Genomic DNA, 55701 nt, shown 5'->3' on the forward strand with positions numbered 1-55701 from the left:
ACGTCGATCCGATGTAGACGACGCCGGTGTAGCCCGAGATCTCACCGGCGGTGTACGCGCCGACGGGGTGCATGACGTACGGGCTGCCGTGCGAGACGAGGTTGGCCGCCTCCACCCCGTACGCCTCGCCGAGCCACGCCCACTGACCGGTGTTGTCGTACAGCACCAACGTCTTCTGGCCCGCCTTCGCACCAGGTGCGCCGCCACCGTTCGTGCCGGTCGCGGCCGCCTGGGCGGTCGAGGACAGGCCGAGGGTGCCGAGCACCGTCGAGATCACGCCGGGTTGACTGGTGCGCCGCTGGATGCGCGGGCTCGTCGTCGACGGCCTGGCCGGCGGCTTGGGCGGCGCGGGCAGCAGGTTCTCGGTGATCTCGCCCAGGTTCAGGCCGAGCGAGAGATCCGCGGCCTGGGCGGGCGCGGGAAGCATCGCGACCGTCAGGGCAACCCCGGCGGTCAGCGTGAAAAGTCTGCCCTTCATGCCACATCTACCTCTCCCGGCATGCGCACTGTCGCGCTGCCGGCGTAAGGAGCGAATTCAACGGGTCGCTGCTGCTGCAGGCCCAGCAGCCAGGCCAACGCCTGTTCGGTGCGCACCGAGGCGAGCCCGTCGCCGAACGGGTTGCCATCGGCGGTCATCGTCTCGCGCGCGGAGGGGTTGTCGAGCAACCGGCAGGTGAGCTGGGTGATCCGCTCGCGGTCGGTGCCGACGAGCACGGCGCAGCCCGCTTTGACGGCCTCCATCCGCTCGGTCACGTCCCGCAGCACCAGCGCCGGGACGCCGAACGACGGCGCCTCCTCCTGGATGCCGCCCGAGTCGGACAGCACCAGTGTGCACTGGGCGAGCAGCCGGGCCATCTGCGCGTACGGCAGCGGATCGGTGATCGTGACGCGACCGACTCCACCCAGCACGTCCATCACCTGGCGGCGCACGGCGGGATTCGGGTGCGCGGGCAGCACGATCTCGACGTCCGGGCGTGCCTCGACGATGTCCGCCACCGCACGCAGCACGCGGTCGAGCGGTTCGCCCCAGGACTCGCGGCGGTGCGTGGTGACCAGCACGAGCCGCGACTGTCCGGCGTGGACTCTGTTCTCGATCTCCTGCAGCCGCGCGTCGCCGTAGGGCGAGCGCCGGGCCGCCACGTCGAGCACGGCGTCGACCACGGTGTTGCCGATCGTCAGGACGTTGTTGCCCTGCAACGACTCCGCGGCGAGATGCGCGGCGGCGTCCGCGGTCGGAGCGAGGTGCAGCGACGCGAGCTGGCCGACCATCTTGCGGTTCCCCTCCTCGGGGAACGGCGAGGTGAGGTCGTGCGATCTCAGTCCCGCCTCCAGGTGCACGACCGGGATCTGGTGCCAGAACGCGGCGAGCGCCCCCGCGAGCGTCGTCGTCGTGTCGCCCTGGACGAGCACAGCGGCGGGCACGCGTTCGATGAAGAGCCGGTCGAGCTCCTCGATCAGCTGGCTCGTCAGCTCGGCCTGGCCGCCCGTGACGCGGTTCAGCTTGAGCGTGACGTCCGCCGTGAAGCCGAACGACTCCAGGGCCTGGTCGACCATCTCCGGATGTTGGCCGGAGTTCACCACGACGGGCCGGATGCGCCCGCCCGCGAACATCGCGGCGGCGACCGGGGCCATCTTCACTGCTTCAGGACGGGTTCCCGCCACGAGAAAGACCTCGGGAACCTCTCCCCGATGGAACTGACGCGGGCCGGGCACCAGGGCACTTGGTCCCATCTTTTACCTCTTCGGACTCTATTCAGGCACGTGCGGCGAACGTGCGCGCCATCACAGGCAGCGACTCGATCATCGCTGACAATCAATTCGCACCCGCCTCGCACGGGTACCGCCAGATCAGTGGTTCTACTAAGCGAACTTCGTGTAACGAAGCTCCATTCGTCCCCGATATGGCCGGTTGACGCTCTGCTCTGCCTGACCCTAGTCTCGCCTCGAACACCAGCTCCCGGCCCTGCTGTCTGGTATCTCGCACCGGCCCAGCGCTTCGTTACCGGGAGCAAGCAATGACTCAACTTCACATCCGGTTGGCTGTGGTTGTCCCTGCAACCGCTTTTGTAGACAGGTTTGTGTCATGACCGAAACGACACAATTCGCGACGTTCATGCTCGTCCTGCTGGTTTTTTGGCCCAGTTACAACCTGGTGCTCGCACTGTTCGTCTGGTGGCGCCCGAAACCGGGTGGACCGGAAGTGCCTTCACGGCATCCACTGCAGTACTGGATCATCATTCCCGCGCTGAACGAGGAACGCGTTGTCGCGAACACAGTGCGAGCCGCGCTCGCATTGGAAGGCGCGCGCACACCGGTTCAGGTCGTCGTCGTGGACGACGGCTCGGACGACCGCACGCCGCACGTGCTCGCCGAGATCGACGACCACCGCCTGCACGTGCTGAGACGCAACCCGCCGGAAGCCCGAAAGGGCAAAGGTGAGGCGCTGAACCACGCCTTCCGGTACATCCGGGGCATCGCCGAAGCCGACGGCACGGTGCACCGCACGATCATCGGCGTGATCGACGGCGACGGCCGCGGTGAGCCCGGCATGCTGTCCGAGATCACGTCGTACTTCGGGCAGCGCGACGTGGGCGCCGTGCAGTGCCGCGTCCGCATCCACAACCGCACCAACCTGCTGGCGTTCCTGCAGGACCTGGAGTTCAGCTGTGTCGTGGACGCCTCGCAGTCGTTGCGGGACGTCGTCGGCACGGTCGGGCTCGGCGGCAACGGCCAGTTCGTGCGGCTCTCGACGTTGACGGGACTCGGCGAGGCGCCCTGGTCCGCCTGCCTGGTCGAGGACCTGGAGCTGGGCCTGCGCGTTCACCTGACGGGCCAACGGATCCGGTACGCCACGCACGCGACGATCACCCAGCAGGGCCTCACCGACGTGAACCGCCTGCTGCGCCAGCGAACCCGGTGGGGCCAGGGCAACCTGCAGTGTCTCGGGTACGTGCCGAAGCTGGTGCGCGCCAAGAACGTGGGGTCCGTCGCGCTGCTCGAGTTCCTGCAGTACCTGCTGACGCCGTGGCTGGTCGCGCCGATGACGTTGCTCATCACCGGGTTGGTGGGCCTCAACTTCTACGCGCAGTTCACCGGCCACAACATCGGCGCCATGACGGAGAACAACTCGAACACCTTGCTGGCGCTGGGAGTCTGGCTGGTGGCACTGGTGCTGCCCGGCCTGATCTGGGGCGTGGTGCACCGGCTCAAGCACGGCGACGAGCCGTTGTGGCGGTGCCTCGCGGTGGGTCTCGCCTATCCGGGTTTCCTGATCCTGGGCTCGATCTCGACGTTGCGCGCGCTGTACCGGCACTTCGCGGGGCGCAACGCGTGGGCGAAGACGGAACGTCTGGTGGAGAAGGAAGTTCCGGTTTCGAAGCCGGTTCCGCGGGTCGCCTAATAGGCGCCGGGGTGGGTGCGTCTGCGCCGGGCCGCGTAGACGCCCGCCTCGGTCCGGCGGTCGAAGCCGAGCTTGTGCAGGAGGCTGGAGACGTAGTTCTTCACGGTCTTCTCGGCGAGGAACAGCCGGTTGGCGATCTGCCGGTTCGTCATGCCCTCGGCGATGAGGTCGAGGATCCGGCGTTCCTGCGGGCTCAGCGCGGCATAGCGCGGGTCTTCCTCAGGCCCGCCTCTCAGTCGTTGCAGCACGGTCGACGTCACGCCGGCGTGCAGCAGCGACCCGCCCGTGGCGAGCGTGCGCACCGCGGCCACGAGATCGTTGCCGCTGACCTCTTTCAGCATGTACCCGGACGCGCCTGCCATGATCGCCCCGAACAACGCCTCGTCGTCCGAATAGGACGTGAGCATCAGACAGGCCGGCGACGGCTGCACCAGGCTTCTGATCTCCCGGCACACCGTCACGCCGTCACCGTCGGGCAACCGGACGTCGATGATCGCCACATCGGGTTTGAGCCGGGGCGCCTGGGTGATGGCGGACGTGGCGCTGTCCGCCTGCCCCACCACCTTGATGTCGTCCGCCTGCGCGAGCAGCTGCACCAGCCCGCGCCGCACGATCTCGTGGTCGTCCACCAACAGCACTGCTATCGCCATGTCGCCTCCTGCAGCACCAGCGGGGCGAACCACGTGATGCTCACGCCCGCACCGGGGATCGAGTCCACCGCACAGTCACCGTGGTGGCGCCGCGCCCGAGCCGCCATGTTCGCGAGTCCCCCCGCGTGGTGGGGCACGCCACCGGAATCTTCAGTCAACGGCAAGCCGCGCCCGTCGTCCTTGACCGTGAGTTCCAGCCGCGTCATCGTGCGGTTCACGCTCACGGCAACAGCCACGTGCCGCGCTCTCGCGTGCCGCACAACGTTCGTGAGCGCTTCTCTGAGCGTGGCCAGCAGATCTGGCCTGAGCTTGTCCGGCACCACGGTGTCCAGGGGGCCTTCCAGCGACACGTCCGGCTCGAACCCCAGCAGGCGCGCGGACTCGTGGACGGCGTTGAGGATCTGGCCGCGCAGGCTCGTGCTGCCCGACGGCGGTTCCTGCAGGGAGAAGATGGTTCTGCGGATCTCGCGGATCGTGTGGTCGACCTCCTCGACGAAGCTGCTGATCCGTTCGGTCAGGTTCGCGCTCGTGCCTGTGAGGCCCTGCAACCCCAGCCCCAGGCCGAAGAGCCTTTGGATGACCAGGTCGTGGAGGTCGCGGGCGATGCGGTCGCGGTCTTCCAGGACCGCGAGGCGTTCGGTGTCGCCGCGGGCCCTGGTGAACTCGAGGACCAGGGCGGCCTGGGCGGCGAAGGCCTCGAGGAGGTCGGGGTCGTCGAACTTCGGCTCGCCCCTGCGCCTGGCGACGATCAGGACGCCGATCGTGCGGTCGCCCACGGTCAGAGGGACCACCGCGCAGGGGCCCGCGACCGCGGGAACCGTGCCTTCCTCGTGGCACTCCGCCTGCCCCGACTCGTAGACGCGGTAGCTGACCGTGCCGTCTCTCGGGACCTTCATGCCTTCGGCGTCGTAGGTGCCGCCGTCGGTCACCTCGATCACCAGCGCGCCGGTGTGGTCCGGGAGGGCCAGGGCGGCGAAGTGGGCCCGCGCGGTCTGCCTCGCCGTGGCCGCCACGAGGTAGAGGGCGTCTCTGCCGTTCGTGCCGGTCAGGAGGTTGGTGGTGACCTCCGCCGCCGCTCTGAGCCAGGCTTCTCTCTTGCGCGTTTGCTCGTAGCGGTCGACGTGGCCGATGGCCGAGCCGGCCGCGGTGGCCAGGGCGGTGAGGATGTCCCTGTCCTGGTCGGTGAACTCCGGTTTGCCGGCGAGGTAGAGGTTGCCGAAGGTCTCGTCGCCGACCTTGATCTGGGCGCCCAGGAAGTCGGCTACGCCGATCGAGCGGGGGTCACCGGACGTGATCTCGGGCTGGCCGTCCTCGGCGGTGAACTCCAGGAGCTCCTTGTGGCCGTTGATCACGGCCAGGGCGCCGTAGGGGGCCTCGATGAGCTCGCAGGCGGACTCGACCACGTGGCGGAGCAGGTCGGGGAGGGTGTCGTCGTCGGCGAACGACAGCACAACGTCCAGTACTCGCTGCTCTGTACTCACGTTGCCGCCCACGGCTTCACCCCTTGGGGGGAGAGAAGTGACACCGCACGAACGACTGAGGGTAACTCCCCAGCGTAGTCAAGGGGGAGACCATCACTGCAAACGGTGAGATTCGGGGCTACTGAGAGTAGAGGGGCGTCTCAATCGGACTCAGTGCAGGCCGACGGTGAAGCCTTCGTCGATCACGCCGCGGTAGATCTGCGGGGCGAACGTCCTCAGGCCGTGGTCGATCGGGCCGATGAAGCCGGCCGAGTCGCCGAGCGGCAGCCGGTACCCGTTCTGCACGCGGTGGAACTCCCACAGGGGCTCCATCGCCGGGTGCGCCGGGCGGAACCGCTGCGGGTCGCGCGGATGCAGGTCGACGCGGACCAGGGTGCGCCTGACCAGGGCGTCTGCCAGCTGAACCGCTCGTTCCTGGGTGCGGGAGACGGAGACGGCGCCCAGCTCCTGCCAGCCGACGGCCCACGGCATGCCCTGCGGGTCGTCGAGGCGGATGCCCTGCTGCTCGATGACGAGTTTGCGCGGGCGGGAGATCGTCTTCCACTTCACCACGGCCATCACGCCGATGCCGGTGAAGGCGATGCCGATGACGCCCGCGATGATCCCACCGACCGGCTCGCCGCCCGCGAAGGCCGAGACGGAACCGACCAGCGCGAGGATGCCCAGGACGCCGGCGACCGAGCCGCCTATGAGCACCTTGCGGGTGGCGCTCTTGCCGAGGTCGATGACGACAGGTGGAGGCGGTCCCCAAGCGGTCATGTCCGCAGGTTACCGCTGATCAACTGCTCCGCCGCGGCGAACGGGTCGAGCTCGCCGCTGACCACGCGCTTGGCCAGCTGGTCGACGGGGCCGAATCGCGTTCGCACACGTTCAACCGCGATCGCCTCGATCTCGGCGCCCGCGCGACGCAGCCGGCGTTCCTCGAGCTCGCCGTGCGAGGCCATCCACTGCTGGTGTTCGGAGATCGCCTCGACCACGCGGTCCAGGCCTTCCATGCGGGCGGCGACGGTTTTCACGACGGGCGGGCGCCACAACGGACCTTCGCGCTCGCGGCGGCCCAGCGAGATCATGTACTTGAGGTCGCGGGCCGTCTGGTCGGCGCCGTCGCGGTCGGCCTTGTTGACCACGAACACGTCCGCGATCTCCAGAATGCCGGCCTTGGCCGCCTGGATTCCGTCACCCATACCCGGCGCGAGCAGGACCAGGGTGGTGTCGGCGAGCGCGACGATCTCGACCTCGGACTGACCCACGCCGACGGTCTCGACCAGGATCACGTCGAAGCCCGCCGCGTCCAGCACGCGCAACGCCTGCGGAGTCGCCCACGAGAGCCCGCCCAGGTGCCCACGAGTGGCCATCGAGCGGATGAAGACGCCGGGGTCGGTGGCGTGGTCGCCCATCCGCACGCGGTCGCCCAGCAAAGCACCGCCGGAGAACGGGCTGGACGGGTCGACGGCGATCACCGCGACGCGTTTGCCCTCCTCGCGGAAAGCGCGCACCAGAGCGTTGGTGGAGGTCGACTTGCCGACGCCGGGGGCACCGGTCAAGCCGATGACCTGGGCGTTGCCCGTGAACGGAGCGAGCGCGGCCGCCACCAGGGGCAGCTGGGAACTCCCCTGCTCCACCAAGGAGATCAACCTGGCGACCGCGCGCGGTTCGCCGTCACGCGCGCGGTCGACCAGTCCTGCTACGTCAACAGCTTTGCCCACAAAAGAAGACCCTAGGCCTTCTTGGGCACGCGGATGATCAGAGCGTCGCCCTGACCACCGCCACCGCACAGCGCCGCGGCACCCACGCCGCCGCCGCGCCGCTGCAGCTCGAGAGCGAGGTGCAGGGCGATGCGGGCGCCGGACATGCCGATCGGGTGGCCCAGCGCGATGGCGCCGCCGTTGACGTTGACCTTGTCCTCGGAGATCCCGAGCTGCTTGGTCGAAACGATGCCGACCGCCGCGAACGCCTCGTTGATCTCGACCAGGTCGAGGTCGGCGGGCGAGATGCCCTCCTTGGCGCAGGCGGCCTTGATGGCGTTGGACGGCTGCTCGTGCAGGGAGGCGTCGGGGCCCGCGACGACGCCGTGGGCGCCGATCTCCGCGATCCACTCGAGGCCCAGCTCCTCGGCCTTGGCCTTGCTCATCACCACGACGGCCGCGGCGCCGTCGGAGATCTGCGACGCCGAACCCGCGGTGATGGTGCCGTCCGCGGCGAACGCCGGGCGCAGCTTGCCGAGCGACTCGGCCGTGGTGTCCGCGCGGACACCCTCGTCCGTGCTGAACAGGATCGGGTCGCCCTTGCGCTGCGGGATCGCGACCGGCGCGATCTCCTGCTCGAAGACGCCGTTCCCGGCGGCCTTCGCGGCGAGCTGGTGCGAACGCGCGGAGAACGCGTCCTGCTCCTCGCGCGTGACGCCGTAGCGGCCGTTGTACTTCTCGGTCGACGAGCCCATCGCGACCTGGTCGAACGCGCAGAACAGGCCGTCGTGCGCCATGTGGTCCTGCAGCGTCACGTCGCCGTACTTGAACCCGCCGCGCGACTTCGGCAGCAGGTGCGGCGCCTGGGTCATCGACTCCTGGCCACCCGCGACGACGACGTCGAACTCACCCGCGCGGATGAGCTGGTCCGCCAACGCGATGGCGTCGATGCCGGACAGGCACACCTTGTTGATGGTCAGCGCTGGCACGCTCATCGGGATGCCGGCGGCCACCGCGGCCTGACGGGCGGGAATCTGGCCCGCACCGGCGGTGAGCACCTGCCCCATGATCACGTACTGCACCTGCTCGGGAGCCACGCCCGCGCGTTCCAGTGCCGCCTTGATCGCGACGCCGCCGAGCTGGGCGCCGGAGAAATCCTTGAGCGATCCGAGCAGTCGCCCCATCGGGGTGCGCGCCCCGGCGACGATCACGGAACCGGACACAGCTGCCTCCATGGAAGAGCGAACGGTCGTTAACTAGGCACCATACCTGTGGCTACTGGGCGGTAATCGTGTGAGACCCCGCACAGGAGCACCTGCACCGATCAGGTAGTTACCCTTCCCCGCTATGAACGCAGACATCGCTCGATTCGTGACCGCGATCGACCATGTGGGCATCGCGGTGCCCGACCTCGACGTGGCGATCGCGTTCTACCGCGACAACTTCGGTCTCGAGGTCGCTCACGAAGAGGTGAACGAGGAGCAGGGCGTGCGCGAGGCGATGCTGCACGCGCCCGGCGACCACGACGGCACCGCGATCCAGCTGCTGGCGCCGCTCAACGAGGACTCCACGATCGCCAAGTTCATCGGGCGCTCCGGCCCCGGCCTGCAGCAGCTCGCCTACCGGGTGTCCGATGTGGACGTCGCCGCGGACGCGCTGCGGGCGAAGGGCCTGCGCCTGCTCTACGACAACGCCCGCCGCGGCACGTCGAACAGCCGCGTCAACTTCGTGCACCCCAAGGACGCGGGCGGCGTGCTCATTGAGCTGGTCGAGCCAGCAGCGCACTAGCCACGAACGTCAGCTCGCGGTCGATCGGGTCGTCCTCGTCGCTGTGCCGTGCCACCGAGTGCCGGTAGCTCACGGCCAGCGCGAGGAGTGCCGCGGCCGCCTCGACGTCCTTGATCGCCACCGCCGCCCCGCCCGCGGCGAGGATGACCTGTTTGATCTGCGCCGCAACGTTGTCGTAGCGCGCCTGCATGGCGTCGCGAACAGCCGAATGCGTATCCGCTTCACGCCACAGCAGGTGCGACAGCAACGGTGAGGCGTTCAGGCGCGCGTCAAGTGCCGCGACCAGCCGTCTGAGCGATTCGGCGATGTCTCCGACCACTACGACCCTGCGGTGGTCGACCGTGCTGTCCGGCAGTCGTGCGACGAGCGCGGCCAGCAGGTCTCTCTTGCGGTTGAAGTAGTAGTGCACCAGGCCTTTGGGCACGCCGGCGCGTTCGGCGATGCGCGAGGTCGGGGTGGCGTCGAAGCCGGAGTCGGCGAACAGCTCCTCGGCCGCGGCCAGGATGCGTTCCTTGGCCGAGTCCTCCACGCGTTCCTCCACGGGTGTGTGGGCCCAAGACGCTCCTGGGCCCACAGGTTTCCTGGCTGATCAGTGCGGTTGCGCCGCGGCCGAGTGTGCGGCATTCGCGGCGGGCATTGCCAGTGCCCCCGCGGCAACGGTGAGAACGCCACCGATCCAGGACGCCCACGAGGCGGCCATCATGTCGGTGTAGCCCATCACCCACGGCGAGATGAACAGCAGTGCTCCGAGCACCATCTGCACGTACTCCCCGTAGATCATCGCGGGCATGGCGAGGTCGACGAGTCCGTCGATCGCGATGAGCGCGCCGAGCACGATCATCGTCCACATGGCCGCGTTCGAGGTGTCCACTGCGAGCGGAGAGAGCAGCACCAGCACGCCGATAGCCACCTCGGCCCAGTCCTGCCACCTGGTCCACGCCTTGGTCATCTCCACACACCTCCTCCTTCTCGGACACCTCCATGCTCCGCTTGGTCGGCCGCCCGGTCAAGAAACTTCAGTGGAATCCCTCACAGGCGTGATTCTGGATCGTTTACTGGTCGGTAACCTCCGGCAACCTGCGACGATCCCTCACTAGGGAAGGAATGCCGCCGTGCAGAAGATCCTTGACGCGATCCTGGCCGAAGAGCTGGACGCGATCGGTTCCTTGGACGTTCCGGAGAGCTATCGGGGCGTGACCGTGCACGCGGACGAGGCCGACATGTTCTCGGGCCTCGAGACGAGGGACAAAGACCCTCGCAAGTCGCTGCACATCGACGAGGTCGCGACGCCCGAGCTCGGTCCGGGCGAGGCGCTCGTGGCCGTCATGGCCTCCGCGATCAACTACAACACCGTGTGGACCTCGATCTTCGAGCCGGTGTCCACGTTCGGGTTCCTGAAGAAGCTGGGCGGCCGTCACAACCTGCCGTACCACGTCGTGGGCTCGGACCTGGCCGGTGTCGTGGTGCGGGTCGGTCCCGGCGTCACCGCGTGGAAGCCGGGCGACCGCGTCGTCGCGCACTGTCTGGACGTGCCTCTGGAGGCGCCGGACGGGCACAACGACACGATGCTCGACCCGCAGCAGCGGATCTGGGGCTTCGAGACGAACTTCGGTGGTCTCGCCGACCTCGCGCTGGTGAAGTCGAACCAGCTGATGCCGATGCCCAAGCACCTCACGTGGGAGGAAGCGGCGTCGCCCGGTCTGGTCAACTCCACCGCGTACCGGCAGCTGGTCTCGACCAACGGCGCCAACATGAAGCAGGGCGACACGGTCCTGATCTGGGGTGCGTCCGGCGGTCTGGGCTCGTACGCCACGCAGTTCGCGCTCAACGGTGGCGCGACGCCGATCTGCGTCGTCTCCTCGCCGGAGAAGGCGGAGATCGTCCGGTCCATGGGCGCCGAGCTGATCATCGACCGTTCCGCCGAGGGCTACAAGTTCTGGAAGGACGAGCACGAGCAGGACCCGCGCGAGTGGAAGCGGTTCGGCGCGCGCATCCGCGAGCTGACCGGTGGCGAGGACCCGGACATCGTGTTCGAGCACCCCGGCCGCGAGACGTTCGGCGCGTCGGTGTTCGTTGCGCGCAAGGGCGGCAAGATCGTGACGTGTGCGTCGACCTCCGGGTACATGCACCAGTACGACAACCGCTACCTGTGGATGAACCTGAAGAGCATCATCTCCTCGCACTTCGCGAACTACCGCGAGGCGTGGGAGGCGAACCGCTTGATCGCCAAGGGAAAGATCCACCCGACAGTGTCCAAGGTGTACTCGTTGGACGAAACGGGCCAGGCCGCGCACGACGTCCACCGCAACGCGCACCAGGGCAAGGTCGGCGTGCTGTGCCTTGCCCCGGAAGAGGGTCTTGGTGTGCTGGATCACGAACTGCGCGCACAACACCTCACGGCCATCAACCGATTCCGGGGTGTGTGACCTTCCGGGGTTACCCGAACGGGTAGCGTGAGGGGCATGGGCCTCGCCGACGACCGTGACCTCGTCCCACTGGGATCCGGCTTCGACATCGTCAAGCGCGGGTATGACCGCAACCAGGTCGAGGATCATCTCGAACGCCTCGACTCGGACCTGCGACTGCTCGCCGCGGACCGCGATGCCGCCGTGTCCCAGACGTCCGATTTGGCGCGCCAGCTGGAAGCCGCGCGCTCGGAGATGACCGAGCTGCGCAACCAGGTCGAGCGCCTGTCACTGCCGCCGACGACGCTGGAGGGGCTCTCCGAGCGCCTCCAGCGCATGCTGCGGCTGGCCCAGGACGAGGCCAACGAGATCAAGGCCCGTGCCGAAGCGGAGGGCGGGCACATCCGCGCCAAGGCGGAAGCCGACGCGGGTGTGCTCCGCCAGCGCTACGAGAAGCTGATCGCCGAACTCGACGAACGCCGTGCGGCCATGGAGGCCGAGCACAAGGGCGTTCTCGAGAAGGCACGCGCGGAGGCCGAGAAGATCGTCTCCGAGGCCGAGGCGTCCGCCCGCAAGATCGCCGACGAGTCCGAGGCGCGCCGCGTGACCGTCGAGGAGGACTTCGAGATCGCGATGGCCGCCCGCCGCAGCGAGGCGATGGCCACCCTCGCCGCCCAGGAAGCGAACTCCAAGGCCGAAGCCGACCGCCGCACGCGCGAGGCCGCCGAGGAAGCCGCCCGAGTCCGCGCGGCGATCGCCCAGGAACAGACCACGTCGAAGGCCGAGGCCGAGCGTCGCATCCGCGAGGCCACCGAAGAGGCCAACCGCCGCCGCCACGACTCGATCACCGAGGCCACTGCCCGCATCCAGGAAGCCACGGACGAGTCGAACCGCCGCGTCCGCGAGGCCACCGAGGAAGCCAACCGCCGCACCACCGCCGCCACGCAGCGCGTCGACCAGCTCCGCAACCTCCGCAACCGCCTCTCGCACCAGCTGCACAACGTGCGGACGGCGCTGCAGGAGGTCGTGCCGCTGCTCGACCCGGTGGAGGAGCACGAGTCCGCGGCTCCGGTGCCCGCCCAGGCCGCGCCCCAAGACCAGGCACAGCCCCAGGCCGCTCCGCCCGCGGCACCGGCTGCGGCCCAGCCCGCCGCGCCGCCTGCACCGACCCAGTCCGCGGCACCGCAGGCCACGCCCGCCGCACCGCCTGCCGCACCCGCTCCGGCCCAGCCCGCCGCGCCGCAGGCCACGCCCGCCGCGCCGAACAAAGCCGGTGACGCGCCTCAGGTCGACGGTCCCACGGCCAATCTCAAGCGCCCGCAGCCTGCCAAGAAGGCCTGACAGCGCAACGACGAACAGCACCACGAACCCGCGCGATGCCAAGCTGACGCAGGGGCCCCCTCAGGGGGTCCCCTGATTCAATTATCCCAGCCGGCACCGACAATTTTCGCGTCCCCGCAGGTCAGCAACTGATCTCGTAGACCGCCGGCATCGGCATGTCCCGGCAGAACTCCCACTCCACGTCCTGCCCGGCCGCGATCAACGCCCGCGCCAAGAACGTCCCGTGCGACCCCACCACTACGGTCGAGCCCGGATACTCCACAGCAATCCGCGCGATCGCCTTCCCAGCCCGCTCAGTCAGCTGATCCAGGCTCTCCCCCGCCCCGTGCGCAAACCCGGGATGAGCCCAGCTGTAGGTGTAGAGCACCTCCCAGTCCGCGCTCGGCACCAGCCCCGACTCCCACTCACGCAGCTCCGGCCACGTCGTCACCGCCAGCCCCAGCACCTCGGCGGCCGGCGCGACGGTCTGCACCGCGCGCCGCTGCGGACTCGACAACACCGCCACCGGCGCGAACTGGACCAGACGCGGCGCCAACGCCTGAGCCGCCGCCTGTCCGTCCGCGCTCAAGGGTCGCTCGTCGAAGTCTGGGGAGCCTGGCCTCGGCCGCACGGAATCTGCATGGCGCACTAATACGATTCGGGTGGTCACACCACTCATCATGGGGGAAATGATGTTCGTGAGGTCATTGGGCGACGGGGCCGAGCTGCGCCCGTTGGAACCGTGGCAGGCAGAGGAGTTCTTCGCGCACATCGAGCGCGGCAGGGACTTCATCGGGCAGCACATCGCGTTCGCCGACGCGGCGAAAGATCTCGACGGCGCGCGGAACCTGCTGCAGCGCTACGCGGACAAGGCGGCGGGTGACGCCGCGCGGATCTGCGGGATCTGGCTCGACGACAAGCTGGTCGGCGGCGTGATGCTGCGCGAGATGGACGTGAAGCAGGCGCGGACCGAGGTCGGGTGCTGGCTGGAGCCGGCGGCCACCGGCAAGGGGCTGATCACGCGGGCGGCGCGGGTCCTGATCGACTGGGCGATTCGCGAGCGCGGCATGCATCGGGTTGAGTGGCTGGTGTCGTCGGAGAACGCGCCCAGCATCGCGGTCGCGCGACGGCTCGGGATGACCAAGGACGGAGTGCTGCGCTCGTACTTCCTGCACCGCGGGGTCCGCCAGGACCTCGAGGTGTGGTCGGTGCTGGCGCCGGAGTGGGAGAGCTGATGGATCTGGTGCTGCTGCACGCCTTTCCGCTCGACGCACGGATGTGGGCCGTGCCGGGCGCGCTCACGCCGGACCTCCGCGGACACGGCGAACCGAACCTCGACACGCTCGCGAGTCAGGTCATCGCCGCGCTGCCGAGTGAGAAGGTCGTGCTCGGCGGCTGCTCGATGGGCGGCTACGTCGCGATGGCGGTGGTGAGGCAGGCGCCGGAACGAGTGAAAGGTCTGGTTTTCGTCGACACCAAGCACACCGCGGACGCGCCCGAGGCAGTCAAGACCCGGCACGCGATGGCCGACCGGGTGGAACGCGAGGGTGTCGGCGAGTGGCTCGTCGAGGCGATGCTGCCGAACCTCGTCGGCCCGAACGCCTCGGACACCGCGAAAGCGTTGGTGCGCACCATGATCCTGGATCAGCGCGCCGAGGACGTGGCGTGGTGGCAGCGAGCCATGGCGAAGCGGCCAGACTCCACGGACGTGCTGGAGACGCTGGACGTCCCGTCGCTCGTCCTCGTCGGCGAGCACGACAAGCTCACGCCTCCCGACGTGGCCGCGAAGCTCGCGGTGACGCTGAAGCACGCGACGAGCGAACGGATCGAGGACTCGGGCCACCTGCCGCCGGTCGAGCAGCCCGAGGAGTTCCGCGCCCGGCTGGACCGGTGGCGCGAGCAGGTGAGCCTCTAGTGGTGTGGCCTGGAAGGTTGCCGGGGGAATTCGCGGTCAGACGGGTGCATCGTGGTGCCGCCCCCGCGTCCTCATACCGGAGTCGTATGGGGGCGTGGGGGCGGTGCCGCGAGGCGCCCTGCTGAGCGTGAATTACCTCGCCAACGTTCCAGGACGCGCCACTAACCCGAGGTCACCAGCGTCGCGCGGTCGGGCCACGCCGGCCGCGCGAGTCCCAGCACGCCTGGTGCCAGTGCCTGCGCTCCTCGATCGAACCCGTCTCCTGCGCCGGCCACGCCACGACGTGCGGGGTGCCGGGGCGGATCTCGTGGTCGCAGCCGGGGCAGCGGTAGGTCTTCTGCGCCTGCGCGCCCGAAATGGCGCGCACCAGCCACTCGCCGTCCGGGCCCGACTCGGCGCGCGCCCAGCCGACGCCGCCACCGAGGGGCCGGGAGTCTTCGTTCTTGGGCGCGTTACGACGTGGCACGGCACCACGGTAACCGCTCGTAGAATCAGCCCGTGCCGACCTACGAGTTCCGTTGCCGAACCTGCGACGACACCTTCGAGCTGCAGCGTCCGATGAGCGAGTCGTCCGCGCCGGCGAGCTGTCCCGACGGTCACCCCGACACGGTCAAGCTGCTGTCGATGGCCGGAATCAGCGGTACTCAGCAGCAGCCACAGGGTGGTGGCGGCGGCTGTTGCGGTGGAGGGTGCTGCGGATCCTGAGCACGTACAGCACGCTGGCGACGAGCAACGCGGCGGCGAGCGGAACGTGCAGCGCCACCAGGTGGAAGACACCGAGGAACACCTGAGCGGTGACCAGCGCCAGGAAGCCCGCCGCGTACCAGATCGGCCGAGGTGACCCGCCGCCCGGCCGCCACGCGAGCACCGCGACGACGACGTGGGCGACCGTCACGACCCACAGCGTGTACGAACCGGCGCTGTGCAGGACGTGGCCGTACGGGAGGGTCATCCGCAGTCCCGCGGTGATCGACTGGGCGAAGACGAGCGCGGTCTGCAGAACGACGGTGGCGTGCAGGAGTCTCATGACGCCTCTGACGAGACAGCTGCCCGGAATGTGACCGGCGCTGAGATCGTCAGGACGTCTCGCGGTCGATCAGCACCTCGGCGACCTTGCGACCCTGGTCGCAGACGGTGCCGAACTTGCCGGACGAGTCGATGATGATGATTCCGAGCCCACCGCCGTCGTACGGCACGACGAGGACGCACGACGGTTCGACGTCCTGCTCGTCGGAGCGGTCGAGGTAGGTGACCTTGTGGCCCTTCACGTCCCAGTCACCGGTGGTGCGCTCGATCGTGATCTGCCGGCCCTCGCGGAACCGCAGGGAGACACCGACCTCGAAGTTGTCGATCTTCGTGGTCCAGCGGCACGACTGGTCGAACGTCGAGTCGTAGTTGATCTGGGTGGGCGGCGTCTCGGCCTTCGCGCCGGGGTAGGGCAGGTCCGTCCACTTGAGCTTCGCGCAGACGCCCTGGACCTCACCGTCGATCGGCGCGGTCTGCGGGTCGGGCTCCTCGGAGGCGCTCGGATCGGTCGAGCCCTGCTGGTCGAACGGCGACGCCGCGTCGAGGGGTGCCTGCGCGACCGGCCTGCCCTCGGTGACCGTCCTGGCACAGCCGGACGCGAGCACGAGGACAGCCAACAGGAGCACCAGTCGACGCATGACACCACCATGCCAGACGGGACATGGTGCTCCTGTTAGCGGCTCACGAGTAGTCGCGGAATCCCTTGCCGGTCTTGCGGCCGAGGCGGCCCGCCGTGACCAGGTGCTCCAGCAACGGCGCCGGCGCGAACCCGGGCTCGCGGAACTCCATGTAGAGCGTGCGCTGGATCGCCAGCGACACGTCCAGGCCCACGACGTCCAGCAGCGCGAACGGTCCCATCGGCAGACCGCAGCCGACCTTCATCGCGTTGTCGATGTCGTCGGCCTCGGCGTAGTGGGCCTCCAGCATCTTCACCGCGTCGTTGAGGTACGGGAAGAGCAGCGCGTTGACGATGAAGCCCGCCACGTCGCCGCAGTGCACCGGGCGCTTGCCGAGGTCGAGGCAGATCTTGCGGGCCGTCGCGACGACGTCCGCGCCCGTCGAGATCGTCTCGACGATCTCCACCAGCTTCATGACCTGCGCCGGGTTGAAGAAGTGCAGGCCGACGACGTCCTCGGGCCTGCTGGTCGCGGCGGCGATCTCGATGACCGGCAGCGAGGACGTGGTCGTCGCGAGCACCGCGCCGGGCTTGCACACCTCGTCGAGCGCCGCGAAGACCTCCTTCTTGATCCCGATCTCCTCGGCCACCGCCTCGACGATCAGGTCGCAGTCCGCGAGCTCGACGAACTCGACGGCGGGCGTGATGCGTGCCAGCGTCGCGTCCCGGTCGGCTTCGGCCAGCTTGCCCTTGGACACCGCGCGGTCCAGCGACTTCCGCGCCGCGCCGATCGCCTTCTCGGCCTTGTCCAGAGTGCGGGCGCGCAGCACGACGTCGTACCCGCGCTTCGCGAACACCTCCGCGATGCCGGTCGCCATCGTGCCCGTGCCGATGACACCCACCCGCTGGATCTCGCGCGCCGGCACGGCACTGTCCACTTCGGACGGTGTCTGCGCGTCCTTGACGACGACCGGCGAGTCCGGCCCGTCGTAGGTGTAGAAGCCGCGCCCGGTCTTGCGTCCGAGCAGGTTCGCCGTGATCATCTGCTTGAGCAGCGGCGCCGGCGCGTGCAACCGGTTGCGCGACTGGTGGTACATCGTGTCGAGGATCTCGTACGCGGTGTCGAGACCGATGAGGTCCAGCAACGCCAACGGACCCATCGGGTAGCCGCAGCCGTAACGCATGGCGGCGTCCAGGTCCTCACGCGTCGCGTACTTGGACTCCAACATCTTCACCGCGTGGTTGAGGTACGGGAACAGCAACGCGTTCGCGATGAAGCCCGCCCTGTCACCGATCACGACCGGCGACTTGCCCAGCCGCTCGGTGAACGCGACCACGTCCGTGATGACGTCCGGCTCGGTGACGACCGTGCGCACGACCTCGACCAGCTTGAGGACCTGCGTGGGGTTGAAGAAGTGCAGGCCCACGACCTTGCCGGGACGCTGGGTGACCACGCTGATCTCGGTGATCGACAGGCTCGAGGTGTTCGACGCGATGATCGCCTCGGGCTTGAGGATCTCGTCCAGCTGCTTGAAGATCCCGGTCTTGAGCTCGACGCTCTCCGGCACGGCCTCGATGACCAGGTCGCAGTCCGCGAGGGTGGTGAGGTCGAGCGAGGTCGACACGCGGCTGTGCAGCGCGGTGTTCTCGGCCTCCGTGAGCTTCTCGCGCTTCACGGCCCGCTTCGTCGAGTGCTCCAGGTGCCCGAGGCCGCGCTCGACGCCCGCCGCGTCGACCTCCACCACCTTCACCGCAAGCCCGGTGCGCGCGAGTACCTCCACGATGCCCGCGCCCATGGTTCCGAAGCCGACGACTCCGACGGTGTTGATCTCGCGCGCCACTGCAGACCTCCCTGCGGGGTAAAACGTGGGGTAGAGCGTGGGCTACCAAGGAGTAACTTGCGGGCGACTATGCCACTCCCGGCAGGTACGGGCTCCGTGAGCTTCGCCATCAGGATCGAAACAGTTATCGGTCTAGGAAACGGCTAGAAGCTGCGTTGGCGCAGGTTCACCTGGGTGGGGGAACGTCGGGATTGGGCCGACCGGGATGGGTTGAGCAGCGCGCGTTCCAGCGAGAAAACCCGCAGTGCGCCGGGCAAGTGCGCGTTCCAGCCCGAAACGCGACCCAGACGAGCCCGGCCCGCTCGCCCCGGCCGCGACAACCTCGGAGTCGAGCCAACCGGAGCGAGCTGGACAGCGCACGCTCCAGCCACAAACCCGACCAGGTCGAGTCCAGCCCGGTCGACCTGGCCACGGATACGTCGGAGCCGCGCCGAACAGAGCGGGGCCGGGCAGCGCAGGCTCCAGCCCGAACCCGACCAGACGAGTCCGGCGCCTTGCATCGGGCGTGTCACATCCCGTGCGAGACGCAACCACGCGGGCCGCCTAGCCTCGGCAACCGCGCGGGACGCCTAGCTCGGCAACCGCGCGGGACGCCTTGCCCCGTGCCTCGTGCGCCTACCTCCTCGAGCGTGCGGTCAGTCGTCGAACCCCCTCTCCGCCAGCTCCTCGATCCGCCGGACCGCCTCCCCCGCGTCCTTGCCCGTCGCCACCACGGTGATCGACTTGCCGCCCGGCGCGCTCAACCCCATCAACGCCAGGACGCTCGCCGCGCTCGCCTCCTCGTCGCCGTAGCGAACCACGACGTCGGCATCCAGTTCGGCGACGGTGCGTGCCAGCAGGGCGGCCGGGCGGGCGTGCAGGCCTACGTCGTTGGTCAGCAGGACCTCGGCCGACACCGCGTCCTGCACCAAGTGCAGGGCGGGGCGGCTCGGGGTGGCCGCCGGGGTGTCGCCGGACGCTCGCTCGGCGGCCTCGGCCACGTCGGCCTGGGAGGCGCCGCCCTGGGCTGCCACGGCTGCGGCCACCGCGCCTTCCACCATTGGCGCGTCCACCACGGTGTAGCGGGACGGGTCGTCGGCCGATTCGACTGCCATTTCGGCGGTCATCTTGGCGCTGCCCAGGTCGTAGAGGACCACTACGCCCTCACCGGAGTCCGCGTCTGCCAGAGCTTCGACGACCGAGCCGTAGTCGGTGCCGAGGGTGCCTTCCTCGGTGCCGCCCACGGGGAGCACCGCGACGTCCGGGGCCATCTGGCCGGCGAGTTCGGCCACGCCGTTGGCGAGCATGTCGCTGTGCGAGACGATCACCAGGCCCACGCGGCCGGTGCTGGAGGCCGCGGTCATGCCTTGGCCGCCGCGTCCGCGAAGGCGCGCAACAGAAGCGCTGTCGAGCGGGCGCCCGGGTCGAGGTGGCCCGCGCTGCGCTCGCCCAGGTAGGAGGCGCGGCCCTTGCGCGCCACCATCGGCACCGTCGACTCCGCGCCTTCGGCCGCCGCGTCGGCCGCCGCGGACAACACCGCCGCCACCGAACCGTCCACGGATTCCGCGGCGGCCACGGCCGGGGTCAGGGCGTCGACCATCGTCTTGTCGCCCACCACGGCCTTGCCGCGCGCCACCACGCCGGCCAGGGCGGCTTGCAGGGCTTTGGCGACGGCCTCGCAGTCGAGCTCGGCCGCGTCGCCCACCGCGGCCGAGGCTCGCAGGAAAGCCGTGCCGTACAAGGGGCCCGCCGCGCCGCCGACCGTGGAGATCAGGGTGGTGGCCACCAGCTTCAGGGCCTTGCCGGGCGAGGTCGGCTCCTCACTGTCCAAACGGGACAGCACCGCGGTGAAGCCGCGCCTCATGTTCTCGCCGTGGTCCGCGTCGCCGATCGCCTGGTCGAGGCGCACCAGCTCGTCGCGGTGCTCCTGCACGACGGTGGCTGCCAGGCGCAGCGCCGCCACGACGTCGGACGCCGTGCACCCCACGTCAGACTCCCCAGCGCAGGGCGGGCGTGTGGACCGGCTCGTCCCACAAGGAGATCATCTCGTCGTCCAGCTTCAACAGCGTGAGACTCATGCCCTGCATCTCCAGACTGGTGATGTACGGGCCGACCAGCCTGCGTTCCACCGTGATCCCCCGATCCGCCAGCAGCTCTTCCGCGATGCCGTGCGCCAAGTACAGCTCTATCAACGGAGTTCCGCCCATCGAGTTGGTGAACAGCAGCACGCGGTCACCGGCGGCGAACGGCAGGTCCTCCAAGATCGGATCGAGCAACGCCGACACCATCTCGGAGGCGGACCCGGTCTTCACGCGCGCACGGCCCGGCTCGCCGTGGATGCCGATGCCGATCTCCATCTCGTCGTCGGCCAGGGTGAAGCTCGGCTCGCCCACGTGCGGCACCGTGCACGCGGTCAGCGCCAGGCCCATCGACCGCACCGACGAGATCACCCGCTGGGCCAGCGCCTCGCACGCGGCGAGATCGTCGCCGCGTTCGGCGGCCGCTCCCACGATCTTCTCCAGCAGGACGGTGCCGCCGACACCGCGCCGACCGGCCGTGTACAGCGAGTCCTTCACCGCCACGTCGTCGTCGATCACGACGCTGCGGACCTCGGACTCGGCCATCTCGCCCGCGGTCTCGAAGTTCAGCACGTCGCCGGTGTAGTTCTTCACGATCAGCAGCGCGCCGGCGCCGCCGTCCGTGCGAGCGACGGCGTCGAGCACCTGGTCCGGTGTCGGCGAGGTGAAGACGGCGCCCGGACAGGCAGCGTCGAGCATGCCTCGCCCGACGAACCCGCCGTGCAGCGGTTCGTGGCCGGACCCGCCACCCGAGATGATCGCGACCTTCCCCCGCACCGGAGCGTCCGCGCGCACCACGACCGCCGGGTCGAAGTGCACGGACAACAGATCGGGATGGGCAGCCTGCATTCCCCGCAGCGCGTCCTGAACCACGGTTTCCGGATCATTGATGATCTTCTTCATCGAAGAGCCCTCCCGATCGGCGGTGACCGTGTTCCTTCTTACTCCGGGGGTCTGACACTCGGAACGGGCAAACGACCCCGGTACCGTTAGCCTGCCCTAAGAAATGCAGGTCAGCATTACTGCGAGTAGCGGAGGAACCACGTCGTGTCGAAGAGAGCAGCGCTGCTCGTCGCAGTCGCCCTGACCTTGACCGCCTGCGGCCCGAGCACGCCGGACAAGCCCACGGTCGCGCAGGGCGGCGCGGACTTCGGCAAGGCCACGCAACTGAGCAACGGCTTCGGCACCGAGGCCAAGCCGGGCGAGTTCCCCCGCACGATCAAGCACGCGATGGGCGAGACCAAGCTCGAGAAGAAGCCCGAACGGGTGATCGTGCTCGACACCGGCGAGCTCGACAACGTCGTCGCCCTCGGCATCAAGCCCGTCGGCATCGCCTACACGGACGGCTCCCCGACCATGCCGTCCTACGTCGGTGACAAGGGCGGCACTCCGGAGAACGTGGGCACGATCAACAACCTGAACCTCGAGGCGATCACCAAGCTCAACCCGGACCTGATCCTGGGTTCGAAGCTGCGCGCCGAGGCCCAGTACCCGAAGCTCTCCGCGATCGCCCCGACAGTCTTCTCCGTGCGTCCCGGCTACGTGTGGAAGGAGAACTTCCTCCTCAACGCCGCCGCGCTCGACCGCCAGGCCGACGCCGCGAAGATGCTCGAGGACTACACGAACAAGGCCACCGAGACCGGCAACGCCATCGAGAAGAAGCTCGGCGTCCGCCCGACCGTCACGGCCCTGCGCTTCATGCCCGGCAAAATCCGCCTGTACGCCAAGAAGTCCTTCATCGGCACGATCCTGATCGACGCCAAGATCGGCCAGCCGACCCCGTCCCAGGTGGACGACCTGGCCGCCGAGGTCAGCACGGAGGAGATCGGCAAGGCCGACGGCGACTTCATCCTCTACTCGACCTACGGCGACGCCGCCAAGACCGCGCAGCCGGACGTGCTCGGCGGCAAGCTGTGGAGCGGCCTCAACGCCGTCAAGGCCGGCAAGGCCAAGCCGGTGCTCGACGAGACCTACTTCCTCGGCCTCGGCGTGCTCTCCGCGAACGTGGTCCTCGACGACCTCAAGACCCAGCTCGGCGCCTGATCAACGCCCGAAGAGGAGGCGGGCGAGCCGCAACATCTGCTTGCCCGCCAGCGACGACCGGTCGAACGTCGTCATGTTGAGCAGCGCCTTGAACCGCTGCTTCGTCACGGCCTTCGGGTAGGCGAACTCGCGCAGCCCGTCCTCGCCGTGGATGCGCCCGAACCCGGAGTCGCCCACGCCACCGAACGGCAGCCCGGGGATCGCCGCGTAGGTCAGCACCGCGTTGACCGACACCATGCCGACCCGCAGCTCCCGCGCCAGCTCCTCGCCGCGCGACTTCGAGAACACCGCCGCACCGAGCCCGTACTTCGACTGGTTCGCCAGCCGCACGCCCTCGAGCGCGTTCGGCACCCGGTTGATCACCACGGTCGGCCCGAAGGTCTCCTCGGTGATCGCCAGCGAGTCCTCCGGCACGTCCGTCAGCACGACCGGCTCGACGTACGGCGGCCTGATCGACTCCGGTCCACCGACCAGCGCCCTGCCACCGCGGTCCAGCGCGTCCTGCACGTGCTCGCGGATGATCTCCACCTGCGACGGCATCGTGATCGGCCCGAGGTTCGCGTTCGGCTCGCCGCCCGGCTTGAGCCTGAGCGCCCGCTTCACGGCGATCTCGATGAACTCGTCAGCAACGTCCTCGGCCACGTACACGCGCTCGACGCCCGCGCACGTCTGGCCGGCGTTCGACACCGCACCCCACATCGCGGCCTCGGCAGCCGCGGTGAGGTCCGCGTCGGAGTCGACGATCAGCGCGTCCTTGCCACCGCACTCGACCAGCACCGGCGTGAGCGTCGCGGCACACGCGGCCATGACCTTCTTGCCCGTCCGCGTGGAGCCCGTGAACGCGAGCTTGTCGACGCCGGACGTGCACAGCGCCGCGCCCGTCTCGCCGAAGCCCGTGACGACCTGGAACACCGGGTACTCCGGCACGGCCTCGGAGAACGTCGACGCGAGGAACGTGCCCACACCCGGCGTGAACTCGGACGGCTTGAACACCACGGCGTTGCCCGCGGCCAGCGCGTACGAGATCGAGCCCATCGGCGTGTGCGCGGGGTAGTTCCACGGCCCGATGACGCCGATGACGCCCAACGGCCGGTACTCCAGCGTCGCGGCGTGGTTGAACATCAGCATGCCCGCGGAGACACGGCGCTTGCCCAGCACACGACCCGCATGGCGCGAGGCCCAGTGCAGGTGGTCCATGACCAGCGCGATCTCGACACGGGAGTCGTCGGCGGGCTTGCCGGTCTCCGAGCTGATCAACGCGACGAACTCGTCGGCACGTTTCGACAGCACCCTGCGCCACGCGTCCAGCTTGGTCTTGCGGCCCTCGAAACCGAGGCCGGCCCACCACGCGGAAGCCTCACGCGCCGAGGACACCGCTTCCCCGACCTCGGCCGCCGTGTGGATGGGGTGATGCGCGACGACCTCACCCGTGCGCGGGTCCAGTGATGCGAACCGCCGCTGCTCGCCATCAGCCGACAGCGCGCTGTCCGAAGCGGTCTGCGTCATGGGCCCTCCCGGGTACTCGCCAGTAACCTCGACACTAACGCGTACTTGAAAAACTTTCAGCCCCCGCCTGGCCCCCGTCAGGCGGCAGGCAGGCTGGGAAGAACCGCCTTGGCGAACGCCTGCGCCGCCTGGCAACGGTCCAGCTGTTTGTCCTTCGACGCTCCTACCTGGAACTCCACGATCTCACCCGCGTCACTGCCGTCCTTCGTGCGGACCACGATCAGCTCGCAGGTCGGGAACGGACCGTCCTTGAGCACCTGGTAGCCCTTCGCGCCGCCGCCCAGATCGACCTCGGCGGAGTTGCTGTCGAACTTACCGTCCTTCGGGATGCGCGCCGTCTTGAACTCGATCTGCATCTGCGCGCTCTGCCCCGTCCACGAGCACTGGTGCAGACCGAACGCCAGCGACCGCGGCGACGCACCGAGCACCGGCGCGAGTGTCGCTTTGTCGACAATCGTGCACGGGTCGACCTCGACCGGCGACCCCTTGGGCGGGGTGTACTTCTGCGGGTTGCCCCGGAGCTTGCGGACGGCGCCCTCGAGCACCTTGCGGCCCGGCTCGCACGGTTCGGCCACCGCCTGGTCGCCGGTGCCGGTGGACAATTGGATCCGCACGGCCTGGGCCGGGCTCTCCTGAGTCACCGCGGTCACGAAGCACGACGAGCTCAGCTTCTGCTCACTGCTCTTGAGCCCGGCGACCTGCTTGGTCGCGTTCTTCACGTCCAGGGACGTCAGCGAGTAGCCGATGTCGACCGTGACGTTGAGGGTCTTGCCCGCCTTGTCCTTCATGTAGTTCGAGCAGCGCGTGTAGTTGCTGCTCGTGTACTTCGACGGCGTGCCGACCGTCTGCAGCAGGTCCTTGTCGATCAACGCGCACGGGTTCACCAGCCGCAACCGCTCCGCCGCGAACGCCGGGTCGACCGGCTTGCCCGGCTGCGCGGACGACTTGGTCGACGGATCGGTCGAGCCCGCCTCCGCGCCCGCCTGCACGGTGCGGCGCGTCGAGTGGGACTTGGCGAGCCCGGGACCCGTCGTACAGCCGGCCACGAGCAGAGCGGCGGCGGCGACCACGGCCATGGCACGCGCGGCACGAAAACGGAGCACGACGTGCACGGTAGCGACCTTCGCACGCCTTCGTGGGTGGTACCCCGAGTTACCCGGTGGCACATGTCACCCAGCGCTACGGGAACGATTCAGAAGATCAACGCGCTGTACCTGGTGAAGACCCCGAGAGAAGGAGAAACGTGGTTAACCGAATTCGCCGCGCATTCAACTGGCTCGACGCGTGGACGATCGAGGCCTTCAACCCTGTTTACCCAGGTCGTCCGCAGTCGTAGCCGTTTTCGCGAACTGAGGCCGCACCGTCGCCCACACGGCGAACACCGCCGACAGCACCGCCATGGCGATGCCGGCCCACAGGTTGATGTTGACCCCTTCGGCCTTCTCCAGGTCGGCGTCGGTGGTGAAGCCGAGCCCGATGACGACCAGTACGACGCCGTACAGGCCGAAGAGGAAAGCGATGATCAGTCGCAGGTCGAACAACCGCATGACGGCCTCCCTCAGCCGAAGACGATGTAGAGAACGGTCGTCAGCGCCAGCACTCCGCCGCCGAGCAGGGCGGGCGAGCGGTACCAGCCCGCGTCCTCGCCGGTGGTGGAGTGCGAGCGGTCCTTCTTGGGCGTCAGGCTGTAGACCAGCCCGACCAGTTCGCTGTCCGGCTTCGGCCGCGTGACGAGACTGACCGCGACGCTCACGACGACGTCCACCGCGAACGCCAGACCCGCGCCGAGGAAGCTCGCGCCCTGGCCGGGCAGCTCCAGCCACTTGATGCCGAACGACGGCTCCGAGATCGCGTAGATGAACATCGCGGTGAACGTGCCCGCAAGCAGACCCACCCACCCGGCGGTGGGCGTCATGCGCTTCCAGAACATGCCGACGATGAACGTCGCGAACAACGGCGCGTTGAAGAACGAGAACAGCGCCTGGATGTAGTCCATGATGTTGGACCCGCCGAGCGCCGCCGCGATGAACGCCGTGCCGATCGCGAGCACACACGCGCCGACCGTGGCCAGACGACCGATCCGCAGGTAGTACTCGTCCGGCCGGTCCTTCTTGATGTAGTCCTGCCACAGGTCGTACGTGAAGACCGTGTTGAACGAGCTGACGTTCGCCGCGACACCGGCCATGAAGCTCGCCAGCAGACCCGTGATCGCGACGCCGAGGATGCCGTTGGGCAGCAGGTCGCGCATCAGCAACGGCAGCACGTTGTTGTAGACCACACCGGTGCTCGTGTCGCCCGACTTGAGCTTCGCCATCTCCGGCACGATCACCGCGGCGATGATGCCGGGGATGACGATGATCGCCGGGATGAGCGCCTTCGGGTACGACCCGATGATCGGCGTGCGCTTGGCCGCCGACATCGACTTCGCGCTCATCGCGCGCTGCACCTCGGCGAAGTTCGTCGTCCAGTACCCGAACGACAGCACGAAGCCGAGCCCGAACACCAGCCCGACGACACTCCACACCGGGTTGTCGATGCCGGTGAGCTCGGTCGCGGGCCAGGCACTGAGCTGCTCCTGATTCGTCACCTTCTGCACCAGGCCCTGCCAGCCGCCGACCTTGATCAGGCCGATGATCGTCAACGGCGCGAGCGCGGCCACGATGACGAAGAACTGCAGAACCTCGTTGTAGATCGCGGCACTCAGACCGCCCAGCGTCGTGTACGCGAGCACCACCAGCGCCGCCACCACGATCGACACCGGCAGCGGCCACCCGAGCAGCGCGTCGATGATCACCGCGAGCGCGAACAGGTTGATGCCCGCGATCAGGATCTGCGCGACGGCGAAGCTGATGGCGTTGACGAGGTGGGCAGGCTTGCCGAACCGCCGCCGCATGAACTCGGGAACGCTGCGAACCTTGGAGCCGTAGTAGAACGGCATCATCACCAGACCGAGGAACACCATCGCGGGGATGGCACCGATCCAGTAGTAGTGCACCGTCGCCATGCCGTACTGCGCGCCGTTGGCGGTCATGCCCATGAGCTCGAGCGCACCGAGGTTCGCGCTGATGAACGCGAGCCCGGTGACCCACGCCGGCAGCGACCGCCCGGACAGCAGGAAGTCGAGGCTGGAAGAGACGGATCGTCGCGCCATCACGCCGATGCCGAGCACCACCACGAAGTAGATGACGAGCAACGCGTAGTCGATCGGTCCCGCGTCGAGCCGCAGGTCCGCCTCCGCCAGGATCGACACCGGCCACCTCCCAGACTTCCACAAAGTCGAACAGCAAAGACCAGGAGAGGACACTACTCCAGGTGCGCGACTTCTTACCCCGTGTGTGTGATCACGAAACCACGACCTGAGCTGGGGCGCTCATCAGAAATGGGGTGCGCCGGTCAGCAGGCCCCACGAGACTGGCCCGGTGAGTGAGCAGACGATCTGGTTGTGCCCGCTGTGCCGCGCAGCAGTGATCGGCCCGGGCGACAACGCCGAGGTCTGCGACACCTGCCAGTCGCGACCGGACTGGGAAGCGCTCCCGCAGGCCGTCCGGGACGAGGTCGGCGCGATGATCGACGCGACCAGCTCGATCCGGGCCGGCTACCTGCTGGCGGAGCTCGACGGGGGACGACGTCCCACCACGGAGTACGTGAAGCTGGCCTCCCACGGCGGCAAAGTGCGGAGGAGGACCTGCTCCTGCGCGGAAGCCGACTACGGGCACGCGAGCTGGACGTGCCCGTCCTGCGACCGGTTGCTCATGGGCTGCGACCACGACCGGGGCGAGATCTGCGCACCCTGCGACCGTGGACCGGAGTGGGCGGCGCTGCCCCAGGCCGTGCGGGACGAGGTCGGCGCGATGGCCGACGCGGGCGACGTGATGTCAGCGGTCTACCGATTGCGAGAACTCGACCACAACCGGCTCGACACCTGGGACTACACGCTGATGGTGGCCTATCAGAACAGGCGGAACTCGTCCGGCTCGATCCCGCGCAACGCGTCGTAGTCCAGCACCACGCACCGGATCCCGCGGTCCTCGGCCAGCACCCGTGCCTGCGGCTTGATCTGTTGCGCCGCGAACACACCCTGCACCGGCGCGAGCAGCGGGTCGCGGTTGAGCAGCTCGAGGTATCGGGTCAGCTGCTCGACGCCGTCGATCTCCCCGCGGCGCTTGATCTCCACGGCGACCGAGACGCCGGCGCCGTCGCGGCACATCAGGTCCACCGGGCCGATGGCGGTCGGGAACTCGCGGCGCACCAGCGTCCAGCCGTCGCCCAGGGTCGTGACGTGCTCGGCCAGGAGCTTCTGGAGGTCGGCCTCGACGCCGTCCTTCTGCAGGCCGGGTTCCGGGCCCAGTTCGTGCTTGGAGTCGTGCATCACCTCTTCGAGGGTGATGATCAGCTTCTCCCCCGCCTTGTTCTGCACCGTCCAGATGTCCGGGTCCTCGATCAGCCAGCAGGGCGGGCTCATCCAGTTCAGCGGCTTGAAGGCACGGTCGTCGGAGTGGATCGACACCGAGCCGTCGGCCTTGATCAGCAGCAGTCGCTGAGCCATGGGCAGATGGGCGGTGAGTCGGCCTACGTAGTCGACCTGGCAGCGAGCGATGACGAGACGCACCGCGACAGGCTACGGGGTGTGTCCAGGAACAAGTCGTTAGGTACGGTCCGTGGCGTGGAGAGCCTCGGCAGCCGTCAGGTGTACGCGAACCCGTGGATGACCGTCCGCGAGGACGAGATCCGGCGTGCGGACGGCACTACCGGCATTTACGGCGTGGTCGACAAGCCGGACTTCGCGCTGATCATTCCGCTCGACGGCGAACGCGTGCGGCTGGTCGAGCAGTTCCGGTACCCGATCGGGCTGCGGCGCTGGGAGTTCCCTCAGGGCACGGCGCCGGACCGCGCGGCTGCGGATCCGTTCGCGCTCGCCGTCCGCGAGCTTCGCGAGGAGACGGGGCTGCGCGCGGGCAGGATGACCGAGCTCGGGCTGATCGACGTGGCGCCGGGCATGTCGTCGCAGCGCGGGCGGGTGTTCCTCGCGACCGAGCTGACCGAGGGATTTCACGAGCGGGAGCACGAGGAGCAGGACATGCGCTCGGCGTGGTTCCCGCGCGCCGACTTCGAGGCGATGATCGCCAAGGGTGAGATCACCGACGCCCAGTCGATCGCCGCCTACACGCTTCTCCTGCTGCACGAGCACTCTCAGCCCTGAAAGGCCGCGCGGTAGTTCTGCGGTGACGTCCCGGCGATCCGCTTGAACCTGTCGCGGAACGCCGTGGCCGACCCGAAACCGACCTTGCTCGCGATCAGCTCCACCGAGTCCCTGGACGTCTCCAGCAGGTGCTGCGCCTGACGAACCCGCACGCGGTGCAGCCACTGCAACGGCGTCGTCCCGGTCTGCTCGCGAAACCGCCGGTTCAACGTCCGCGTGCTCATCCCCGCCTGCTTCGCCAGGTCCTCCAACGTCAGTTCATCCGCGGCATTGGCGTCCATCCACAGCAGCAACGGCTCGAGCTCCGCACCTTGTGGCGCTGCGGGCGGCGTCACGATGAACTGCGCCTGCCCGCCTTCTCTCTCGAGAGGCATCACGGCAAAACGCGCCGCATCGGCCGCCACCGCGGATCCGTGATCGCGCCGGATCATGTGCAGGCACAGGTCCAGCCCCGCCGCGGCACCCGCGGACGTCAGGAACTGCCCGTTGTCGACGTAAAGCACGTTCGGGTCGACCTCGATGGCCGGGTGCCGCGCCTGGAGCTCCTCGGCTCCCAGCCAGTGCGTGGTCGCCCTCAGGCCGTCCAGCAAGCCCGTCGCCGCGAACACGAACGCACCCGTGCAGATCGACGCGATCCGCGTGCCCCTCGCCGCGGCCTGCCTCAGCGCCTCGATCAACCGCGGTGGCACGATCATGCGGGGATCGTGACCGGGCAGCACGATCGTGTCCACTTCGGACAGCAACTCCAAGCCGTGCGGCACTTTCAGCTCGAAGCAGCCCGCGTCGACGGTCCTCTTCGGACCGCAGACCCGGACCCTGTACCGCCCGACCCAGTTGAACGCGTCAACCGGCGTCGCGAAGTCGAACGGGACAACGCTGTCCATCGCTACCACTGCCACCTCGTGCACGTCCACCACCGTAGCTGGCGAGAATCAGTTGGAACATGGCATTCCAGCCAGTTCTCCCGAGGCCCCGCGACTCCTACCGTCGTGATCACCGACGAAGCAAGGAGGGGCGGAATGCTCGCTCAGGTGGTGTTGTTCGACGGCTTCGACCCGTTGGACGTGATCGGCCCGTACGAGACGCTGACAGCCGGCGGGATCAAGGGCGAGCTGGTCTCGGCAGAAGGCCCGCGCGAGGTCCCAGCGGGGTCGAACCTGTTGTCGTTCAAGGCGACCGCCCAGCTCGACCCGAACGCGGACCTCATCATCATCCCGGGCGCGGCTTCCACCGACAACGACGAGATCTTCGCGCTGCTCAGCAAGGCCGCGGCCACCCTCGCACCCGCCCTCAGCCAGGCCGGCACCATCGCCACCGTGTGCGGCGGATCGCTGCTGCTGGCGATGACCGGCCTGGTCAAGGGCCGCAACGCGACCACCAACCACCTCGGCCTGCAGGCGCTGGAGTCCATGGGCGTCAACGCCATCCGCGCACGAATCGTCGACGACGGCGACCTCGTCACCGCCGCCGGCGTCAGCTCGGGCATCGACCTCGGCCTCTACCTCGTCGAACGCGAGATGGGCGCCCAGAAAGCGCTCGAAATCGAGGCTCTGTTCGCCCACGAACGGCGCGGCACCGTCTGGAGGGCCGCGTGAGCAAGCTGTTCCTCTCGCTGCACGTCCTGGCCGCGATCATCGCCATCGGCCCGGTCACGGTCGCCGCGAGCATGTTCCCCAAAGCGATCCGCGACAACGGCAACCCCGAACTGCTGCACCGGATCTGCCGCGTCTACGCCCTGATCGGCATCTCGGTGCCGGTCTTCGGGTTCGCGACGGCCAGCGTGATGGGCGTGACCGGCCACCCCTGGGTGATCGTGTCGATCGCGCTCACCACCGCCGCCGCGTTCGTGCTCGCCCTCAAAATCCTGCCCGGCCAGGAAAAGGCCATCAAGACCAAGGACATCAAGCACCTGGCCATGTACACCGGCGTCTTCAACCTGCTGTGGGCGACCGTGACCGTGCTGATGATCCTCAGGCCGGGCTCGACGACCGGCGCCTAACGCTGGGAAACCGGCCGCACCACGATCTCGTTCACGTCGACCTCGGCCGGCTGCGAGATCGCGTACGCGATGGCGTCACCGATCGCCGACGCGGGCAGCGCGAGCTTGCGGAAGTCCTCCATCAACGACGCCGCGAAGTCCTCGGTGATGGTGTCCGCCAGCTCGGACTCCGTGACACCAGGGGAGATCACGGTGACCCGCAGGTCCTCGCGCTCCTGCCGCAGCCCCTCGGACAACGCCCACACCGCGTACTTCGTCGCGCAGTACACGGCGGCGGTCGGCATGACCATGTGCGCACCGATCGAGGCGACGTTCACGATGTGCCCGCCGGAGTTGAACAACGGCAGCACAGCGGCGATGCCGTTGAGCACGCCGCGCACGTTCACATCCAGCATCCGGTCCCACTCGTCGACCTTCAACGAGTCCATGAGGGACAACGGCATCACGCCCGCGTTGTTCACCAGCACGTCGACGCGGCCGTACCTCTCCACCGCTGCGTCCACAAAGGACTGGAAAGACTCACGCGAGGTCACGTCCAGCGGCGCATACGCACCGCCGATCTCGGCGGCCAGGGACGCCAGCCGGTCCTCCCGCCGCGCCCCGAGGAACACCTGGTGCCCCGCCGCCGCGAGAACACGGGCCGTGGCCTCGCCGATACCGCTGGAAGCTCCACTGATCAACACGACTTTGCTCATGGCCACAACGATGACCAGCGGAAACAACGCCAGCCAGGACACCTTCTGCCTAGGTGTGGCACACCCAGGCAAAAATCCGCGCGGCCGAATAACCTCGAAGACGTGCTCGGCGAGTTCCTGAAAGCCCACCGCGCCCGCGTCAACCCAGAGGACGCGGGCCTGCCGAGCCACACCCAGCGCAAGGTCAAGGGCCTCAGGAGAGAAGAAGTCGCGGTACTGGCCGGCGTCAGCGCCGACTACTACGCCCGCCTCGAACAGGGCCGCGAGACCAACCCGTCAGCCCAGGTCCTGGACGCGCTGAGCCGCGCGCTCAAGCTCGACACCGACGCGCGAGCCCACCTGCACCGCCTCGCCGGGGTCGTCGCCGACGAGGGCCACGCGCCGGACGTGGTCAGCCCCGAACTGCGGCAGCTCATCAGCGGAATGCACGACATGCCGGCGTTCGTGATGAACTCGCTGCTCGACATCCTCGCCACGAACGCACTGGCCGAAGCCCTGTACGAGCCGTTCACCCCGGCCGACAACGCCGCCAGGATGACGTTCCTCGACCCGGCCGCCACGAGCTTCTACCCGCGCTGGAACTGGGTCGCGCAGAGCACCGTCGCGCACCTGAGGCAGACAGCGGACCCGAAGTCCCAGCGCCTCAGGCTGATGGTCGAAGAGCTCAACCAGAGCCCGGTGTTCAAAGAACTGTGGGAGCAGCACGAGGTGCGCGGGAAGACCCAGGACGCCAAGGAGTTCGTGCATCCCGCGGTCGGCCCGCTGAAGCTGGACTACCACTCGTTCGACGTCCGCGAGGCACCCGGCCAGTACCTCGTCGTCTACCGGGCAGAGCCGGGCCCGAACGCGGACGCGCTGAAGCTCCTCGCGACTAGTCGGGCCACACGGGCGGCCGCTTCTCCAGGAACGACGCCCGTCCCTCTTTGGCTGACGGGGACTGCGAAGTCTCGGCCATGACGGCCAGCGCGATCTCGTACCCGTCGATCTCCGGCCGGTCCAGCTGCGCGTAGATCGTCCGCTTGCCCACGGCCTTCGACGCCCGGCTCCCCCGCGTGGCTCGCGCCAGCAGCTCGTCCACCGCGGAATCCAGCTCGGCGGCAGGCACAGCGCGGTTGATCAGGCCCCACTCCACGGCCGTCGCGGCGTCCACGACGTCCCCGGTGAGCACCATCTCCATCAACCGCTTGCGCCCCACCGACCGCGCGACGGGCACCGCCGGCGTGTGGCAGAACCACCCGGCTTTCCCACCGGGCAAAGCAAATCCGGCGTCCAGCGAGGCCACCGCGAGATCGCACGACGCCACCAGCTGGCACCCGGCAGCAGTTGCCAGGCCGTGAACCCGCGCGATCACCACCTGCGGCACGGACTGGATGGTCTTCATCAGCACCGTGCACAGCTCCAGCAGCAGCCGCACACCCTCCTCGTCACGGGCGTGCACGTCCGCGAAGTCGTGCCCGGCGGAGAAGACCGGTCCCTCCGCGGCCAGCACGATGCCGGCCGCGTCGGAAGAACCGGCCTCCCGGAACGCCTCCAGCAGCTCGCTCAAATGCTCGGCGGACAGCGCGTTGCGCTTCGCCGCGCGGTTCATCGTGATCCGGACTACCGAGCCCTCACGCGCAACGTCGACCATTCCGCGAATCTAGGCCCCTACGGCAGTGAATGCACCTCGCGGATCACGGTGACGATCTCGTCCATGATCTCGGTCAGCTCGTAGTCCTTCGGCGTGAACACCCGCGCCACACCCCGATCGCGCAGCTTGGCGGCGTCGTCCGGCGGGATGATGCCGCCGACGATCACCGGGATGTCCCCGGCACCCGCGGCCCTCAACCCGTCGACCACCGCAGGCACCACCTCGAGGTGCGAGCCGGACAGGATCGAGAGGCCGACGACGTGCACGTCCTCCTGCACGGCCGCCGACACGATCTGCGCCGGCGTGAGGCGAATGCCCTGGTAGACGACCTCGAAACCGACGTCGCGGGCCCGCACGGCGACCTGCTCGGCGCCGTTGGAGTGCCCGTCGAGACCAGGCTTGCCGACCAGCATGCGCAGACGCTCGCCGATCTCCTCGCCGGTCCCGCGCACCCGGTCGCGCACGCGCGCGATCTCCGAGCCCGCCTCGCCCGACGCCGAAGCACCGGAAACGCCTGTGGGCGCACGGTATTCGCCGAACGTCTCACGCAACGCCTGCGACCACTCACCGGTCGTCACGCCAGCGCGCGCACACGCCAGCGTCACCTCGACGAGGTTCTGGTCGGTCTTCGCGGCCTCACGCAACGAATCCAACGCAGCAGCAACAGCAGCGTTGTCGCGCGAAGCCCGCCACTGCTGGATCGCCTCGACCGCGTGCATCTCGACGATCGGGTCGATGGTCTCGATCGCATTCGCGCCCTCGGCCTGCAGCGGCGACGGCTCGGTGGTGTCGAACTTGTTGACACCGACGACGACCTCCTCGCCCGACTCGACGCGACGGCGACGATCCGCCAGCGACGACACCAGCGCGGACTTCATGTATCCGGACTCGACGGCCGCGACGGCACCGCCCATCGCCTGCACGCGGTCGATCTCCTCGCGCGCACCGGCGAGGATCTCGTTCACCTTCGCCTCGATCACCGGCGAGCCGTCGAAGATGTCGTCGTACTCCAGCAGGTCCGTCTCGTAGGCCAGAACCTGCTGCATGCGCAGCGCCCACTGCTGGTCCCACGGACGCGGCAGGCCCAAAGCCTCGTTCCACGCCGGCAGCTGGATCGCCCGCGCACGAGCGTTGCGGGACAACGACACAGCGAGCATCTCCAGCACGATGCGCTGAACGTTGTTCTCGGGCTGCGCTTCGGTGAGTCCGAGCGAGTTGACCTGCACGCCGTAGCGGAACCGGCGGTGCTTCGGGTTCTCGACGCCGTAGCGCTCCAGCGTGATCTCGTCCCAGAGCTGGGCGAACGCGCGCATCTTGCACATCTCCTCGATGAACCGCACACCGGCGTTCACGAAGAAGGAGATGCGGGCGACGACCTCACCGAACTTCTCGACGGGCACCTGACCGGAGTCGCGCACCGAGTCCAGAACGGCGATCGCCGTGCACATCGCGTACGCGACCTCCTGCGCCGGCGTCGCGCCGACCTCCTGGAGGTGGTAGCTGCAGATGTTGATCGGGTTCCACTTCGGCACGTTCGACACGGTCCACGCGACCATGTCGGTGATCAGCCGCAGCGACGGTCCCGGCGGGAACACGTAGGTGCCCCGCGACAGGTACTCCTTGATGATGTCGTTCTGCGTCGTGCCGGCGAGCGTCGACGGGTCCGCGCCCTGCTCCTCAGCCACGGTGACGTACATGGCGAGCAGCCACATGGCCGTCGCGTTGATCGTCATCGACGTGTTGGCGCTGCTGAGCGGGATCTGGTCGAAGAGCTGGCGCATGTCGCCGATGTGGCTGACCGGCACACCGACCTTGCCGACCTCGCCCTTCGCGAGCTCGTCGTCGGGGTCGTAGCCGGTCTGCGTCGGCAGGTCGAACGCCACCGACAGACCCGTCTGGCCCTTCGCGAGGTTCCGCCGGTAGAGCGCGTTGGAAGCCGCGGCCGAGGAGTGACCCGCGTACGTGCGCATCACCCAGGGGCGGTCGCGTTCACGGTCGGCTGGGTACGGCACAGCAACCTCCCACAAGTAGTTCCTCGGAGCGTACTGGCCAGTAACTGTTGCCGCGCGTGCGCTTGCTCACTGAATCGAGACTACGGAGGAAGATAAAAGGGTGACGGCGATTTACCAGACAGTGGTCGTGTTCGGGGTCATCGGACTGCTGGCCCTGGCGTTGAGGTATTTCGTGGGCAACGACAAGCGGCCCGTGCCGGATCTGGACGGCACGGACTTCGGGTTGCTGAGCGAGGTCGCGCTCGTGCCCACGGAGGAGGCCGCGAACGTCCTCGTGCAGAAGCTGAAGGCGAACGGGGTGCGCGCCACGCGTTCGCGGCACGCGCCGTACCGGGTGATGGTGTTCCCGGCCGACGTAGCGAACGCTCGCCTGGTGCTGAAGACCTAAGAGCTGACGCGCTCCACGTCGGCACCGAGCTTGCGGAGGTTTTCCACGAACCCAGGGTAACCGCGCTCGATGTGGAAGATCTCGTAGACCTCGGTCGCCCCGTCCGCGCACAGACCGGCCAGCACGAGCCCCGCACCTGCGCGAATGTCCGAAGCCCACACCGGCGCGCTGGACAGCTTCTCCACCCCGCGAATCACCGCGTGGTGACCGTCGGTGCGCGCGTCGGCCCCGAGCCGGATCATCTCGTCGATGAACCGGAACCGCGCCTCGAACAGGTTCTCGGTGATCATCGCGGTGCCCTCGGACACCGCCGACAGCGCGATCGCGAACGGCTGGTTGTCGGTGGCGAAACCGGGGTACGGCAGCGTCACGAAGTCGACCGCCTTGGGCCGGCCGTCCATGACGACGCGGAAGCCCTCGTCCTCGCCCTCGTAGACGGTCACCTCGGCGCCCGCCATCCGCAGCTTCTCCAGCACCAGGTCGAGGTGGTGCGGGTTCACGCCGCGCACCCGCACGTCGCCGCGCGTCATGACGGCCGCGAACCCCCACGTCGCGCCGACGATCCGGTCGCCGATGACACGGTGCTCGGTCGGCTTGAGCTCCGGGACGCCGTGCACCGTGAGCGTGGACGTGCCCGCGCCCTCGATCCGCGCGCCCATCTGCGTGAGCATCAGGCAGAGGTCGACGATCTCGGGCTCGCGCGCGGCGTTGTCGATGACCGTCGTGCCGTTGGCCAGCACGGCCGCCATCAGGATGTTCTCGGTGGCGCCCATGCTCGGGAAGTCGAGCCAGATCTGCGCGCCGTGCAGCCCCTCGGCCTCGGCGACGATGCAGCCGTGCTCGATCCAGGTCTTCGCGCCGAGCTTCTCCAGCCCGCTCTGGTGCATGTCGAGCGGCCGCGACCCGATCGCGTCCCCGCCCGGCAACGCCACGACCGCGCGCTTGCACCGGCCGACCAGCGGCCCCAGCACGCAGATGCTCGCGCGCAGCTTGCCCATCGCCTCGGAGTCGGCGTGGTAGCTGAGCTCCTGGGGGGTCGTGATCCTCGCCACGTCGCCCTCGAGCTCGACCTCGCACCCGAGACTGCGCAACGCGTCCGCCATCAGCGGCACGTCGAGGATGTCGGGGCAGTTCGTGAGGGTCGTTGTGCCCTCGGCGAGCAGAGCAGCGGCCATCAGCTTGAGGACGCTGTTCTTGGCGCCGACGACATCAACTTCGCCGACCAGACGTGCGCCACCGTGTACCCGGAAATGCTCGCTCACGCGGCAATCCTACGTACGGCCATAGAGTGCCGGTCATGGCGGTACATCTCACCAAGATCTACACGCGGGTCGGCGACGACGGCACGACCGGACTCGGCGACTTCTCCCGCGTCCCGAAGACCTCGCCTCGCATCGAGGCGTACGCGGACGTCGACGAGACCAACGCGTCACTGGGCGTGGCCCTGGCGCTGGGACAGTTGGCCGACGACGTGCACGAGGTCGTGCGCAAAGTGCAGAACGACCTGTTCGACGTCGGAGCTGACCTCTGCACGCCGATCGTGCCCGACCCGAAGTACCCGCCGCTGCGCGTCACCCAGGCCTACGTGGACCGCCTGGAGGGCTACTGCGACACCTTCAACGAGCGGCTGGGCAAGCTCGACTCGTTCATCCTGAACGGCGGCACGCCCGGCGCGGCCCTGCTGCACCAGGCGCGCACGATCGCCCGGCGCGCGGAGCGGCGGACGTGGTCGTTGATCGAGGCTGACGCGGAGCACACGAACGTGCTCACGGCGAAGTACCTGAACAGGCTGAGCGACCTGCTGTTCATCCTGGCTCGCGTGGCGAACCCGGACGGCGACGTGCTCTGGCAGCCCGGAGAGAACGCCTAGGAAGCCCAGGGAATGGAACGGCCCGGAGGCGCTGACTCCAACCAGGACAAAAATCCTGTCAGCGCGTCCGGGCCCATCGCTATCTCGACCTCGCCCGAGGGGACTCGGCACCGCAGCACCGTGGCTCCGACGGGCATGGCGTACGCCTCCGGCCCTGTCGGCTCACGGCGCGCGTCGATCTCGAGCCCGTCTCTGGAGATCAGCTCGTCCGGGCCGGACCCGAGCGAGAGCACCCGGAACCAGGCGAACGAGTCGCCCCGGTAGTGCCCCACGCCCAGATGCCATCCACGGCCGCGATCGTCGAACTTGCTGCGCAACGCGACGTGGACGCCACCTTCACGCAGCAGCCGGATGCGGCGCCAGGCGAAGTAGGCGATGACCACCGCCACACCAAGAAGGATCAGTCCGGCAATCTCGGTGATCCCCACGGCTGGGTACTCGCGCCCGGTCTCAGGCCGACTGTTCCACGGCCCGCACGCGCGCTGCCGCACGTGCGCGCTCTGCGTCGTCCGCGTCCTGCAGCGCCGAACGCGCCGCGTCCACGTCGATCTCGCCCGCGAGCTCGGCGTCCTCGGCGAGAATGGAAACGCCGGTGCCGGTCACGGAGAGGAAGCCACCATGCACGGCGGCGGTGACCAGGCCACCGTCGGTCGTGCGGACCCGCACCACACCGCCCTCGACGAGCTGACCGAGAACGGGCTCGTGACCGGGCAGGATGCCGATCTCGCCCTCGGTCGTCTGCGCCGAAACTGAGGTGGCCTTACCGGACCACAGGCGGCGTTCAACGGCGACCAGTTCAACGGTCATCTCGGCCACGCGTATCTCCCTCGTCGTCTGGAGTCGAACTGAGTCTAAACGGTCGCCTGACAACCTTGCCGCCCCGCCCGGTGTCAGTACCTTCGACAACCGCCGAAGGGGGGACATGCAGGACTTCGAAGACTTCGTGGCGTTGCGCTCACAGGCTCTTTTGCGCACCGCGTACCTGCTGTGCGGCGGCGACATCGGCGCCGCTGAGGACATTCTGCAGGACGTCCTCATGAACATGTACGGCAAGTGGCGCCGGATCAGAACTTCTCCGGAAGCTTACGCGCGCACCGCGCTGGCCAACGCGGCCGCGAACCGCTGGCGAAGAAGGTCCCGCAAGCCGGAGGCACCGCTGGAACTGGGGGCGGTACCTACGGCTCGGGGGCACGAACAGCAGGTCGTGGACACGGACAGCGTGGTGCGCGCGTTGGGACAGCTGCCTCGCAAGATGCGCGCGGTTCTGGTGCTGAGGTTCTTCGACGACCTCAGCGAGGCCGAGACAGCCCGCACGCTGGGCTGCGGCATCGGCACGGTGAAGAGCCAGACGTCGCGCGGCCTCGCCCGCATGAGGGAACTGATGGGTGAGCAGGTGCTGACGTGGAACTGAAGCAGGCAATGGAGGCCGCCACCGCCGACCTGGACGTGCGGCCCGGATTCGTGGGGGACGTGATGGCCGGTGCGCGCCTACGACACACGCGCAGATTGCTCACCGCGACCGCGGTCGTGGCACTGATCGCAGGCGTGACAACGGGGGTGGTGCTCACGCGCTCCCCCTCTGACCCGCCGGTGCCCGGTCCCGTGTCCGGTGACGCGCGGCTGACCGCGGCGACCGGTGGTGACCAGGCGGGCAACGCCGAGCTCATCCAGCGGTCGCTCACCGCTTGGGGCAAGCCGACGACCATCCACAACCTCGTGACGGAGATCTCACCGGACGCGCACGTGTTCTGGGCGGGGAGCACCCCGGAAGGCCGGGTGTCGCTGATCGCGCAGTCGGTGCGGCTGCCGGGCTCGACCGAACCTCACGCGCTGGTGGGCCTGGTGCACGACGACACCGTGGTCGATCAGGAAATCGTGTATAACAACCCCGGCAACCAGCTGAGCATCTCCCGCGAGCAGGGCATCTACCGCCTCGGCAGCAACGAGAACGCCACTTACGTGGTGCTGAGCCTCGGGCAGAAGGTCTTCTGGTCGGCGAAGCCCGTGCGCGGCCAGGACCTGCGGTACTCGCGCCAGTGGCAGGAGGCACCGTTCGAAGACGGGGTAGCCGTGGTCACCGCCAGGCCGGCGGACAAGCCCGTGTTCATCCGCACGGACACGGGTCCACCCACCGACAACGTCAACCACGACCAGGATCGGATCGTGCCTCGCCAGGAGGCCAGGCCGCAGACGACGGGGCAACCGCAGGGCGGCCTCGGCTGGCGTGACGCGATGTGGGCGTCGTCCCGCCAGGATCTCCTCGGCCCGGTGATCCTCCAGAAGACCGTGTCCGACGACCTCAAGCAGCGGGGCTACCTCGATTACGGCCTGCCGCTCATGGCCTGGGAGGTACGAGCCTGGCTGCCGGACGGCCGGTTCGCCGCCGTGACGGAGACGCCGGACGGGCTGCTCGGCGCTCTCTACCAGGCGGACGGCACGTTCGAACGAGTGCTGCCCGGCGGCCCCGTGGTGAAGGGAACGCCGGTGCCGGTGCGGCTCGCGTTGCCGGACGGCCAGGGCACGATCCTCGCCGACCGCGGCGCGTTGCTCGGGCCGGAGGAGCGCGAGAACGCCTGGCTGGCACCGCCCGGCACCACAGAGGTGGCCGTGTGGCGCTCCGGCCAGCAGACGGTGGTGCCCCTCTAGCCGCCGTGCCAGGAACGCCAGAGCGTCGCGTACGTGCCGTCTCTGGCCACCAGGTCGTCGTGGGACCCCAACTCCACGACGCGACCCGCGTCGACGACCGCGATCCGGTCAGCGTCACGCGCGGTCTGCAACCGGTGCGCGATCGCGATCACCGTGCGTCTCTCCCGCACGGCCGCGATCGCGCGCTCGGCGTGTCGGGCCGTGGCCGGGTCGAGCGAGGACGTCGCCTCGTCGAGCACCAGCGTGTGCGGGTCGGCGACCTCCACCCGTGCCAGAGCGAGCTGTTGTGCCTGCGCGGGATCGAGCTCCACCCCGCCCGCGCCCAGCCTGGTGTCCAGCCCGTCCGGCAGCTCGTCGAACCACAGCGCGTCGACTGTCCGCAACGCCTCGGCCAGCCGCTCGTCCGGTGCGTCCGGCGCGGCCATCGACAGGTTCTCGCGCAACGTTCCGATGAACACGTGATGCTCCTGCGTCACCAGCACGATCTCCTGCTCACCGGCCGCCACGAGATCCGCGACCGGCACGCCGCCGACGAGCACCGACCCCTCCGCAGGCCGGTCGACGCCGGCGATCAACCTGCCCAGCGTCGACTTGCCCGCACCGGACACGCCCACGACCGCAAGCCGTTCCCCCGGCTGCACCACGAGGTCGACGCCGTGCAGCACCTCGTGTCCGTCCACATAGGAGTACCGCACCCCGCGCACCTCGATGCGATCGCTCTCCGGCACCGAGACCTCGCGCGCCGGTTCGATCTGCGCCCCGATGCCCTCGATCCGCGCGAACGACGCACCGCCGCGCTGCAGGAACTCGATCCAGAACAGGATGCGGTCCATCGGCTCCCCCAGCCGCCACACCCAGAGGCTCGCCGTGACGACGACCTCGATCCCTACACCGTCCGCCGCGTACGCCAGGCCGCCGAACAGCAGCACCAGCGCGGTCGGCAGGGTGTTCATGAAGCCCGCGACCGGGAACAGGACGTTGCGCAGCCGCAACGTCCGCAGCCGCATCCGGTACGACCGCGCGATGGTGGCGTCCGCGGCGGCCACCATCCGGTCCCTCAGCCCGTACGTCTCGATCGTCCGGCTGCCCTCGCCGACCGCCGCGGAAATCTCCGCCACGTCCCCGTTGGCCTCGCTCTCCGCGAGGTACGCGTCGCGCGCACGAGCGAGGTACCAGCGCACTGTCCACAAGACGAACGGCATCCCAGCCAGCGCGACCAGACCGAACACGGGGTCCAGCAGGAACATCGCCCCGAACACCACGACGAGGTGCACCACACCCGTGAGCACCTCGGGCACGCTGTCCCGCAACGCCTGCCCGACCGTGCCGACGTCGCTCGTCACGCGGGTGAGCAGATCGCCGATGCTCAGCCGGTCCACCACCCGTGCGGGCAACGCCAGCGAGCGCGCCACCGCCTCCTCGCGCAACGAGGCCAGCAACCGTTCGCCGAGCCGTGTCGTCAGCAAAGCGCTGTACCGCACCAGCACCAGGTGCACCACCGCCGCGCCCAGCACGCCCAGCGCGATCAGGTCCACAGTGGACAGGGTGAGACCGCCGTTCTGCACCCCGCCCACGATCTTGCCGAGCAGGTAGGGCCCGACGAGCCCCGTCAACGCCGTCAGCGCGGTGAGCACGAGAACGACGGCCAGCGCACGCCGTTCGTCCCGCATCAGGCGCACGGCCGCACGCCGCACCTCACGCCGGTCCGCGATCGGCAGCCGGTTCATCGGCTTTCCTCCAGGTGCACCGTCTGATCCGCCTGCCCGATCCACAACGGCGACGACGACACGACCACAGTGGTCCGCCCCAACCGCGCCTCTTTCACCCTCCGCGCCACCGCCGCCTCCGTGACCGCGTCGAGAGCCGACGTCGGCTCGACGAGCACCAGCAGGTCCGGCTCGCTGAGCAACGCCCTGACGAGCCTGAGCCGTTGCCGCTGGCCACCGGAAACGTTGCGCCCCTGGGATTCCAGGTGCGAGTCGAGCCCGTCCGGCAACGCCTCCACGACGTCCACCGCCGCGGCCGCCCAGATCGCCTGCTCCACCGCGGCGTCGTCGTGCTCGGCCACCGACACCGCCTCGCGCACCGACCCGGCGAACAGGTAGTCGTCGTTGTCGGCCACGACTCCCGGCAGACGATCCACCGCTTCCCTCGCCAGCGCCGCGTTGGCGGACACCACCACGGTCAGCGCGCCGCTCTTCACGTCCAGCACCGGGGCGTCGTCGTCGCTGTCGTCCGGCCGCAGCCTCAACAGTTCGACCACCCGCCGCGCCGACACCAACCCCCGCGGAATCGCGTCCGCGCCCTCCATGAAGAAGCTGACCGGCACGATCAACGTCGTCACGTACAGGTAGACCGCGACCATCTCCTCGATCGAGATGTCACCGGTCACCGCCATCCGGGCCACGATCCACGTGACCACGGCGAGGAACAGGGCCGGCAACCCCCACGTCAGCGCCTGCACCCAGCTGAGCCACACCGACACCCGGTACCCGTCGCGCAACACCTCGCGCGACTTCTCGCCGAACCGCTCGGCGAACGCCGGTTTGCCCCCGATCCCGGACAACACCTTCAACCCGGCCACGATGTCCCCGGCCCGCGAGCTCAACTCCCCCAGGCTCTGCCGATACCCGGCCTCCACGGCGTGCAGCCGCCGCAACACCGGCCCGGTCACCACCGCCAGCACCGGCACGCCCAGCAGCACCACCACGGCGACCAGCGGCGAGATCCTCACCAGCAACACCGCCGTGGCCACGTACGCCACCACCGCCCCGACACCGGGCCCGGTGCTGGTGAGCGCGTGCGCGATCCGAGCCGTGTCCCCGTTCTGCAGGTAGGTGAGCTCCCCGGTGGACAGCTTGCGCCGCACCACCCCACCCAGCGTCGTCACGTGCCGGACCACCACCTGCGCCGTCCTGAGCGAGGCGTCCGTCCGCACCAACGTCATCGTGCGATGCCTCGCGACCCCGAGCAGCGCCAGCGCCCCGGCCACCACGACCAACGCCGCGCACCACCACACCAGCGCGGTGCGGTTCCCGCCTCTCAGACCGTCCTCAACGGCCTTCGCGATGAGGTACGGCGGCACGATCAGCCCGCACATCCACAGCGACCCCCAGAACGCCCCGGCGAGCACCCGCCAGCGCTGCATCTTCACCAGCCACCACAGGTACCGCCAGGGCGATCGGAGGTCAGGCGTCCCGGGATCGTCGTACGGCGCATGTCGGGCCATGACCCGACTGTGCCATCACCCGGAGTGCGACACGACCGTTTTCGACCTCAGCCCGACCAGGCTCACCGCCACCGCCCCCAGTGCCGCCACCACGGCAAACGCGTAGAACCCCCACGGATGCGCCAACCCGGCTGTGAGCAATGCCCCACCGAGCAACGGTCCGCTGATAGCGCCCAGCCGTCCAACGCCGGCCGCCCACCCGATGCCCGTGGCCCGGTTCTCCTCGTAAACCCGCCCGGCATAGGCGTAAACCAGCACCTGAGCGCTGAACACGAAGCACCCGGCCAGCAGCACCGCCACGTAAATGGTCTGCCCGGGCAACTTGATGCTCAGCAACGCCAAGAACAACACGGCACCCGCGAACCACCCGATCGCCGCCGGTCGAACCCCCACCCGGTCAGCAACCGCGCCCGCGATCAACAGCCCGATCACCGCGCCGATGTTGAGCGTCAGCAACAACGCCAGCGCCGTCCCCAGTTCGTACCCGGCGCTGCGCATGATCTGCGGCAGCCAGGTGTTGAGCCCGTACACCAGCAAAAGCCCCATGAACGAAGCCACCCAGAACGCCACGGTGGCCTTGCGCAGTCCTGGCTTGAACAACGAGCCGACCGCCTCCCGAGCAGGCGCCTTGCGCGCCACCGTCTCAGGCAAGTACTTGAGCATCAAGGGAATCAGCACCAACGCCGGCAGCGCGCCGGCCACGAACAAGGCCCGCCAGCCGAGGTCCGGAATCAGCACGATCCCCAGCAGCGCCGTGATGACGGCACCCACGTGATACCCGGTCATGATGAGCGTGGTGGCCCGCCCACCCCGCTGCGGCCGCGCCTCGTTCACCAGCGCGATGGCCGTCGGCAGACACCCGCCAAGCCCAAGCCCCGCAAGGAACCTGAGGATCCCGAACGTCGTCGCGTCCGGCGCCACCGCACAGGCCAGTGTGAACACCGAGAACCCGGCCACCGCGAAAATCATCACCTTGCGCCGCCCGATGACGTCGGTGATGGTCCCGATGATGAGCGCTCCCAGCATCATCCCGACCAGACCGGCCGTGGACACCGCACTCGCGGACGCGGTCGTGAGCAGCTTCTCCTGCAGCAGCACGGGAATCACCGTGCCGAGCACGACCAGATCGAACCCGTCGAGCAGCACTGCGGCCCAACACAGTGGTAACACCCATTTGTTCACGCGCTCTCCTCCTCGCTGAGGGCCTGGCCGGGATGCCGTGAATCCTGTGACGACGGCCGGGCAACGGCGAGAGCGGTTTCCACTGAACGGAAACCCGGCTGGGATCGACAGCCTCGGGGGCGCGTCCGGCGAGAGGCCGGCGCACGCGGGGTGTGCCTCTGGAAGCCACTTGTCCTAGGGGCGCCTGTCCCCACGACCCAAGCCACACGGCCGGCGGTCATCCTCGCCGCCACAACAGCCCCAGAACACCCAAAGGGCCGCCCCTCCACAATGGAGGAACGGCCCTGAAGGAACAACCAGATCTAGCTCAGTTGCCGGCCAGCTTCTTGGCGTTGGCCTCGACGTCGTCCAACCCGCCGCAGGAGAAGAACGCCTGCTCCGGGAAGTGGTCGAACTCGCCCTTGCACACGCGGTCGAACGCCTCGATCGTGTCCTTGATCGGCACGAACGAACCGGGCTGACCCGTGAACTTCTCGGCCACGATGAAGTTCTGGCCGAGGAAGCGCTCGAGACGACGCGCGCGACCGACGAGGACCTTGTCCTCCTCGGACAGCTCGTCCATACCGAGGATGGCGATGATGTCCTGCAGCTCCTTGTACTTCTGCAGGATTCGCTTCACCTCCTGGGCGACCCGGTAGTGCTCCTCGCCGACGATCGACGGCTCGAGGATTCGAGACGACGACGACAGCGGGTCGACGGCCGGGTAGATGCCCTTCTGGGAGATCGGACGGGAAAGCTCCGTCGTCGCGTCCAGGTGGGCGAAGGTCGTCGCCGGGGCGGGGTCGGTGTAGTCGTCCGCGGGCACGTAGATGGCCTGCAGCGAGGTGATCGACTTACCGCGCGTCGAGGTGATGCGCTCCTGGAGCTCACCCATCTCGTCGGCCAGCGTCGGCTGGTAACCCACGGCGGAAGGCATGCGGCCCAGCAGGGTCGACACCTCGGAACCCGCCTGGGTGAACCGGAAGATGTTGTCGATGAAGAGCAGCACGTCCTGGTTCTGCACGTCGCGGAAGTACTCCGCCATCGTGAGAGCGGACAGCGCGACGCGCATACGCGTGCCGGGCGGCTCGTCCATCTGACCGAAGACGAGAGCGGTGTCCCCGAGAACACCCATCTCTTCCATCTCGAGCAGCAGGTCGGTGCCCTCACGGGTGCGCTCGCCGACGCCGGCGAACACCGACGTACCGGAGAACTCGCGGGCAATACGCGTGATCATCTCCTGGATGAGCACGGTCTTGCCGACACCCGCGCCGCCGAACAGGCCGATCTTGCCGCCCTTGACGTACGGGGTGAGCAGGTCGATGACCTTGATGCCGGTCTCGAGGATCTCGGTCTTGCCCTCGAGCTGGTCGAAGGCGGGCGCCTTGCGGTGGATGCCCCACTGCTCGCCGTCGCGGCCGAGGCCGGGCGAGTCGAGGCAGTCACCGAGGGCGTTGAAGACGTGGCCCTTGACGACGTCGCCGACCGGCACCGAGATCGCGGCACCGGTGTCGGTGACGGTGGCGCCGCGGACGAGACCGTCGGTCGGCTGCATCGAGATGCAGCGGACCAGGTTGTCGCCGAGGTGCTGCGCGACCTCGAGGGTCAGCGTCTTGGCGACCGCCTCGAAGGTGATCTCCGTGTGGCAAGCGTTGAACAGCTCCGGCACGGCGTCGCGCGGGAACTCCACGTCGACGACCGCACCAATCACCCGGACCACACGGCCGGTGCGGGTGGTGGTGGCAGTAGCACTCATGTCACTCATCACTTCCTGCGCCACCGGTAAGCGCGGAGGCGCCACCGACGATCTCGCTGATCTCCTGGGTGATCTGGGCCTGTCGGGCCGAGTTCGCCGCCCGGCTGAGGTTCCGGACCAGTTCCGTCGCGTTGTCCGTCGCGGCCTTCATGGCCGTCCGGCGAGCCGCCGACTCCGAAGCCGCAGCCTCCAGCATGGCGGAGAACAGCCTGGTCTTCACGTACTTGGGCAGCATCGCACCGAGCAACGCCTCGGCGCTGGGCTCGAAGTCGTACACCGCGCGGGGGCCCTTGGGAGCCTCACCGGTGTACTCGACGTCCATCGGCGCGATCCGCCTGGCGGTCGGCGTCTGGCTCAGCATGGACTTGAACTCCGTGTACACGACGTGGATCTCGTCCACGCCCTGCGCACCGTTCTCCGTGCCCTCCAGGAACGCCTCGACCAGCGCGTCACCGGCTTCGACGGCGTTGATGTAGTTCGGGGTCTGGGAGAACCCGCTCCACGAGGCGGTGACCTCGCGGCGCCGGAACGTGTAGTACCCGATCGCCTTGCGGCCGGTCACGTACAGCACCGGCTCCTTGCCCTCGGACTTGAGCAGCTGGATCAGCTGCTCAGCGGCCTTGAGGACGTTGGCGTTGTAGCCACCGCACATGCCCTTGTCGCTGGTCACGACGAGGATGGCGGCGCGCTTCGGGTTCGGGCGTTCCGTCAGCAGCGGGTGGTCGAGGTTCGCCGAGGCCTCGGCCAACGCGGAGAGCACGTTAGTGATCTCGTCCGCGTAGGGGCGCGAGGCCGCGACCCTGGTCTGCGCCTTGGCGAGGCGAGACGTGGCGATGAGCTCGTAGGCCTTCGTGATCTTCTTGGTCGAGTTGACCGTGCGGATCCGCTGGCGGAGCTCCCGAATCTGTGCGCCCATGGCTCAGATCACTTCTTGGTGGGCTCGGGCTTGTGGACCTTCACCGATTCCTGGGCGACCTTGTCGGCGTCCATCGCCTTCTCGGGCGCCTCGTTGACGATCGTCGTGCCGTCAGAAGCGGTGAACTGCTTCTTGAACTCGTTCAGGGCGGCGACGACGCGCGTCTGGGCGTCCTCGGGGAACTTCTTGGTCTCGATGATGCTGCCCAGCAGGTCCGCGTGGTTGCGGCGCAGCGAGTCCTTGAAGTCCGCGACGAAGCGGCGGATGTCGGCGACGGGAACGTCGTCCAGGTGGCCCTTGGTCGCGGCGAAGATCTCGACGACCTGCTCCTCGACGGGGACCGGGGAGTACTGGCCCTGCTTGAGCAGCTCGACCAGACGGGCACCGCGGTCCAGCTGGGCGCGCGATGCGGCGTCGAGGTCGGACGCGAACGCGGAGAAGGCCTCCAGCTCGCGGAACTGCGACAGGTCCAGACGCAGCGAGCCCGCGACGTCCTTCATCGCCTTGATCTGCGCGGCACCACCGACGCGGGACACGGAGATACCCACGTTGACGGCCGGGCGGACACCGGCGTTGAACAGGTCGGACTCGAGGAAGCACTGACCGTCGGTGATCGAGATGACGTTGGTCGGGATGTACGCCGACACGTCGTTCGCCTTGGTCTCGATGATCGGGAGACCCGTCATCGAACCGCCGCCGAGCTCGTCCGACAGCTTCGCGCAACGCTCGAGGAGACGCGAGTGCAAGTAGAAGACGTCGCCGGGGTAGGCCTCGCGGCCCGGCGGGCGGCGCAGCAGCAGCGAGATCGCGCGGTACGCCTCGGCCTGCTTGGTCAGGTCGTCGAAGATGATCAGGACGTGCTTGCCCTGGTACATCCAGTGCTGGCCGATGGCGGAGCCGGTGTACGGCGCCAGCCACTTGAAGCCGGCCGAGTCAGAAGCGGGGGCGGCGACGATCGTCGTGTACTCGAGTGCGCCCGCCTCCTCCAGCGCGGTCTTGACGCCCGCGATGGTGGAGCCCTTCTGGCCGATGGCGACGTAGACGCAGCGGACCTGCTGCTTCGGGTCGCCCGACTCCCAGGCCTTCTTCTGGTTGATGATCGTGTCGATGCAGACCGCGGTCTTGCCGGTCTTGCGGTCGCCGATGATCAGCTGACGCTGGCCGCGGCCGATCGGGGTCATCGCGTCGATGGCCTTGATGCCGGTCTGCATCGGCTCGGACACCGGCTGACGCTGCAGCACGGAGGCCGCCTGCAGCTCCAGGGCGCGGGTGTCGTCCGCGACGATGTCACCGAGGCCGTCGATCGGCTGGCCCAGCGGGTTGACGACGCGACCGAGGAAGCCGTCGCCGACCGGCACGGACAGGACCTTGCCCGTCCGGCGGACCTCCTGGCCCTCTTCGATCTTGTCGAAGTCACCGAGGATGACCGCACCGATGTTGCGGACCTCGAGGTTCAGGGCGACGCCGAGGACGCCGCCGGGGAACTCGAGCAGCTCGTTCGTCATCGTGCCCGGAAGGCCCTCGACGATGGCGATGCCGTCGTAGGTCTCGGCGACGGTACCGACCTCTTCCCGGCTGACCTCCGGGGAGTAGCTCGAGACGTACTTCTCGATCGCACTGCGGATCTCGTCCGACGAGATCGTCAGCTCCGCCATGTCGTTCCTGCTCTCACTTCTTCGTTCTTGGGAAAGGGCTCGGGGGCTAGCTGGCGAGATTGCGGCGCAATGCCGCCAACCGGCCGGCGATGCTTCCGTCGATGATCTCGTCGCCGATCTTGATCGTGAGACCGCCGGCCAGGGCCGGGTCGACCTCGACGTGCAGCGCGATCGGGCGCGAGTAGATCGTGGTCAGCGTCGCGGTCAAGCGGTCGACCTGCTCCGCGGTCAGCGCCACGGCGGACCGGACGTGCGCGACAGAACGCTGACGGCGCTTGGCCGCCAGGTCCGCGAGCTCGCCGAGACCGTTCGCGACGCGAAGGCCGCGCGGGTGGCGGACCAGCTGGTCGACCAGCGTCTTGGTGACCGGGCTGACCTTTCCCTCGATGAGGGTGTCGACCAGCGCGACCTTGCCGTCGACGGCACCGGCGGGATCCGCCAGCAGGAGCTCGAGCTCGTGCGAACCCGCCACGATGCGGCCGAGCCGGAACAGCTCGTCCTCCACCGAGTCGAGCTGGCCGTCGCGCTCGGCACGCACCAGCAGCGTGGTGCGGGCGAGCGACTCGACACCGTCCACGAGCTCACGCGGGCTGGACCAGCGCGCGGTCACGACGGCGACCAGCACCTGCAGCGTCGCGTCGCTCACCTTGCCCGCGAACAGGCCGCGGACGAGCTGTTCACGACCGGCGGGCTCCGACGAGGCGTCGGCGGCCGCGCGGCGCAGCGAGGGCTGCTCGATCAGCAGGCCCAGCACGGCGAAGAGCTCGTCGCCCAGCTTGGCGAGCTCGTCCGTGGACGTGGTGGCGTCGGCCAGCTCCAGCAGCCGCAGTTCCGCGGCTGCCAGAGCTTCACGACTAGCAGCATGCAACGTCATCGGCTGCCTCTACTTGCTCGCCGGCGCCGCGACGGCGTCCAGCTCGTTGAGGAAGCGGTCGACGGTGCCACGGCGGCGGGCCTCGTCCTCCAGGGACTCGCCCACGACCTTGCTCGCCAGCTCGACGGCGGTGCGGCCGAGGTCGGCACGCAGCTCGGCGACGATCTGGGCGCGCTGCGCGTCCAGCTGGTGCTGGCCCTGCGCGACGATGCGGGCGGACTCCGCCTGCGCCTGCTCGCGCAGCTCCTCGATGATCTGCAGGCCCTCGGCCCGCGCGTCGTCGCGGATGCGCGCGGCCTCGGCGCGAGCCTCGGCCAGCTGCTCCTTGTACTGCTCGAGAGTGCGCTGAGCCTCGGCCTGAGCCTGCTCCGCCTTCTCGATGCCACCCTCGATCTTGGCCGTCCGCTCCGCGTACAGCGCCTCGAACCTCGGCGACACGAACTTCTTGATGACGAAGAAGAGGAGCAGGAACGCGACGAGACCGAGAATGACCTCAGCCAGCTGCGGAACAACCGGGTTGTGCGGTGCTTCCGCGGCCAGGATCAGGGTGCGGTACACGACGTCTCCTAACGCGTTGAAGGGTTAGGTCAGCCGGCGGTCGCGATGAAGTACACGACGAAGCCGATCAGCGCGAGGACCTCGACGATGGCGAAGGTGGTCCACGCGAGACCGAGCAGCACGCCGCGGGCCTCGGGCTGGCGGGCGGTGCCGCTGATGACCGAGGAGAAGATCAGACCGACACCGATGCCGGGGCCGATGGCCGCGAGGCCGTAACCGATGGCCGCAAGACCCGGGTTGATGTTGGCGGCGTCCTGGGCGATCTGGAGAGCGCTCACTGTTGCTGTTCCCTTTCCAACTCGGTCCGCGAGTTTTCGCGGATCGGAGGCTTTGTGCTGTTTCTCAGTGCTCTTCTGCCAGCGCCATGCCGATGTAGCTGGCAGACAGCAGCGCGAAGATGTAGGCCTGCAGGCACATGATCAGTGCCTCCAGGAAGGTCAACGCGAGGGCGAAGGCGAAGGACACCGGCGCCACGATGACGGTCAGACCGCCGTTCAGCAGCAGGAACTCACCAGCCAGGGTGAACACCAGCAGCAGCAGGTGACCCGCGAACATGGCGGCGAAAACTCGGATCGCCAGCGTGAGCGGGTTCAGGATGAACTTCTGGAAGAACTCGATCGGGATCAGCAGCGGGAGCACGAACCACGGCGCGCCCGGCGGAACCGTCTGGTGCTTCAAGTAGCCCACAAAGCCGTGCCGCTTGAACCCGACGAAGTGGTACACCGGGTAAACGACGAGCAACGAAACGGCGAGCGGGAAGCCGATGTGCGACATCGTGGGGAACTGGATGATCGGGATGAGCCCGAACAGGTTGTTCACCAGGACGAAGCAGAAGATCGTGAGGATCAGCGGGATGAACGGCTTGAAGTCCTTCGCGCCGATCTGCTCCCTGGTGATGTTGTTGCGCCCGAAGTCGTAAACCGACTCGGCGGCGAACTGGAACTTGCCGGGGATGAGCTTCAGGTTGCGGCTGGCCGCGATGAAGAAGGCGCCGATGATCAGGATCGAGAGCACCAGCAGGACCATCGGCTTGGTGACCTCGCCGAAGATCGGCGGGAGGAAGAAGTCCTTCACACCAGGGGCGACGAACTTGTCCCCCGAAGCCAGCACCACGTCGGTCACTGTGTTCCTTCCGGTTCTCCCGGCCGGCGTTCACTCCGCCGGGGGAATCGTCACGATCTGGACTTAACGTACCTTACGGTTCGCAAGCGACTACCAGAGGCACCCCTGCTATCGGGTGTCCCTGGTCTGCGCGGACCATATCAGCAGGTCTCAGGCGCCTTCGGAGGCGGGGACCACCATCTGACTACGGCTGCGCTTGGAAGCTCTCGCCTCCAGGAAAGACGTCACCAGCACCGTCGCCACCAGGGTGATTCCCAGTGCCTTGGGTTCCAGCCACGACTGGTTGCGCAGCAAGATCACCGCAGCCAGCAGCACGATCAACTTGCCCATGAATCCACCAAGTGCGGCGACCATCACGAACATCGGATCGAGTGCCGCCGTCTTGCGCATCAACAACAGCGTCACGAGGCTCGAAGCGATGGCGATCGCACCACCGATCAATGATCCGTTGAGACCAGCGGTCCCCCAGATCACAGTTGACACGACGACGCCGAGGACAAACGTGCCGAGTGCGGCCCAGGCGGCCGCGCGGAACATTTCCCCGGCGAGCCGCTGGATCGTCAGCTCGTGCGTGACGGCCTTGTCCGCGTCGCTCATGTCCCGAAGTGTAGGAACTCGCCCACTTGCGCTTGCGAGCGGGGCTGAGTTAACGGCGGTTAAGCGGACCCAAACAAGATGAACGCCGTTTACGGCTTGCGGGTGTCCCTGAGCCGTGGAATCACCGAGACCACGAACGTCACGATCAGCCCGATGACGAAGCACGTGGCCACGATGATCGGGTCGAACAACGTGAGCGCCACGGCACCGAACGCGAGCACTCCGGCCCACAAGTAGATGAGCAGCACCGCGCGCCGCTGCGAGTGGCCGATCTCCAGCAGCCGGTGGTGCAGGTGCATCTTGTCCGGCGAGAACGGGCTTTCACCTCGCCGGGTACGCCGGATGATCGCCATCAGCAGGTCGAGCAGCGGCACGAACAGCACGGCGGCGACGACGATCAGCGGCGAGAGCAGACCGAGCAGGTCCGCGGCGCTGCCGGTGGCCTGGTTGATCTTGCCGGACGCGCTGGTCGTGGCGGCGGCGAGCATGAGGCCGATGAGCATCGAGCCCGAGTCGCCCATGAAGATGCGCGCGGGGTTGAAGTTGTGCGGCAGGAAGCCCAGGCACGCGCCGGCGAGCGCGGCGGCGATCAGCGCGGGCGGGTAGGCCTCGACCGCGCCCTGCCGTTCGACGAGCAGGCCGATCGAGAACGCACAGGTGGCCGCGGCGGCGATGAGCCCGATGCCCGCGGCCAGGCCGTCGAGGCCGTCGACGAAGTTCATCGCGTTGATCATCGTGACCGCGAGCAGCACGGTCAGCAGGGCGCCCTGGTTCTGGTCGAGGCTGATGGTCGCGCCGCCGTCCCACGGCACCCAGGCGACCATCCACTGCAGACCGAACAGCACGAGGATGCCCGCCGCCGTGACCTGGCCCGCGAGCTTGGTGAGCGAGTCGAGCTCGAACCTGTCGTCGATCGCGCCCACGAGCACGATGACGCCGCCCGCGACGATGACGCCCCACGGGTCGTTGGAGAAGTCGAACGCCGCCCGCAGCACCGGCAGTTGGTGCGCCACGAACATGCCGCACAGCACGCCGCCGTAGATGGCGACACCACCCATGCGCGGCATCGGCTGCACGTGCACGTCGCGTTGCCGCGGGTAGGCGACCGCCCCGAGCTTGAACGCCATCGCGCGCACCAGACCGACGAGCAGGAACGTCACGACGGCGGCGATCAGCGCGACGAGCAGGTACTCGCGCACGGGAAGGACGAACGAGGATGCGGGCCCCACGGGCCTACCAATCAATCGGGGGTGTTCGGGGTGCTCGCCACGGTACCCGCGGCGACATGATCAATTCTGACAGCCGCTGCTCAGCGCGCGACGTCGACCTCGATGCCGAGCACCTCGTTGACCTGTTCCTTGGACACCGCGCCTTCCCGGAGGATCAGCGCGTCCGGCCCCGTGAGATCCACGATGGTCGAGGCGATGTTCTCCCCGCTCAGCCCACCGTCGAGGTACACCGGCACCGCGTCCCCGAGCTGGTCGCGCGCCTCCTGCGCACTGGCAGCGGGCGCGTGCCCGGTCTTGTTGGCGCTGGACACGGCCATGGGCCCGACATCTCGGAGGAGTTCGAGGGCAACGGGGTGCAACGGCATGCGCAGCATCACCGTGCCGCGCGTCTGCCCGAGATCCCAGGCCAGGCTGGGCGCGTGCGGCAACACGATGCTGAGCCCCCCGGGCCAGAACGCCTCGATGAGCGCCCGAGCCTGCCGGGGCACGCTGAGAACCAGCCCGTCGATCGTGGTCCAGGACCCGACCAGCACCGGGACGGGCATGTCGGGCCCGCGCCCTTTGGCGTCGAGAAGACTCCGGACGGCTTCGGCGTCGAACGCGTCGCAGCCGATCCCGTAAACGGTGTCGGTGGGAAGGACGACAAGGCGCCCACTTCGCACCGCACCAGCCGCGGCGGCGAGACCCGCCGCGCGGTTGCTCGGTTCGCTGCAGTCGTAGACCGTGCTCACCTCGGTGAGCCTAGCCAGCCGCCCGGACCGGCCGTCGTATGGCCTGCCCTAAGCACTCAGCGCCGCACTCAGCTCGCCCCAACGCGGGCGTGCGTGACACCAAGCACCCTCAGGACCTGCGCTTTCCTTCTCACTTAGTGCATTCGAGACGTCCCTGACCAGGCACAGTTTTAGCCCAAACAGGGTTAAGTAGTTCAACGCATCCCCCGAACGGGCGCACCACTGTAAGGTCATATGCCGACCACAGAGCGCAATCGGGGAGGGTCGAGCTTCTGTGTCCGAAGAAGTGGTGACGAGCGGCAAGGTGGGGGCCCTGTCAGGCGGCTCCTGGGACGGCATTTTCGGGGGCGGCCTCAGCGCGATCGTCAACGCGGCCAAGTCCGTCGCCGTGGCAGTCGAGACCCAGGCGCTGTCGGTGGATCCGCACCTGGTCGACTCAATGATCAAGAAGCTCACCGAGATGAAGGACGCCCTCGACGAGGTCGGCCGCGACGCGCACAACCTCAGCGCGGACGCCAAGCTCGGTGGCGGCTATGCCGAACAGATCAGTCAGGGCAACAGAACGCTTGGCCGAGCGGCACAGCAAACGCTCAAGGACGTCTCGAAGGCGATCGACGATCTCAAGGTCCAGATCGAGAAGAGCCGCGCGTCCTACAAGGCCGTTGACCAGGCTCATGCCGACTCAATCAAGAAACTCGACGGGAAGTAATGAAGCGCATCCTCATTGCCGTGACAGTCGGCCTCGTGGCACTCAGCGCCGGCTGCACAGGCACCTCAGGAAACGCCAACCCGACGCCGAGCGGTGGCTCCACTCCGACCAGCAACGCCGACCAGGGCTCCGGTTTGAAGGACGCCAAGCCGTGCGACCTGCTCTCCGAGAGCGAGGTCACCGGTCTTGGCCTCAAGTACCCCGGCAAGGCGAAGCAGGTGGGAACCGCGAACAGCTGCGACTGGGCCGTCAGCGGCAACGGCGGGCTTCAGGTCGGGATCCGCACCGACTCGGGCGTCAAGGACCTGAACCTCGACGGCGACAAGATCACGCAGACCAAGGTCGGCAAGTACGCCGCGACCAAGGTCGAAGCGCAGGACGGCGCCAAGAACAACTGCACCTTCGCCATTGCGGTCAGCGAGTCGTCGTCAGTGCTCGTGATCGGAAACCTGACCTCCACCTCCGAGGACACCGCGGCCGCCTGTGAACGATCTTCGAAAGCGGCCGACCTGATCGCGCCGAAACTGCCGTAACGAAATCCGAGGGGGGATCTCATGGCGCCCGTCAAACCCGCCGTTCCGCACCCGAACGCGAACTACCCAGGCCAGCCGCATGAAGAGATGAAGAAGCTGGTCACCGAGAAGTACGACCCGAACGCGGCGAACCAGGTGATCGACGGCTGGGGCCAGTTCGGCACCAAGTTCAAGGAGCTGGCCACCGACTTCAGCATCCTCGTCAACGGGTCGCAGGCGGGGTGGACGGGCAAGGCCGCGGAGGCGGTCCGGGGAGCGCTCGGCAAGGTGGGGACGTTCGCCGACACCACCGGTGAGGGGTTCACCCGCACCTCGGCTGCCATCGCGCAGCAGCGGGACGCGGCGGTTCAGGCGAACAAGAGCATGCCCGAACCGGTCGACTTCAACCCCCTCGGCATCGCGAAGAAGTGGGCGGGCGCCTCCATCATCTTCCCGCCGGCGATGGTCGCCTCGCCCGT

62 protein-coding genes (2 of these 62 only partly in view) are annotated in these 55701 nt (G+C 68.4%); 20 read left to right on the top strand and 42 right to left on the bottom strand.

Annotation, left to right across the window (positions count from 1 at the left end):
• Both ABZ345_RS26315 and wecB read right to left on the bottom strand, forming a co-directional pair.
• Positions 1 to 478, bottom strand: the 5' portion of a protein-coding gene (locus tag ABZ345_RS26315; protein WP_359853938.1) for a polysaccharide deacetylase family protein. The gene continues 1304 nt to the left of window position 1, outside the view; only the first 478 of its 1782 coding nucleotides appear in the window; the start codon lies at positions 476 to 478; its stop codon lies beyond the left edge, outside the window.
• Positions 475 to 1731, bottom strand: coding sequence for a UDP-N-acetylglucosamine 2-epimerase (non-hydrolyzing) (gene wecB / locus ABZ345_RS26320; protein WP_359853941.1), 1257 nt, complete (start codon positions 1729 to 1731; stop codon positions 475 to 477). Before wecB ends, ABZ345_RS26315 begins: the two co-directional genes overlap by 4 nt.
• A 352-nt stretch (positions 1732 to 2083) precedes the next feature.
• Between wecB and ABZ345_RS26325 the strand changes: the two genes are divergently transcribed.
• Positions 2084 to 3400, top strand: coding sequence for a glycosyltransferase (locus ABZ345_RS26325; protein ID WP_359853944.1), 1317 nt, complete (start codon positions 2084 to 2086; stop codon positions 3398 to 3400).
• Here the strand turns inward: ABZ345_RS26325 and ABZ345_RS26330 are convergent.
• The 5 genes from ABZ345_RS26330 to ABZ345_RS26350 form a co-directional block, all read right to left on the bottom strand.
• Positions 3397 to 4050, bottom strand: a complete 654-nt coding sequence (locus tag ABZ345_RS26330) for a response regulator transcription factor (protein ID WP_359853947.1) — start codon at positions 4048 to 4050, stop codon at positions 3397 to 3399. The genes ABZ345_RS26325 and ABZ345_RS26330 overlap by 4 nt on opposite strands.
• Positions 4041 to 5543, bottom strand: coding sequence for a GAF domain-containing protein (locus ABZ345_RS26335; RefSeq protein ID WP_359853949.1), 1503 nt, complete (start codon positions 5541 to 5543; stop codon positions 4041 to 4043). The genes ABZ345_RS26330 and ABZ345_RS26335 overlap by 10 nt, the downstream gene beginning before the upstream one ends.
• Positions 5544 to 5681: 138 nt before the next feature.
• On the bottom strand, positions 5682 to 6290 hold the full coding sequence (locus tag ABZ345_RS26340) for a hypothetical protein (RefSeq protein ID WP_359853951.1): 609 nt from the start codon (positions 6288 to 6290) through the stop codon (positions 5682 to 5684).
• Positions 6287 to 7237 carry a methylmalonyl Co-A mutase-associated GTPase MeaB gene (meaB, locus tag ABZ345_RS26345; protein ID WP_359853954.1) on the bottom strand — a complete coding sequence of 317 codons (951 nt, stop codon included), beginning with the start codon at positions 7235 to 7237 and terminating at the stop codon, positions 6287 to 6289. The genes ABZ345_RS26340 and meaB overlap by 4 nt, the downstream gene beginning before the upstream one ends.
• Before the next feature lie 11 nt (positions 7238 to 7248).
• Positions 7249 to 8439, bottom strand: a complete 1191-nt coding sequence (locus ABZ345_RS26350) for an acetyl-CoA C-acetyltransferase (protein WP_359853956.1) — start codon at positions 8437 to 8439, stop codon at positions 7249 to 7251.
• A gap of 124 nt (positions 8440 to 8563) precedes the next feature.
• Between ABZ345_RS26350 and mce the strand changes: the two genes are divergently transcribed.
• The gene (gene mce, locus ABZ345_RS26355) at positions 8564 to 9004 is read left to right on the top strand and encodes a methylmalonyl-CoA epimerase (RefSeq protein ID WP_359853959.1); all 441 of its coding nucleotides are present in this window, start codon (positions 8564 to 8566) and stop codon (positions 9002 to 9004) included.
• On the opposite strand, the gene ABZ345_RS26360 is transcribed toward mce, so the two are convergent.
• Together ABZ345_RS26360 and ABZ345_RS26365 are read right to left on the bottom strand one after the other, a co-directional pair.
• Positions 8973 to 9533, bottom strand: a complete 561-nt coding sequence (locus tag ABZ345_RS26360) for a TetR family transcriptional regulator (RefSeq protein WP_359853962.1) — start codon at positions 9531 to 9533, stop codon at positions 8973 to 8975. The two genes, mce and ABZ345_RS26360, sit on opposite strands and share 32 nt — an antisense overlap.
• Positions 9534 to 9593: 60 nt before the next feature.
• On the bottom strand, positions 9594 to 9953 hold the full coding sequence (locus tag ABZ345_RS26365) for an SPW repeat protein (RefSeq protein WP_359853964.1): 360 nt from the start codon (positions 9951 to 9953) through the stop codon (positions 9594 to 9596).
• Between the two features lie 163 nt (positions 9954 to 10116).
• Between ABZ345_RS26365 and ccrA the strand changes: the two genes are divergently transcribed.
• Positions 10117 to 11430, top strand: a complete 1314-nt coding sequence (ccrA, locus tag ABZ345_RS26370; protein ID WP_359853967.1) for a crotonyl-CoA carboxylase/reductase — start codon at positions 10117 to 10119, stop codon at positions 11428 to 11430.
• 36 nt (positions 11431 to 11466) lie between these two features.
• Complete coding sequence (locus ABZ345_RS26375) at positions 11467 to 12750, top strand: chromosome segregation protein (protein ID WP_359853970.1); 1284 nt, start codon at positions 11467 to 11469, stop codon at positions 12748 to 12750.
• Positions 12751 to 12871: 121 nt separating this feature from the next.
• Here the strand turns inward: ABZ345_RS26375 and ABZ345_RS26380 are convergent, their stop codons facing one another.
• Positions 12872 to 13411 (bottom strand): histidine phosphatase family protein, encoded by a 540-nt coding sequence (locus tag ABZ345_RS26380; RefSeq protein WP_359853973.1) that lies wholly within the window; start codon positions 13409 to 13411, stop codon positions 12872 to 12874.
• 7 nt (positions 13412 to 13418) lie between these two features.
• Here ABZ345_RS26380 and ABZ345_RS26385 point away from each other — a divergent pair, with 7 nt between their 5' ends.
• Positions 13419 to 13964, top strand: a complete 546-nt coding sequence (locus tag ABZ345_RS26385) for a GNAT family protein (RefSeq protein ID WP_359853976.1) — start codon at positions 13419 to 13421, stop codon at positions 13962 to 13964.
• The gene (locus tag ABZ345_RS26390; protein ID WP_359853979.1) at positions 13964 to 14644 is read left to right on the top strand and encodes an alpha/beta fold hydrolase; all 681 of its coding nucleotides are present in this window, start codon (positions 13964 to 13966) and stop codon (positions 14642 to 14644) included. The genes ABZ345_RS26385 and ABZ345_RS26390 overlap by 1 nt, the downstream gene beginning before the upstream one ends.
• Positions 14645 to 14816: 172 nt before the next feature.
• On the opposite strand, the gene ABZ345_RS26395 is transcribed toward ABZ345_RS26390, so the two are convergent.
• Complete coding sequence (locus ABZ345_RS26395; RefSeq protein WP_359853982.1) at positions 14817 to 15110, bottom strand: hypothetical protein; 294 nt, start codon at positions 15108 to 15110, stop codon at positions 14817 to 14819.
• 32 nt (positions 15111 to 15142) lie between these two features.
• Here ABZ345_RS26395 and ABZ345_RS26400 point away from each other — a divergent pair, with 32 nt between their 5' ends.
• Positions 15143 to 15349 carry a zinc ribbon domain-containing protein gene (locus ABZ345_RS26400; RefSeq protein ID WP_359853984.1) on the top strand — a complete coding sequence of 69 codons (207 nt, stop codon included), beginning with the start codon at positions 15143 to 15145 and terminating at the stop codon, positions 15347 to 15349.
• Here the strand turns inward: ABZ345_RS26400 and ABZ345_RS26405 are convergent.
• The 6 genes from ABZ345_RS26405 to dhaK all read right to left on the bottom strand — a co-directional run bounded on the left by ABZ345_RS26405 (position 15279) and on the right by dhaK (position 21087).
• The gene (locus ABZ345_RS26405; RefSeq protein WP_359853987.1) at positions 15279 to 15671 is read right to left on the bottom strand and encodes a hypothetical protein; all 393 of its coding nucleotides are present in this window, start codon (positions 15669 to 15671) and stop codon (positions 15279 to 15281) included. The two genes, ABZ345_RS26400 and ABZ345_RS26405, sit on opposite strands and share 71 nt — an antisense overlap.
• 49 nt (positions 15672 to 15720) lie before the next feature.
• Complete coding sequence (locus tag ABZ345_RS26410; protein WP_359853990.1) at positions 15721 to 16308, bottom strand: DUF3558 domain-containing protein; 588 nt, start codon at positions 16306 to 16308, stop codon at positions 15721 to 15723.
• A 43-nt stretch (positions 16309 to 16351) separates the two neighbouring features.
• Positions 16352 to 18127, bottom strand: coding sequence for a 3-hydroxybutyryl-CoA dehydrogenase (locus ABZ345_RS26415; protein ID WP_359853993.1), 1776 nt, complete (start codon positions 18125 to 18127; stop codon positions 16352 to 16354).
• Positions 18128 to 18762: 635 nt separating this feature from the next.
• Positions 18763 to 19470 (bottom strand): dihydroxyacetone kinase phosphoryl donor subunit DhaM, encoded by a 708-nt coding sequence (dhaM, locus tag ABZ345_RS26420; RefSeq protein ID WP_359853996.1) that lies wholly within the window; start codon positions 19468 to 19470, stop codon positions 18763 to 18765.
• Positions 19467 to 20093: a dihydroxyacetone kinase subunit DhaL gene (dhaL, locus tag ABZ345_RS26425; RefSeq protein ID WP_359853999.1), complete on the bottom strand. Its 627-nt coding sequence runs from the start codon at positions 20091 to 20093 to the stop codon at positions 19467 to 19469. Before dhaL ends, dhaM begins: the two co-directional genes overlap by 4 nt.
• A 1-nt stretch (position 20094) precedes the next feature.
• Complete coding sequence (gene dhaK, locus ABZ345_RS26430; RefSeq protein WP_359854001.1) at positions 20095 to 21087, bottom strand: dihydroxyacetone kinase subunit DhaK; 993 nt, start codon at positions 21085 to 21087, stop codon at positions 20095 to 20097.
• Between the two features lie 144 nt (positions 21088 to 21231).
• Here dhaK and ABZ345_RS26435 point away from each other — a divergent pair, with 144 nt between their 5' ends.
• Complete coding sequence (locus tag ABZ345_RS26435) at positions 21232 to 22227, top strand: iron-siderophore ABC transporter substrate-binding protein (RefSeq protein WP_359854004.1); 996 nt, start codon at positions 21232 to 21234, stop codon at positions 22225 to 22227.
• Here the strand turns inward: ABZ345_RS26435 and ABZ345_RS26440 are convergent, their stop codons facing one another.
• From ABZ345_RS26440 to ABZ345_RS26455, 4 genes are all read right to left on the bottom strand, one after another.
• The gene (locus tag ABZ345_RS26440; RefSeq protein ID WP_359854007.1) at positions 22228 to 23733 is read right to left on the bottom strand and encodes an aldehyde dehydrogenase family protein; all 1506 of its coding nucleotides are present in this window, start codon (positions 23731 to 23733) and stop codon (positions 22228 to 22230) included.
• Positions 23734 to 23810: 77 nt separating this feature from the next.
• The gene (locus ABZ345_RS26445; RefSeq protein WP_359854010.1) at positions 23811 to 24836 is read right to left on the bottom strand and encodes a hypothetical protein; all 1026 of its coding nucleotides are present in this window, start codon (positions 24834 to 24836) and stop codon (positions 23811 to 23813) included.
• Between the two features lie 198 nt (positions 24837 to 25034).
• Positions 25035 to 25280: a hypothetical protein gene (locus tag ABZ345_RS26450; RefSeq protein ID WP_359854013.1), complete on the bottom strand. Its 246-nt coding sequence runs from the start codon at positions 25278 to 25280 to the stop codon at positions 25035 to 25037.
• A gap of 11 nt (positions 25281 to 25291) precedes the next feature.
• On the bottom strand, positions 25292 to 26983 hold the full coding sequence (locus ABZ345_RS26455) for a sodium:solute symporter family protein (RefSeq protein ID WP_359854016.1): 1692 nt from the start codon (positions 26981 to 26983) through the stop codon (positions 25292 to 25294).
• Between the two features lie 169 nt (positions 26984 to 27152).
• Here ABZ345_RS26455 and ABZ345_RS26460 point away from each other — a divergent pair, with 169 nt between their 5' ends.
• On the top strand, positions 27153 to 27731 hold the full coding sequence (locus tag ABZ345_RS26460) for a hypothetical protein (protein WP_359854019.1): 579 nt from the start codon (positions 27153 to 27155) through the stop codon (positions 27729 to 27731).
• On the opposite strand, the gene nucS is transcribed toward ABZ345_RS26460, so the two are convergent.
• Positions 27683 to 28342 (bottom strand): endonuclease NucS, encoded by a 660-nt coding sequence (gene nucS / locus ABZ345_RS26465; RefSeq protein ID WP_359854022.1) that lies wholly within the window; start codon positions 28340 to 28342, stop codon positions 27683 to 27685. The two genes, ABZ345_RS26460 and nucS, sit on opposite strands and share 49 nt — an antisense overlap.
• 54 nt (positions 28343 to 28396) lie before the next feature.
• Here nucS and ABZ345_RS26470 point away from each other — a divergent pair, with 54 nt between their 5' ends.
• Entirely contained in the window at positions 28397 to 28933 is a 537-nt protein-coding gene (locus ABZ345_RS26470; protein ID WP_359854024.1) for an NUDIX hydrolase, read from the top strand.
• On the opposite strand, the gene ABZ345_RS26475 is transcribed toward ABZ345_RS26470, so the two are convergent.
• Positions 28924 to 29841 carry a helix-turn-helix domain-containing protein gene (locus ABZ345_RS26475; protein ID WP_359854027.1) on the bottom strand — a complete coding sequence of 306 codons (918 nt, stop codon included), beginning with the start codon at positions 29839 to 29841 and terminating at the stop codon, positions 28924 to 28926. The two genes, ABZ345_RS26470 and ABZ345_RS26475, sit on opposite strands and share 10 nt — an antisense overlap.
• Before the next feature lie 111 nt (positions 29842 to 29952).
• On the opposite strand from ABZ345_RS26475, the gene ABZ345_RS26480 reads away from it, so the two are divergent.
• Entirely contained in the window at positions 29953 to 30528 is a 576-nt protein-coding gene (locus ABZ345_RS26480) for a DJ-1/PfpI family protein (RefSeq protein WP_359854030.1), read from the top strand.
• Positions 30525 to 30932, top strand: a complete 408-nt coding sequence (locus ABZ345_RS26485; protein WP_359854033.1) for a hypothetical protein — start codon at positions 30525 to 30527, stop codon at positions 30930 to 30932. The genes ABZ345_RS26480 and ABZ345_RS26485 overlap by 4 nt, the downstream gene beginning before the upstream one ends.
• On the opposite strand, the gene ABZ345_RS26490 is transcribed toward ABZ345_RS26485, so the two are convergent.
• On the bottom strand, positions 30929 to 31627 hold the full coding sequence (locus ABZ345_RS26490; RefSeq protein WP_359854036.1) for an SDR family oxidoreductase: 699 nt from the start codon (positions 31625 to 31627) through the stop codon (positions 30929 to 30931). The two genes, ABZ345_RS26485 and ABZ345_RS26490, sit on opposite strands and share 4 nt — an antisense overlap.
• Positions 31628 to 31729: 102 nt before the next feature.
• Here ABZ345_RS26490 and ABZ345_RS26495 point away from each other — a divergent pair, with 102 nt between their 5' ends.
• A complete protein-coding gene (locus ABZ345_RS26495; RefSeq protein WP_359854039.1) occupies positions 31730 to 32584 on the top strand; it encodes a helix-turn-helix transcriptional regulator in 855 nt (284 codons plus the stop codon).
• On the opposite strand, the gene ABZ345_RS26500 is transcribed toward ABZ345_RS26495, so the two are convergent.
• On the bottom strand, positions 32499 to 33257 hold the full coding sequence (locus ABZ345_RS26500; protein WP_359854042.1) for an enoyl-CoA hydratase-related protein: 759 nt from the start codon (positions 33255 to 33257) through the stop codon (positions 32499 to 32501). The genes ABZ345_RS26495 and ABZ345_RS26500 overlap by 86 nt on opposite strands.
• A 17-nt stretch (positions 33258 to 33274) precedes the next feature.
• Positions 33275 to 35269: a protein meaA gene (locus ABZ345_RS26505; RefSeq protein WP_359854045.1), complete on the bottom strand. Its 1995-nt coding sequence runs from the start codon at positions 35267 to 35269 to the stop codon at positions 33275 to 33277.
• A gap of 100 nt (positions 35270 to 35369) precedes the next feature.
• Between ABZ345_RS26505 and ABZ345_RS26510 the strand changes: the two genes are divergently transcribed.
• Positions 35370 to 35657, top strand: a complete 288-nt coding sequence (locus ABZ345_RS26510) for a hypothetical protein (protein ID WP_359854048.1) — start codon at positions 35370 to 35372, stop codon at positions 35655 to 35657.
• On the opposite strand, the gene murA is transcribed toward ABZ345_RS26510, so the two are convergent.
• Positions 35654 to 36919: a UDP-N-acetylglucosamine 1-carboxyvinyltransferase gene (murA, locus tag ABZ345_RS26515; protein WP_359854051.1), complete on the bottom strand. Its 1266-nt coding sequence runs from the start codon at positions 36917 to 36919 to the stop codon at positions 35654 to 35656. The genes ABZ345_RS26510 and murA overlap by 4 nt on opposite strands.
• A gap of 35 nt (positions 36920 to 36954) precedes the next feature.
• On the opposite strand from murA, the gene ABZ345_RS26520 reads away from it, so the two are divergent.
• The gene (locus tag ABZ345_RS26520; protein ID WP_359854053.1) at positions 36955 to 37527 is read left to right on the top strand and encodes a cob(I)yrinic acid a,c-diamide adenosyltransferase; all 573 of its coding nucleotides are present in this window, start codon (positions 36955 to 36957) and stop codon (positions 37525 to 37527) included.
• Here the strand turns inward: ABZ345_RS26520 and ABZ345_RS26525 are convergent.
• Positions 37524 to 37955, bottom strand: coding sequence for a DUF2550 domain-containing protein (locus tag ABZ345_RS26525; RefSeq protein WP_359854056.1), 432 nt, complete (start codon positions 37953 to 37955; stop codon positions 37524 to 37526). The two genes, ABZ345_RS26520 and ABZ345_RS26525, sit on opposite strands and share 4 nt — an antisense overlap.
• A 22-nt stretch (positions 37956 to 37977) precedes the next feature.
• The gene (locus tag ABZ345_RS26530) at positions 37978 to 38343 is read right to left on the bottom strand and encodes a F0F1 ATP synthase subunit epsilon (protein WP_204763922.1); all 366 of its coding nucleotides are present in this window, start codon (positions 38341 to 38343) and stop codon (positions 37978 to 37980) included.
• Between the two features lie 106 nt (positions 38344 to 38449).
• On the opposite strand from ABZ345_RS26530, the gene ABZ345_RS26535 reads away from it, so the two are divergent.
• On the top strand, positions 38450 to 38938 hold the full coding sequence (locus ABZ345_RS26535; RefSeq protein ID WP_359854059.1) for a SigE family RNA polymerase sigma factor: 489 nt from the start codon (positions 38450 to 38452) through the stop codon (positions 38936 to 38938).
• Positions 38929 to 40173 (top strand): hypothetical protein, encoded by a 1245-nt coding sequence (locus tag ABZ345_RS26540; RefSeq protein ID WP_359854061.1) that lies wholly within the window; start codon positions 38929 to 38931, stop codon positions 40171 to 40173. Before ABZ345_RS26535 ends, ABZ345_RS26540 begins: the two co-directional genes overlap by 10 nt.
• Here the strand turns inward: ABZ345_RS26540 and ABZ345_RS26545 are convergent.
• The 13 genes from ABZ345_RS26545 to ABZ345_RS26605 form a co-directional block, all read right to left on the bottom strand.
• Positions 40170 to 41900 carry an ABC transporter ATP-binding protein gene (locus ABZ345_RS26545; RefSeq protein ID WP_359854064.1) on the bottom strand — a complete coding sequence of 577 codons (1731 nt, stop codon included), beginning with the start codon at positions 41898 to 41900 and terminating at the stop codon, positions 40170 to 40172. The genes ABZ345_RS26540 and ABZ345_RS26545 overlap by 4 nt on opposite strands.
• Positions 41897 to 43402 carry an ABC transporter ATP-binding protein gene (locus ABZ345_RS26550; RefSeq protein WP_359854067.1) on the bottom strand — a complete coding sequence of 502 codons (1506 nt, stop codon included), beginning with the start codon at positions 43400 to 43402 and terminating at the stop codon, positions 41897 to 41899. Before ABZ345_RS26550 ends, ABZ345_RS26545 begins: the two co-directional genes overlap by 4 nt.
• A gap of 15 nt (positions 43403 to 43417) precedes the next feature.
• Positions 43418 to 44584 (bottom strand): aromatic acid/H+ symport family MFS transporter, encoded by a 1167-nt coding sequence (locus ABZ345_RS26555; RefSeq protein WP_359854070.1) that lies wholly within the window; start codon positions 44582 to 44584, stop codon positions 43418 to 43420.
• A gap of 307 nt (positions 44585 to 44891) precedes the next feature.
• The gene (atpD, locus tag ABZ345_RS26560) at positions 44892 to 46328 is read right to left on the bottom strand and encodes a F0F1 ATP synthase subunit beta (protein WP_231114590.1); all 1437 of its coding nucleotides are present in this window, start codon (positions 46326 to 46328) and stop codon (positions 44892 to 44894) included.
• Complete coding sequence (locus ABZ345_RS26565) at positions 46321 to 47235, bottom strand: F0F1 ATP synthase subunit gamma (RefSeq protein ID WP_359854073.1); 915 nt, start codon at positions 47233 to 47235, stop codon at positions 46321 to 46323. The genes atpD and ABZ345_RS26565 overlap by 8 nt, the downstream gene beginning before the upstream one ends.
• 8 nt (positions 47236 to 47243) lie before the next feature.
• Entirely contained in the window at positions 47244 to 48890 is a 1647-nt protein-coding gene (atpA, locus tag ABZ345_RS26570) for a F0F1 ATP synthase subunit alpha (protein ID WP_359854075.1), read from the bottom strand.
• A 46-nt stretch (positions 48891 to 48936) separates the two neighbouring features.
• Complete coding sequence (locus tag ABZ345_RS26575; RefSeq protein ID WP_359854076.1) at positions 48937 to 49764, bottom strand: F0F1 ATP synthase subunit delta; 828 nt, start codon at positions 49762 to 49764, stop codon at positions 48937 to 48939.
• Between the two features lie 9 nt (positions 49765 to 49773).
• Entirely contained in the window at positions 49774 to 50322 is a 549-nt protein-coding gene (locus ABZ345_RS26580) for a F0F1 ATP synthase subunit B (protein ID WP_359854078.1), read from the bottom strand.
• 29 nt (positions 50323 to 50351) lie between these two features.
• Entirely contained in the window at positions 50352 to 50600 is a 249-nt protein-coding gene (locus ABZ345_RS26585) for an ATP F0F1 synthase subunit C (protein ID WP_359854080.1), read from the bottom strand.
• A 64-nt stretch (positions 50601 to 50664) separates the two neighbouring features.
• The gene (atpB, locus tag ABZ345_RS26590) at positions 50665 to 51444 is read right to left on the bottom strand and encodes a F0F1 ATP synthase subunit A (protein WP_359854083.1); all 780 of its coding nucleotides are present in this window, start codon (positions 51442 to 51444) and stop codon (positions 50665 to 50667) included.
• 150 nt (positions 51445 to 51594) lie between these two features.
• A complete protein-coding gene (locus tag ABZ345_RS26595; protein ID WP_359854086.1) occupies positions 51595 to 52041 on the bottom strand; it encodes a hypothetical protein in 447 nt (148 codons plus the stop codon).
• Between the two features lie 89 nt (positions 52042 to 52130).
• Complete coding sequence (locus tag ABZ345_RS26600; protein WP_359854089.1) at positions 52131 to 53270, bottom strand: MraY family glycosyltransferase; 1140 nt, start codon at positions 53268 to 53270, stop codon at positions 52131 to 52133.
• Positions 53271 to 53350: 80 nt separating this feature from the next.
• Positions 53351 to 54001 carry an L-threonylcarbamoyladenylate synthase gene (locus tag ABZ345_RS26605; protein ID WP_359854092.1) on the bottom strand — a complete coding sequence of 217 codons (651 nt, stop codon included), beginning with the start codon at positions 53999 to 54001 and terminating at the stop codon, positions 53351 to 53353.
• Positions 54002 to 54275: 274 nt separating this feature from the next.
• Here ABZ345_RS26605 and ABZ345_RS26610 point away from each other — a divergent pair, with 274 nt between their 5' ends.
• The 3 genes in view from ABZ345_RS26610 to ABZ345_RS26620 are tightly spaced (at most 21 nt apart) and all read left to right on the top strand, a layout consistent with a single transcriptional unit that may run on beyond the window.
• Positions 54276 to 54710: a hypothetical protein gene (locus ABZ345_RS26610; protein ID WP_359854094.1), complete on the top strand. Its 435-nt coding sequence runs from the start codon at positions 54276 to 54278 to the stop codon at positions 54708 to 54710.
• A gap of 20 nt (positions 54711 to 54730) precedes the next feature.
• On the top strand, positions 54731 to 55243 hold the full coding sequence (locus ABZ345_RS26615; RefSeq protein WP_359854097.1) for a DUF3558 domain-containing protein: 513 nt from the start codon (positions 54731 to 54733) through the stop codon (positions 55241 to 55243).
• Between the two features lie 21 nt (positions 55244 to 55264).
• Positions 55265 to 55701, top strand: the start of a protein-coding gene (locus tag ABZ345_RS26620; protein ID WP_359854100.1) for a hypothetical protein. The gene runs 790 nt beyond the window's last position; the window shows 437 of its 1227 coding nt (coding positions 1–437); it begins with the start codon at positions 55265 to 55267; its stop codon lies off the right edge, out of view.

The organism is Lentzea sp. NPDC005914 (assembly GCF_040629405.1).
GTDB lineage: Bacteria > Actinomycetota > Actinomycetes > Mycobacteriales > Pseudonocardiaceae > Lentzea.

Excerpts from the sequence above, each read along its gene's own strand:
- ABZ345_RS26340 (WP_359853951.1), bottom strand. The coding sequence starts at position 6,290 with ATGACCGCTTGGGGACCGCCTCCACCTGTCGTCATCGACCTCGGCAAG.
- ABZ345_RS26500 (WP_359854042.1), bottom strand. The coding sequence starts at position 33,257 with ATGGTCGACGTTGCGCGTGAGGGCTCGGTAGTCCGGATCACGATGAAC.
- ABZ345_RS26575 (WP_359854076.1), bottom strand. The coding sequence starts at position 49,764 with ATGACGTTGCATGCTGCTAGTCGTGAAGCTCTGGCAGCCGCGGAACTG.
- ABZ345_RS26450 (WP_359854013.1), bottom strand. The coding sequence starts at position 25,280 with ATGCGGTTGTTCGACCTGCGACTGATCATCGCTTTCCTCTTCGGCCTG.
- ABZ345_RS26330 (WP_359853947.1), bottom strand. The coding sequence starts at position 4,050 with ATGGCGATAGCAGTGCTGTTGGTGGACGACCACGAGATCGTGCGGCGC.
- ABZ345_RS26490 (WP_359854036.1), bottom strand. The coding sequence starts at position 31,627 with ATGAGCAAAGTCGTGTTGATCAGTGGAGCTTCCAGCGGTATCGGCGAG.
- ABZ345_RS26385 (WP_359853976.1), top strand. The coding sequence starts at position 13,419 with ATGATGTTCGTGAGGTCATTGGGCGACGGGGCCGAGCTGCGCCCGTTG.
- ABZ345_RS26535 (WP_359854059.1), top strand. The coding sequence starts at position 38,450 with ATGCAGGACTTCGAAGACTTCGTGGCGTTGCGCTCACAGGCTCTTTTG.
- ABZ345_RS26480 (WP_359854030.1), top strand. The coding sequence starts at position 29,953 with ATGCTCGCTCAGGTGGTGTTGTTCGACGGCTTCGACCCGTTGGACGTG.
- ABZ345_RS26545 (WP_359854064.1), bottom strand. The coding sequence starts at position 41,900 with ATGAACCGGCTGCCGATCGCGGACCGGCGTGAGGTGCGGCGTGCGGCC.
- wecB (WP_359853941.1), bottom strand. The coding sequence starts at position 1,731 with ATGGGACCAAGTGCCCTGGTGCCCGGCCCGCGTCAGTTCCATCGGGGA.
- ABZ345_RS26405 (WP_359853987.1), bottom strand. The coding sequence starts at position 15,671 with ATGAGACTCCTGCACGCCACCGTCGTTCTGCAGACCGCGCTCGTCTTC.
- ABZ345_RS26550 (WP_359854067.1), bottom strand. The coding sequence starts at position 43,402 with ATGGCCCGACATGCGCCGTACGACGATCCCGGGACGCCTGACCTCCGA.
- ABZ345_RS26325 (WP_359853944.1), top strand. The coding sequence starts at position 2,084 with ATGACCGAAACGACACAATTCGCGACGTTCATGCTCGTCCTGCTGGTT.
- dhaK (WP_359854001.1), bottom strand. The coding sequence starts at position 21,087 with ATGAAGAAGATCATCAATGATCCGGAAACCGTGGTTCAGGACGCGCTG.
- ABZ345_RS26440 (WP_359854007.1), bottom strand. The coding sequence starts at position 23,733 with ATGACGCAGACCGCTTCGGACAGCGCGCTGTCGGCTGATGGCGAGCAG.
- dhaM (WP_359853996.1), bottom strand. The coding sequence starts at position 19,470 with ATGACCGCGGCCTCCAGCACCGGCCGCGTGGGCCTGGTGATCGTCTCG.
- ABZ345_RS26565 (WP_359854073.1), bottom strand. The coding sequence starts at position 47,235 with ATGGGCGCACAGATTCGGGAGCTCCGCCAGCGGATCCGCACGGTCAAC.
- mce (WP_359853959.1), top strand. The coding sequence starts at position 8,564 with ATGAACGCAGACATCGCTCGATTCGTGACCGCGATCGACCATGTGGGC.
- atpA (WP_359854075.1), bottom strand. The coding sequence starts at position 48,890 with ATGGCGGAGCTGACGATCTCGTCGGACGAGATCCGCAGTGCGATCGAG.
- ABZ345_RS26410 (WP_359853990.1), bottom strand. The coding sequence starts at position 16,308 with ATGCGTCGACTGGTGCTCCTGTTGGCTGTCCTCGTGCTCGCGTCCGGC.
- ABZ345_RS26375 (WP_359853970.1), top strand. The coding sequence starts at position 11,467 with ATGGGCCTCGCCGACGACCGTGACCTCGTCCCACTGGGATCCGGCTTC.
- ABZ345_RS26390 (WP_359853979.1), top strand. The coding sequence starts at position 13,964 with ATGGATCTGGTGCTGCTGCACGCCTTTCCGCTCGACGCACGGATGTGG.
- ABZ345_RS26365 (WP_359853964.1), bottom strand. The coding sequence starts at position 9,953 with ATGACCAAGGCGTGGACCAGGTGGCAGGACTGGGCCGAGGTGGCTATC.
- ABZ345_RS26520 (WP_359854053.1), top strand. The coding sequence starts at position 36,955 with ATGGCGGTACATCTCACCAAGATCTACACGCGGGTCGGCGACGACGGC.
- ABZ345_RS26380 (WP_359853973.1), bottom strand. The coding sequence starts at position 13,411 with ATGATGAGTGGTGTGACCACCCGAATCGTATTAGTGCGCCATGCAGAT.
- atpD (WP_231114590.1), bottom strand. The coding sequence starts at position 46,328 with ATGAGTGACATGAGTGCTACTGCCACCACCACCCGCACCGGCCGTGTG.
- ABZ345_RS26595 (WP_359854086.1), bottom strand. The coding sequence starts at position 52,041 with ATGAGCGACGCGGACAAGGCCGTCACGCACGAGCTGACGATCCAGCGG.